At 65.9% G+C, this 56877-nt stretch carries 54 protein-coding genes and 1 pseudogene (2 of these 55 only partly in view); 39 read left to right on the top strand and 16 right to left on the bottom strand.

All coding sequences use genetic code 11. The features are described from left to right. On the top strand, positions 1 to 664 hold the 3' portion of the coding sequence (locus G6N56_RS07930; protein WP_085257969.1) for a transglutaminase family protein. It extends 176 nt beyond the left edge of the window; the window shows 664 of its 840 coding nt (coding positions 177-840); its start codon lies beyond the left edge, outside the window; its stop codon occupies positions 662 to 664. Between the two features lie 230 nt (positions 665 to 894). Here G6N56_RS07930 and G6N56_RS07920 read toward each other — a convergent pair whose 3' ends face one another. Further along, entirely contained in the window at positions 895 to 1725 is an 831-nt protein-coding gene (locus G6N56_RS07920) for a ribonuclease Z (protein ID WP_085257968.1), read from the bottom strand. A 117-nt stretch (positions 1726 to 1842) separates the two neighbouring features. Between G6N56_RS07920 and G6N56_RS07915 the strand changes: the two genes are divergently transcribed. Beyond that, the gene (locus G6N56_RS07915) at positions 1843 to 2271 is read left to right on the top strand and encodes a CBS domain-containing protein (RefSeq protein ID WP_085257967.1); all 429 of its coding nucleotides are present in this window, start codon (positions 1843 to 1845) and stop codon (positions 2269 to 2271) included. Between the two features lie 81 nt (positions 2272 to 2352). On the opposite strand, the gene G6N56_RS07910 is transcribed toward G6N56_RS07915, so the two are convergent. After that, positions 2353 to 2955 (bottom strand): type II toxin-antitoxin system PemK/MazF family toxin, encoded by a 603-nt coding sequence (locus G6N56_RS07910; RefSeq protein ID WP_085257966.1) that lies wholly within the window; start codon positions 2953 to 2955, stop codon positions 2353 to 2355. A 117-nt stretch (positions 2956 to 3072) separates the two neighbouring features. Here G6N56_RS07910 and lepA point away from each other — a divergent pair, with 117 nt between their 5' ends. The 3 genes from lepA (at position 3073) to G6N56_RS07895 (ending at position 6657) form a co-directional block, all read left to right on the top strand. Further along, on the top strand, positions 3073 to 4935 hold the full coding sequence (gene lepA / locus G6N56_RS07905) for a translation elongation factor 4 (protein ID WP_085257965.1): 1863 nt from the start codon (positions 3073 to 3075) through the stop codon (positions 4933 to 4935). 2 nt (positions 4936 to 4937) lie between these two features. Next, positions 4938 to 5699, top strand: coding sequence for a sensor domain-containing protein (locus G6N56_RS07900; RefSeq protein ID WP_085257964.1), 762 nt, complete (start codon positions 4938 to 4940; stop codon positions 5697 to 5699). Positions 5700 to 5889: 190 nt separating this feature from the next. Continuing rightward, positions 5890 to 6657, top strand: a complete 768-nt coding sequence (locus G6N56_RS07895) for a sensor domain-containing protein (protein ID WP_158090767.1) — start codon at positions 5890 to 5892, stop codon at positions 6655 to 6657. 182 nt (positions 6658 to 6839) lie between these two features. On the opposite strand, the gene G6N56_RS07890 is transcribed toward G6N56_RS07895, so the two are convergent. Together G6N56_RS07890 and G6N56_RS07885 are read right to left on the bottom strand one after the other, a co-directional pair. Beyond that, positions 6840 to 8879, bottom strand: a complete 2040-nt coding sequence (locus tag G6N56_RS07890) for a glycoside hydrolase family 15 protein (protein WP_085257962.1) — start codon at positions 8877 to 8879, stop codon at positions 6840 to 6842. Between the two features lie 72 nt (positions 8880 to 8951). Next, positions 8952 to 10208, bottom strand: a complete 1257-nt coding sequence (locus G6N56_RS07885; RefSeq protein ID WP_085257961.1) for an FAD-dependent oxidoreductase — start codon at positions 10206 to 10208, stop codon at positions 8952 to 8954. A gap of 54 nt (positions 10209 to 10262) precedes the next feature. On the opposite strand from G6N56_RS07885, the gene G6N56_RS07880 reads away from it, so the two are divergent. The 5 genes from G6N56_RS07880 to G6N56_RS07860 all read left to right on the top strand — a co-directional run bounded on the left by G6N56_RS07880 (position 10263) and on the right by G6N56_RS07860 (position 14598). Beyond that, positions 10263 to 10457 (top strand): hypothetical protein, encoded by a 195-nt coding sequence (locus G6N56_RS07880; protein ID WP_085257960.1) that lies wholly within the window; start codon positions 10263 to 10265, stop codon positions 10455 to 10457. Positions 10458 to 10760: 303 nt separating this feature from the next. Continuing rightward, entirely contained in the window at positions 10761 to 11807 is a 1047-nt protein-coding gene (locus G6N56_RS07875) for a sulfate ABC transporter substrate-binding protein (RefSeq protein WP_085257959.1), read from the top strand. Further along, positions 11804 to 12670 (top strand): sulfate ABC transporter permease subunit CysT, encoded by an 867-nt coding sequence (gene cysT, locus G6N56_RS07870; protein WP_085257958.1) that lies wholly within the window; start codon positions 11804 to 11806, stop codon positions 12668 to 12670. Before G6N56_RS07875 ends, cysT begins: the two co-directional genes overlap by 4 nt. Next, positions 12667 to 13479: a sulfate ABC transporter permease subunit CysW gene (cysW, locus tag G6N56_RS07865; RefSeq protein ID WP_085257957.1), complete on the top strand. Its 813-nt coding sequence runs from the start codon at positions 12667 to 12669 to the stop codon at positions 13477 to 13479. Before cysT ends, cysW begins: the two co-directional genes overlap by 4 nt. A 21-nt stretch (positions 13480 to 13500) precedes the next feature. Then, positions 13501 to 14598 (top strand): sulfate/molybdate ABC transporter ATP-binding protein, encoded by a 1098-nt coding sequence (locus G6N56_RS07860; protein ID WP_163645095.1) that lies wholly within the window; start codon positions 13501 to 13503, stop codon positions 14596 to 14598. A 149-nt stretch (positions 14599 to 14747) separates the two neighbouring features. Here the strand turns inward: G6N56_RS07860 and G6N56_RS07855 are convergent, their stop codons facing one another. From G6N56_RS07855 to G6N56_RS29730, 4 genes are all read right to left on the bottom strand, one after another. After that, positions 14748 to 15485: a sirohydrochlorin chelatase gene (locus tag G6N56_RS07855; RefSeq protein WP_180150502.1), complete on the bottom strand. Its 738-nt coding sequence runs from the start codon at positions 15483 to 15485 to the stop codon at positions 14748 to 14750. After that, positions 15464 to 16207, bottom strand: a complete 744-nt coding sequence (locus G6N56_RS07850) for a phosphoadenylyl-sulfate reductase (RefSeq protein ID WP_085254789.1) — start codon at positions 16205 to 16207, stop codon at positions 15464 to 15466. Before G6N56_RS07850 ends, G6N56_RS07855 begins: the two co-directional genes overlap by 22 nt. After that, positions 16204 to 17883: a nitrite/sulfite reductase gene (locus tag G6N56_RS07845; RefSeq protein WP_085254803.1), complete on the bottom strand. Its 1680-nt coding sequence runs from the start codon at positions 17881 to 17883 to the stop codon at positions 16204 to 16206. Before G6N56_RS07845 ends, G6N56_RS07850 begins: the two co-directional genes overlap by 4 nt. A 110-nt stretch (positions 17884 to 17993) precedes the next feature. Next, complete coding sequence (locus G6N56_RS29730; RefSeq protein ID WP_408632695.1) at positions 17994 to 18050, bottom strand: Ms4527A family Cys-rich leader peptide; 57 nt, start codon at positions 18048 to 18050, stop codon at positions 17994 to 17996. Between the two features lie 192 nt (positions 18051 to 18242). Here G6N56_RS29730 and hemW point away from each other — a divergent pair, with 192 nt between their 5' ends. Beyond that, on the top strand, positions 18243 to 19415 hold the full coding sequence (gene hemW / locus G6N56_RS07840) for a radical SAM family heme chaperone HemW (RefSeq protein WP_085254802.1): 1173 nt from the start codon (positions 18243 to 18245) through the stop codon (positions 19413 to 19415). A 17-nt stretch (positions 19416 to 19432) separates the two neighbouring features. On the opposite strand, the gene G6N56_RS07835 is transcribed toward hemW, so the two are convergent. Both G6N56_RS07835 and G6N56_RS07830 read right to left on the bottom strand, forming a co-directional pair. Next, positions 19433 to 20659 (bottom strand): sodium-dependent bicarbonate transport family permease, encoded by a 1227-nt coding sequence (locus G6N56_RS07835; RefSeq protein WP_085254788.1) that lies wholly within the window; start codon positions 20657 to 20659, stop codon positions 19433 to 19435. Positions 20660 to 20881: 222 nt separating this feature from the next. After that, complete coding sequence (locus tag G6N56_RS07830) at positions 20882 to 22117, bottom strand: sodium-dependent bicarbonate transport family permease (RefSeq protein WP_085254787.1); 1236 nt, start codon at positions 22115 to 22117, stop codon at positions 20882 to 20884. A gap of 502 nt (positions 22118 to 22619) precedes the next feature. Between G6N56_RS07830 and G6N56_RS07825 the strand changes: the two genes are divergently transcribed. Both G6N56_RS07825 and G6N56_RS07820 read left to right on the top strand, forming a co-directional pair. Further along, positions 22620 to 23969, top strand: coding sequence for a salicylate synthase (locus tag G6N56_RS07825; protein ID WP_085254786.1), 1350 nt, complete (start codon positions 22620 to 22622; stop codon positions 23967 to 23969). A 157-nt stretch (positions 23970 to 24126) separates the two neighbouring features. Next, positions 24127 to 25143, top strand: coding sequence for an acyl-ACP desaturase (locus G6N56_RS07820; protein WP_085254785.1), 1017 nt, complete (start codon positions 24127 to 24129; stop codon positions 25141 to 25143). Positions 25144 to 25147: 4 nt separating this feature from the next. Here G6N56_RS07820 and G6N56_RS07815 read toward each other — a convergent pair whose 3' ends face one another. The 5 genes from G6N56_RS07815 to G6N56_RS07795 form a co-directional block, all read right to left on the bottom strand. Continuing rightward, positions 25148 to 26077, bottom strand: a complete 930-nt coding sequence (locus tag G6N56_RS07815; RefSeq protein ID WP_085254784.1) for a MerR family transcriptional regulator — start codon at positions 26075 to 26077, stop codon at positions 25148 to 25150. Positions 26078 to 26093: 16 nt separating this feature from the next. Further along, positions 26094 to 27596, bottom strand: coding sequence for a flavin-containing monooxygenase (locus G6N56_RS07810; protein WP_085254783.1), 1503 nt, complete (start codon positions 27594 to 27596; stop codon positions 26094 to 26096). Beyond that, entirely contained in the window at positions 27593 to 28513 is a 921-nt protein-coding gene (locus tag G6N56_RS07805) for a ferritin family protein (RefSeq protein ID WP_085254782.1), read from the bottom strand. Before G6N56_RS07805 ends, G6N56_RS07810 begins: the two co-directional genes overlap by 4 nt. A gap of 24 nt (positions 28514 to 28537) precedes the next feature. Then, positions 28538 to 29395, bottom strand: coding sequence for an SDR family NAD(P)-dependent oxidoreductase (locus G6N56_RS07800; protein ID WP_085254801.1), 858 nt, complete (start codon positions 29393 to 29395; stop codon positions 28538 to 28540). 628 nt (positions 29396 to 30023) lie between these two features. Beyond that, positions 30024 to 30821, bottom strand: coding sequence for an SDR family NAD(P)-dependent oxidoreductase (locus G6N56_RS07795; RefSeq protein ID WP_085254781.1), 798 nt, complete (start codon positions 30819 to 30821; stop codon positions 30024 to 30026). Positions 30822 to 30936: 115 nt separating this feature from the next. On the opposite strand from G6N56_RS07795, the gene G6N56_RS28540 reads away from it, so the two are divergent. From G6N56_RS28540 to G6N56_RS07725, 13 genes are all read left to right on the top strand, one after another. Next, a complete protein-coding gene (locus G6N56_RS28540; RefSeq protein WP_085254780.1) occupies positions 30937 to 31197 on the top strand; it encodes a hypothetical protein in 261 nt (86 codons plus the stop codon). Beyond that, positions 31194 to 31964 (top strand): enoyl-CoA hydratase/isomerase family protein, encoded by a 771-nt coding sequence (locus tag G6N56_RS07780; protein WP_085254779.1) that lies wholly within the window; start codon positions 31194 to 31196, stop codon positions 31962 to 31964. Before G6N56_RS28540 ends, G6N56_RS07780 begins: the two co-directional genes overlap by 4 nt. Beyond that, positions 31961 to 32764 carry an enoyl-CoA hydratase/isomerase family protein gene (locus tag G6N56_RS07775; RefSeq protein WP_085254778.1) on the top strand — a complete coding sequence of 268 codons (804 nt, stop codon included), beginning with the start codon at positions 31961 to 31963 and terminating at the stop codon, positions 32762 to 32764. Before G6N56_RS07780 ends, G6N56_RS07775 begins: the two co-directional genes overlap by 4 nt. After that, a complete protein-coding gene (locus G6N56_RS07770; protein ID WP_085254777.1) occupies positions 32761 to 33549 on the top strand; it encodes an enoyl-CoA hydratase/isomerase family protein in 789 nt (262 codons plus the stop codon). The genes G6N56_RS07775 and G6N56_RS07770 overlap by 4 nt, the downstream gene beginning before the upstream one ends. Continuing rightward, complete coding sequence (locus tag G6N56_RS07765; protein ID WP_085254776.1) at positions 33546 to 34814, top strand: aromatic ring-hydroxylating oxygenase subunit alpha; 1269 nt, start codon at positions 33546 to 33548, stop codon at positions 34812 to 34814. The genes G6N56_RS07770 and G6N56_RS07765 overlap by 4 nt, the downstream gene beginning before the upstream one ends. A 7-nt stretch (positions 34815 to 34821) precedes the next feature. Then, the gene (locus G6N56_RS07760; protein WP_085254775.1) at positions 34822 to 35358 is read left to right on the top strand and encodes an aromatic-ring-hydroxylating dioxygenase subunit beta; all 537 of its coding nucleotides are present in this window, start codon (positions 34822 to 34824) and stop codon (positions 35356 to 35358) included. A gap of 11 nt (positions 35359 to 35369) precedes the next feature. After that, positions 35370 to 35627 carry a hypothetical protein gene (locus G6N56_RS07755; RefSeq protein WP_085254774.1) on the top strand — a complete coding sequence of 86 codons (258 nt, stop codon included), beginning with the start codon at positions 35370 to 35372 and terminating at the stop codon, positions 35625 to 35627. Next, positions 35624 to 36832 (top strand): acetyl-CoA C-acetyltransferase, encoded by a 1209-nt coding sequence (locus G6N56_RS07750; protein ID WP_085254773.1) that lies wholly within the window; start codon positions 35624 to 35626, stop codon positions 36830 to 36832. Before G6N56_RS07755 ends, G6N56_RS07750 begins: the two co-directional genes overlap by 4 nt. Beyond that, complete coding sequence (locus tag G6N56_RS07745) at positions 36829 to 38184, top strand: OB-fold domain-containing protein (protein WP_180150500.1); 1356 nt, start codon at positions 36829 to 36831, stop codon at positions 38182 to 38184. The genes G6N56_RS07750 and G6N56_RS07745 overlap by 4 nt, the downstream gene beginning before the upstream one ends. After that, positions 38174 to 39376: an acetyl-CoA acetyltransferase gene (locus G6N56_RS07740; RefSeq protein ID WP_085254772.1), complete on the top strand. Its 1203-nt coding sequence runs from the start codon at positions 38174 to 38176 to the stop codon at positions 39374 to 39376. The genes G6N56_RS07745 and G6N56_RS07740 overlap by 11 nt, the downstream gene beginning before the upstream one ends. Before the next feature lie 125 nt (positions 39377 to 39501). Beyond that, the gene (locus G6N56_RS07735; protein ID WP_085254771.1) at positions 39502 to 40362 is read left to right on the top strand and encodes an SDR family oxidoreductase; all 861 of its coding nucleotides are present in this window, start codon (positions 39502 to 39504) and stop codon (positions 40360 to 40362) included. A gap of 74 nt (positions 40363 to 40436) precedes the next feature. After that, on the top strand, positions 40437 to 42077 hold the full coding sequence (locus G6N56_RS07730) for a class I adenylate-forming enzyme family protein (RefSeq protein ID WP_085254770.1): 1641 nt from the start codon (positions 40437 to 40439) through the stop codon (positions 42075 to 42077). Further along, on the top strand, positions 42074 to 43840 hold the full coding sequence (locus G6N56_RS07725; protein WP_085254769.1) for a class I adenylate-forming enzyme family protein: 1767 nt from the start codon (positions 42074 to 42076) through the stop codon (positions 43838 to 43840). Before G6N56_RS07730 ends, G6N56_RS07725 begins: the two co-directional genes overlap by 4 nt. 166 nt (positions 43841 to 44006) lie before the next feature. Here the strand turns inward: G6N56_RS07725 and G6N56_RS07720 are convergent, their stop codons facing one another. Beyond that, positions 44007 to 45257 (bottom strand): condensation domain-containing protein, encoded by a 1251-nt coding sequence (locus G6N56_RS07720; protein ID WP_158090691.1) that lies wholly within the window; start codon positions 45255 to 45257, stop codon positions 44007 to 44009. A 705-nt stretch (positions 45258 to 45962) separates the two neighbouring features. On the opposite strand from G6N56_RS07720, the gene G6N56_RS29725 reads away from it, so the two are divergent. The 13 genes and pseudogenes from G6N56_RS29725 to G6N56_RS07655 all read left to right on the top strand — a co-directional run. Further along, a complete protein-coding gene (locus G6N56_RS29725; RefSeq protein ID WP_142280501.1) occupies positions 45963 to 46091 on the top strand; it encodes a helix-turn-helix domain-containing protein in 129 nt (42 codons plus the stop codon). Positions 46092 to 46735: 644 nt separating this feature from the next. Beyond that, a complete protein-coding gene (locus G6N56_RS07710; RefSeq protein ID WP_085254766.1) occupies positions 46736 to 46951 on the top strand; it encodes a hypothetical protein in 216 nt (71 codons plus the stop codon). Then, entirely contained in the window at positions 46941 to 48152 is a 1212-nt protein-coding gene (locus G6N56_RS07705; protein WP_085254765.1) for an enoyl-CoA hydratase-related protein, read from the top strand. The genes G6N56_RS07710 and G6N56_RS07705 overlap by 11 nt, the downstream gene beginning before the upstream one ends. A gap of 3 nt (positions 48153 to 48155) precedes the next feature. Beyond that, complete coding sequence (locus G6N56_RS07700) at positions 48156 to 49316, top strand: acyl-CoA dehydrogenase family protein (protein ID WP_085254764.1); 1161 nt, start codon at positions 48156 to 48158, stop codon at positions 49314 to 49316. A gap of 29 nt (positions 49317 to 49345) precedes the next feature. After that, on the top strand, positions 49346 to 50665 hold the full coding sequence (locus tag G6N56_RS07695; protein WP_085254763.1) for a phytoene desaturase family protein: 1320 nt from the start codon (positions 49346 to 49348) through the stop codon (positions 50663 to 50665). Positions 50666 to 51169: 504 nt separating this feature from the next. After that, positions 51170 to 51874 (top strand): hypothetical protein, encoded by a 705-nt coding sequence (locus tag G6N56_RS07690; protein ID WP_085254762.1) that lies wholly within the window; start codon positions 51170 to 51172, stop codon positions 51872 to 51874. A gap of 387 nt (positions 51875 to 52261) precedes the next feature. After that, entirely contained in the window at positions 52262 to 52666 is a 405-nt protein-coding gene (locus G6N56_RS07685) for an SCP2 sterol-binding domain-containing protein (protein WP_085254761.1), read from the top strand. Positions 52667 to 52819: 153 nt separating this feature from the next. Then, positions 52820 to 53124 (top strand): annotated as a pseudogene (locus G6N56_RS07680) (AMP-binding enzyme); the annotation flags it as partial. Beyond that, positions 53121 to 54389 carry a cytochrome P450 gene (locus G6N56_RS07675; protein WP_085254760.1) on the top strand — a complete coding sequence of 423 codons (1269 nt, stop codon included), beginning with the start codon at positions 53121 to 53123 and terminating at the stop codon, positions 54387 to 54389. The pseudogene G6N56_RS07680 and the gene G6N56_RS07675, both read left to right, overlap by 4 nt. Positions 54390 to 54400: 11 nt before the next feature. Continuing rightward, positions 54401 to 55192, top strand: a complete 792-nt coding sequence (locus G6N56_RS07670; protein WP_085254759.1) for a coniferyl-alcohol dehydrogenase — start codon at positions 54401 to 54403, stop codon at positions 55190 to 55192. 8 nt (positions 55193 to 55200) lie between these two features. Continuing rightward, a complete protein-coding gene (locus G6N56_RS07665) occupies positions 55201 to 56601 on the top strand; it encodes an aldehyde dehydrogenase family protein (RefSeq protein ID WP_085254758.1) in 1401 nt (466 codons plus the stop codon). Then, a complete protein-coding gene (locus tag G6N56_RS07660) occupies positions 56601 to 56792 on the top strand; it encodes a ferredoxin (protein ID WP_085254757.1) in 192 nt (63 codons plus the stop codon). Before G6N56_RS07665 ends, G6N56_RS07660 begins: the two co-directional genes overlap by 1 nt. 67 nt (positions 56793 to 56859) lie before the next feature. Further along, on the top strand, positions 56860 to 56877 hold the beginning of the coding sequence (locus tag G6N56_RS07655; protein WP_085254756.1) for an FAD-dependent oxidoreductase. Its footprint extends 1572 nt past the window's final position; 18 of the gene's 1590 nt are visible here — the first part of the coding sequence; its start codon is at positions 56860 to 56862; the stop codon falls past the right edge of the window.

Genomic DNA, 56877 nt, shown 5'->3' with positions numbered 1-56877 from the left:
CGCCGTCACCGCGTTCGACCTGCACGCCCCGCACACCGACCTCACGGTCACGTCGTCGTCGGTGGTCGAGACCGAGGAGCCGGAAGCACCCGACACCGAGGCGACCTGGAGCGATTTGCGGTCCGAGGCCGTGATCGACCGGTTCGACGAACTGCTGCGCCCCACCGAGCACACCCCCGCGAGCAAACAGGTGGCGTCAGTGGGCAAGAAGATTGCCAAGTCCCATACGCCGTCCGAAGCAGTCGTCGCGGCGGCCAACTGGGTGCGCGAGCAGCTGGACTATCTGCCCGGCACCACCAGCGTGGCCTCGTCGGGGCTGGACGCCCTGAACGAAGGCAAGGGCGTCTGCCAGGACTTCGTGCACCTGTCGCTGATGTTGTTGCGTGGCATGGGAATTCCCGCGCGGTACGTTTCGGGTTACCTGCACCCGAAGCGTGACGCCGTCGTCGGCGACACCGTCGACGGGCGCAGCCACGCCTGGATCGAGGCCTGGACCGGTGGCTGGTGGGACTACGACCCCACCAACAACGCCTCGGTCAGCGAGCAGTACGTCAGCGTGGGCGCCGGCCGCGACTACACCGACGTGTCCCCGCTGAAGGGGATCTACTCGGGCGAGGGCGCGACTGACCTCGACGTCGTGGTGGAGGTCACCCGGCTGGCCTAGCGGCGATCGCAAGCGCGGCGGAGCCGGGCGCGGCGGGTCGCCGCGGTGTGGTTAGCGGCGATCGCAAGCGCGGCGGAGCCGGGCGCGGCGGGTCGCCGCGGTGTGGTTAGCGGCGATCGCAAGCGCGGCGGAGCCGGGCGCGGCGGGTCGCCGCGGTGTGGTTAGCGGCGATCGCAAGCGCGGCGGAGCCGGGCGCGGCGGGTCGCCGCGGTGTGGCTAGCGGCGAAGATCTACACCTCCACGCGGTGCAAGTCGTCGCCGAGCTCGATCCGCCCGCCGAACTCGTGGGCGGCCAGCGCCCGCCACTGTTCCTCCTGGCCCGGGACTAACGCCGGCACGTAGTGCGTCATGACCAGCGTGCCCACCCCCGCACGCGCCGCGGTCGCGGCCGCCTCCTGCACCGACGAGTGGTAGTCGCAGACGTCCCGCACGCGCTGCTGCGGAATGCTGCCGAGGATGTCCTTGCGAATCACGGTGTGCACCAGGGCGTCTGCGCCGCGCGCCAGCCCGTCCAGGCCCGAGCAGGGCACCGTGTCCCCGGCGAGCACCACCGACGAGGAGCCGGATTCGATGCGGAACCCGATCGTCGGTGCCACGGGCCGGTGGTCGGTGGGTGCCACCCGGATGGTGACGCCGTCGCGGTCCCACACCGGTCCCTGGGTGTGTTCGTGCACCTCGACCGCGGGCGGCTCGTTGAGGTCGGCATGGTGCGCGATCCGGTAGCCGATGTCGTGGCCGAACGCCTTGAGCGTCGCCTCGACGGTCTCGGCGGTGCCCGGCGGCCCGATGATCGGCAGCGGCGCGGGATCCGGTGCGAAAGTGCTGATCCACCGCGTGATGAGGAAGTCGCCGAGGTCGCCGATATGGTCGCTGTGCAGGTGGGTGATCAATAACGCGGACAGCCCGGCGGCACCCACGCCGATGGCGGCCGCGCGCTGCAGCACCCCACGCCCGCAATCCACGAGGAACACCTGGCCGTCGGCCCGGATCAGGGTCGACGGCCCGGCGCGGTTCGGGTCGGGGATGGGGCTGCCGGTTCCGAGCAGGGTGATCTCGATCATGGCCTCATCCTCGCAATCAACCCGGTCCGCGGTACGACAGGTTCCCCCAGCGGCTTTTCCGCCGGGCCAGATAGCCGTAGCCTGTGTGAATCGGATCACAACCGGCGGGAGGCCCCGATGCGTATCGCAGACGTCTTGCGGAACAAGGGTGCGGCGGTGGCGACGATCACCCCGGACGCCCCCGTTAGGGACCTGCTCGCCGGCCTGGCCGAGCGGAACATCGGGGCCATGGTCGTGGTCGGTGACGACGGGGTCGTCGGCATGGTCTCGGAGCGCGACGTCGTGCGCCAACTGCACGCGCACGGCCCCGACGTGCTGACCCACCCGGTCTCGCAGATCATGACCGCCACGGTTGCCACCTGCACGAAGTCCGACACCGTCGACTCGCTCAGCGCGCTCATGACCAACAACCGGGTGCGACACGTGCCGGTGCTCGAGGGCAAGCAGCTGATCGGCATCGTCAGCATCGGTGACGTGGTGAAGACCCGGATGGAAGAGCTCGAGGCCGAGCAGCAGCAGCTGCACTCCTACATCACGCAGGGCTGACGGGGCGCTCGCTCGCCGAGCGTGAACTCAGGGCGAAAATCCGGCCGTTTTTTTCGCCGTGGTTACACGCTGGCCGAAGGATTAGCGCCAGGAGTACTCGGCGCGCAGTCGGGCGGCTACCAGGTCGAAGACTTCGCGGTCCATGATCGCGCCCTCGCGGCGGATGCCCTCCTCGGGGACGTCGAGCACCCGGTCCAGCCGCACCCAGCTCTCTCTGCCCTCGTAATCCCAGCCCCCGGTGCCGATCCCGACCCAGTTCGGGTCGGCGGCGTGGCGCTCCTGGCTCGACATGATCAGGCCCAGCAGAACGCTGCGGTCGCGGCCCACGACGAGCACCGGCCGGTCCTTACCGCGGGTCGGGTCGTCCTCGTAGACCACCCAGGTCCAGACCACCTCCCCGGGATCGGCCCGGCCGTCGAGATCCGGCGCGTAGACCAGCTTGCGTGCCCGCTGCGCCGTGGGAAAGCTGGCGCTGGTCACAGGACGGCCCGCGGTCACCGCGGCGGGCGGCTGCGGCGCGGCCGCGGCGATGACGTTCGCGGTGATCTTCACGGCCTGCTGCAGCTCCCGCAGCACGGTCTGCGAATTCTCCAGATGTCGGACCAGGCGCGGAGCCCCGGTGACGACCAGGTTCTCCGCGAACCGCCGAAACGTCTTCCATTGTGATTTCTTGGCAGACGCCATATTCGCAGCATAGAGCGTGAGCGGGCGGGCGCGATCGTGTCCGAGTGTGCCGCGGCGGCGGGATAGCTACCCTGGACATGCCCACGAGTCGCCGCGAGGCGCGGCCTAGACCAGGAGATTCCCATCAGCAGTTTCGCCGACAAGACCTTCACCGCGCCGGCGCAGATTAGGAATTTCTGCATCATCGCTCACATCGACCACGGCAAGTCCACGCTGGCCGACCGGATGCTCCAGCTCACCGGCGTCGTCGACGAGCGCTCCATGCGTGCCCAGTACCTGGACCGAATGGACATCGAGCGCGAACGCGGCATCACCATCAAGGCGCAGAACGTGCGGCTGCCCTGGACGGTATCGGGCGGCGACGACGCCGGAAAAGAATTTGTCCTGCACCTCATCGATACCCCGGGGCACGTCGACTTCACCTATGAGGTGTCGCGCGCGCTGGAGGCGTGCGAGGGGGCGATCCTGCTGGTCGACGCCGCCCAGGGCATCGAAGCGCAGACGCTGGCCAACCTCTACCTGGCGCTCGACCGGGACCTGACCATCATCCCGGTGCTCAACAAGATCGACTTGCCGGCCGCCGACCCGGACCGCTACGCGGGCGAGATCGCCCACATCATCGGCTGCGAGCCCGACGACGTGTTGCGCGTCTCCGGCAAGACCGGTGAGGGTGTGGGCCAACTGCTCGACGAAGTGGTGCGCCAGGTCCCGCCCCCGCAGGGTGACGCTGACGCCCCGACCCGCGCGATGATCTTCGACTCCGTCTACGACATTTACCGCGGCGTGGTGACGTATGTCCGCGTGGTGGACGGCAAGATCGTTCCCCGTGAACGCATCCTGATGATGTCGACCGGCGCCACGCACGAATTGCTGGAGGTGGGCATTGTCTCACCCGAACCCAAGCCCAGCGAGGGCCTGGGGGTGGGGGAGGTGGGCTACTTGATCACCGGCGTCAAGGACGTCCGCCAATCCAAGGTCGGCGACACCGTGACGACGGCCCGCAACGGCGCCAAGGAGGCGCTGACCGGTTACCGAGAACCCAAGCCCATGGTCTACTCGGGCCTGTATCCCGTTGACGGCTCGGACTATCCGGACCTGCGCGACGCCCTGGACAAGCTTCAGCTCAACGACGCGGCCCTGACCTACGAGCCGGAGACCTCGGTGGCGTTGGGCTTCGGATTCCGTTGTGGCTTCTTGGGTTTGCTGCACATGGAGATCACCCGCGAGCGGTTGGAACGCGAATTCGACCTGGACCTCATCTCGACGTCGCCGAACGTTGTTTACCGCGTGATCAAAGAGGACGGCACCGAGATCGTGGTGACCAATCCGTCGGACTGGCCCGAAGGCAAGGTGCGTTCGGTGTACGAGCCTGTGGTAAAGGTCACCGTCATCGCGCCGAGCGAATTCATCGGCACCATCATGGAATTGTGTCAGTCGCGCCGCGGCGAACTGGGCGGCATGGACTACCTGTCGCCGGAGCGGGTGGAACTGCGCTACACCATGCCGCTGGGGGAGATCATCTTCGACTTCTTCGACTCGCTGAAGTCCCGGACCCGCGGCTACGCCAGCCTCGACTACGAGGAGGCCGGTGAGCAGGAGGCCGACCTGGTCAAGGTCGACATCCTCCTGCAGGGCGAGGCGGTGGACGCGTTCAGCGCGATCGTGCACAAGGACGGGGCCTCGGCGTATGGCAACAAGATGACCACCAAGCTCAAAGAACTCATCCCGCGCCAGCAGTTCGAGGTACCGGTGCAGGCCGCGATCGGGTCGAAAATCATTGCGCGCGAGAATATTCGCGCGATCCGCAAGGACGTGCTGTCGAAGTGCTACGGCGGTGACATCACCCGCAAGCGCAAGCTGCTGGAAAAGCAGAAGGAAGGCAAGAAGCGGATGAAGACCATCGGCCGGGTCGATGTGCCTCAGGAAGCGTTCGTCGCAGCGTTGTCGACCGACGCGGCCGGGGACAAGGGCAAGAAGTAACCGTGCGCACATTCCGGGCCGTGACGGCGTTGACGGTGGTCGCCGCGTTGACGGCGGGTTGCGGTTCGGTGGTTGACGGCACCGCGAAGCCGGCGCCGAATCTCAAGCCGCAACCCATCACCGGCGCAACCGTCAGGCAGGTGCTGCTCGACGACGTCACGCTGTCGCGGATGCTGAACCAGCCCTTCGTCGCCCGTAACGCGCCCGACGTCGGCGGCCCCGAGAAGCTCTACCACCGGGACGGCGACGTCGTGTCGCCCCCCGATTGCCTGGGCGTGACGGCGATGCTGCAGAGGAACGTCTACAGCTCCGCCGACGTCAGGGATGTCGCGTCGGAGTCGTGGTGGAACAACGGCGAGCCGGCGCAGGTGATCACCGTGATCGAGGGTGTGGTGTCGCTACCTTCCGCCGCGGCGGCTCAGGCGCGGTTCCTCCAATTCGCCGACCAGTGGCGGAAGTGCAACGGCACAACGACGACGGAACAAACGGGCCCGATCAGCACGACGAACGTCATCAGCGACGTTCGCGTCACGGATTCCGTTATCGCGGCGACGAATACCGCGACGTCGACGCTGCCCAACATGCCGCCGCTGCGGCCCACGCCTCAGGCTCGGGCGATCGGCGTCCGGTCGAACTGCCTCGTCGAGGTCGAGGTGGTCTTCTTCGGTGAGCGGCGCACTTCCGACCCGGGGTCAGCCACGCTGGACAACAGCGGGATCGACGTCGCGCGCGCCATGATGGACAAGGTCAGCGCCCTGGGCTGACGGTGACGATCCGCACATTGCAGGCTGAGACGTTGCTGCGGTTCCGCTGTAATTTGGTTGTGCCCACGGCGTTTGAATCGCCCGCGATGGTGAACTCCTGGTAATCACGTAGTAAGCAACGATATTCGCCGCCGCGCTTCGGGTCGCCATGGCGGGGGGCGAATCCAGGGCAAGAAACACAAAAGAGTGCATGAAGAAGCGTTGGTCTTTGACGGTATTGCCGGCGGTGGCGATGATCGCCGCCGGTTGCACCGCGACCGTCGGCGGCGAGGCGCAGCCCGTGCCGACGCCGATCCTCCGTCCTCTCGCCGGTCCCGCTCTCAAACGGGCGCTGCTCGGACGCGTCCCGCTGTCGCGGGTTCTCAAGCAATCTTTGGTTCTCGATCCCCGCTTTCCGCCGCGGTTCGGCGGCCCCGAGGTACTGCGGGCCGCCGGGCCCGCCACATCGGTCGACTGCCTCGGTGTGGCGGGGATGCTCGAGCAGATCGCGTATCAATCCAGCAATGTCCACGGCGTCGCGGTAGAGGGCTGGCGCCACGCCACGAAGTCGGCTTCGGTGACCGCCGTGAAGGAGGGCATAGTCAGCCTGCCCACGGCGGCCGAGGCCAACACGCTGTTCGCCGAGTTTTCCAGGCAGTGGCAAGCGTGCGAGGGCAAGACGCAGCCGCTCTCGGACAGCGTGTTTCGGCTCAAGGCCAAGATCACTCAGGTGCGGACGGCGGGCTCGGTGCTTGGGGCGACTGTTTGGGTCGCGTTCGAGTCCGAAAATTCCGATTCCGACTCCATCCCGGCGGAGCGCGCTGTTGGTGTCCGGGGGAATTGCCTCGTCGAGGTCGAGGTGGACCTCTTCAACGCTGTGCAGTCGACGCCCCTGTCGGGCGACAGTGACGCCGGCGCCAACAGCGGCGCCATCGAGGTCGCCCAACGCCTGATGGACAACCTCGACGCCCTGCGCTGACGCCCAGCTTGGGCTGACGGTGGCGACCCGCTTCGCGCGGCTCTTGCCGCGCTCGCGATCGCCACGGGCTGATGGTGGCGACCCGCTTCGCGCGGCTCTTGCCGCGCTCGCGATCGCCACGGGCTGATGGTGGCGACCCGCTTCGCGCGGCTCTTGCCGCGCTCGCGATCGCCACGGCCCCACTACATGGGTGCGTTGGCGGGCTGGAACATCCCGGAGCCGTCGGCCTCCTCTTCGGCGCGGATCACGTGGACCACGGCGTTGATCAACGCCAGGTGGGTGAACGCCTGCGGGAAGTTACCCAGCTGCCGGCCGGTTCGCGGCTCGATCTCCTCGGCGTAGAGATGTAGTGGGCTGGCGTAGGACAGCAGCCGCTCGCACAGCCGCTTGGCGCGCGCCACCTCGCCGATCTCGACCAGCGCCGACACCAGCCAGAACGAGCAGATCGTGAAGGTACCTTCCTCGCCGGTCAACCCGTCGTCGGTTTCCTCGACGCGGTAGCGCAGCACCAGGCCGTCCTGAGTGAGCTCGTCGGCGATGGCCAGCACGGTGTTGCGCACCCGCGGGTCGTCCGGCGGCAGGAACCTGGTCAGCACCACCAGGAGCAGCGAGGCGTCCAGCGCGTCGCTGCCGTAGCGCTGCGTGAACACGCCGCGGGCGTCCACCCCGTGGGCGAGGATGTCGTCCTTGATCTCCTCGGCGATGGCCCGCCACTGCTGCGCATAGCTCTTCTCGCCCTGCCGCTGCGCCAGCTTCGCCCCCCGGTCGAGCGCCACCCAGCACATCACCTTCGACGACGTGAAGTGCTGCGGCTCGCCGCGCACCTCCCAGATCCCGCGATCGGGCTCGCGCCAGTGTTTGATGGCCTCCTCCACCTGCTTCTTCAGCACCGGCCACAGGCTCTCCGGGATCTGCTCGCGCGACTTGCAGTGCAGGTAGAACGAGTCCAGGATCGAGCCCCAGATGTCGTGCTGGTCCTGGTTGTAGGCGCCGTTGCCGATGCGAACCGGCCGCGCATGGTCGTAGCCGGACAGGTGGTGCAGTTCCTCTTCCACCAGGCTCCGCTCGCCCCCGACGCCGTACATGACCTGCAGCGGATGGCGCTCGTTGTTGTTGGCGCCGGACACGTCGGCGATGAACGCGAAGAAGTCGTCGGCCTCGCGGTCCAGCCCCAGCGTGTACAGGCCCCACAACGCGAACGTCGAATCGCGCACCCAGGCGTAGCGGTAATCCCAGTTGCGCTCGCCCTGCGGCGTCTCGGGAAGCGACGTCGTAGCTGCCGCCAGCAGCGCACCGGTCGGCGAGTACGTCAAACCCTTCAGGGTGAGGGCGCTGCGCTGCAGGTAGGCCCGCCACGGGTGGTCGGGGAAGTTGCCGATGTTGATCCACTGCCGCCAGCACTCGGTGGTCCGCCACATTCTGTCGGCGGCCTCTTGGTAGGTCTGCGGCGCCGGGTGCTTGGTCCAGCTGAGCGCGACGAAGACGTCGTCGCCCTCCTTCATCCGGGTGCGCGCCCGCGCCTCGCGGCCCTCGAGTCCGATCCGCAGGTTGGTGGTCAGCCGCAGGGTGGGGTGCGCGTCGGGGTGCTTGGTGGCTCGCGCGATCGCCTCGCCGTACGCGTTGGCCGAGTATTCCCAGGTCGCCCCGACGCGGTGGTAGTCGAAGGCCGGCTCGCAGCTCATCATCAGCTCGACGGTGCCGCTCACGCAGCGCACCGTCCGCAGCAGGATGTGTTCGGCGTCCCAGTCCATCGGGGTGCGCCGGTGGGTCCTGGAGCGGCGCTCCACGTCGTGCCACGGCCCCATCACCAGCGCGTCCCGCACGATGAGCCACCCGGTGTGGGTCTGCCAGGTGGTCTCCATGATCAGGCTGCCGGGCAGGTAGCGCCGGGCCGACGGCACGGACACCCCGTAGGGCCCGAGCCGGAAATGGCCGGCGCTGCGGTCCAGGATCGAGCCGAACACGCTCGGGGAGTCCGGGCGGGGCACACACATCCATTCCACGGACCCGGCTGGCGAGATCAGGCAGGTGGTCTCCCAGTCGGACAGGAAGGCATAGTCGGCGATCGGCGGAAACGGGTTGCGCAACGTTCCCGTGGCGGAGAAGGGTGCTGGTGCGCTGAAGTCGATCGGCGCCGCGAGAGCCGCTCCGGGGGCCGTTTCGTACGCTTCAACGGTCGCCGGCTCGGCGGGTTGGTCGGCGGGTTCGGCGTGCAGGACCATGCCGACATCATCGACTGTTTACCTGCTCCCCGTCCACGCTTTCCGCCGAGCGGCGCGCCGCCGTGTCTTGGATCACCCGCGGCGCCGGGCGTACCCGGGCGCATGCTCGGGGAGCGGTCCGATCGCGACCAGGTAGCCGACCAGGCGCCGCAATGCCACCGCCCGGCCCGCCAGCCGGACCGCTCGGGGGGCTTTTATCGACTCGCCCGCGCGATCTTCGGCCACCGCGGCGGCGATCACCTTCGCGTGGATCAGCCGCTGCGCCGACTGCAGGAGCACCGTCGGCAGCCAGCGTCGCAGCTGCACGCGGGCCAGCCGGCGGGTGGACACCCGCCTCGAGCGCAGGGGGCCGGCGAGGATGCGGGCGGTGGCCACGGCGTCGGCGACCGCCAGGTTGATGCCGACGCCACCGACCGGCGACATCGCGTGGGCCGCATCGCCGATGAACAGCACGCCGTCGGCGTACCACCGGCGGAGCCGATTCAGTTGCACATCAAGCAGTTTCACGTCGTCAAACGAGGTGAGCTGACCGGCGCGGTCGGCAATCCACGGCACCATGCCGATCAGGGCCCGGCGCAGCGATTCGATTCCTTCGGCCCGCAGCCTGGTGTCGCTGCCCTTCGGGATGATGTAGGCGATCTGGTAGTAATCGCCGCGGTCGATCATGATCGTCGCGTGCCCGGCGCGCATCACGCCGGCCAGCCCGCTGGGGTCGTCGGGCCGGCGGGGCAGGCGAAACCACCACACATCCATGGGCGCGCCGAAGCTGCGCGGCGTCAGGCCCATCGCGGACCGCACCGTCGACGAGCGCCCGTCGCAAGCCACGGTCAGCTCCGCCCGCATCTCCCTGACCAGGCCCGCCGGGTCGGCGTGGTCCCGGTACGTGACACCCACAACGCGGTTGCCGTCCCGGACCACCCCGACGACCTCGGTGCTGCGCAACAGCCGGAAGGTCGGCTCGGCCTCGGCCGCAGCGGCGACCATCTCCAGGAAGTCCCACTGCGGCACCAGCGCGATGTGCTGATGCGCCCCGGGCAGGCGGGTCAGGTCGAGGTCGACCGTTCCGTTCTGGATCTCCATCCGGATCGTGCTGATCAGGCGATGCGGAATCCCGGCGAATTTGGCACCGAGGCCCAGCTCGTCGAGTAGCTGCAGGGTGCTCGCGTGCACGGTGTCCCCGCGGAAGTCCCGCAGGAAGTCGGCATGTTTTTCCATCACCGTGACGTCAACGCCGGCGCGGGCCAACAGCAGGCCGAGCACGACGCCCGCCGGTCCGCCGCCGGCGACCAGGCAGGTCGTCGCCCGAGCTTCGGAGGATCCGGCTGACATGCGCCGATCCTGGCACATTGGTTTCGGGTGCCGGGGCGAATACCCTTAAGCCCAATGGACGGGTTTCTGAATTGGTGGGACGGCAACGAACTGTGGCTGTCGGGGCTCGCCTTCGTCCTGCAGGCCATGGTGGTGATGCCCGTGGTGTTGGCGGTGGCCTACCTCACAGCGGCCGGGCTGGACGGCCTGCTCGGCCGGGGCATCGCGCTGATGCGCCGCGGCCGCCACGCCGACGTGACCGCCGGGTAAACGCCTATGCCTCGGTCGCACGTGACGCTGATTCTCGTCACGCTGATTGCGCTGGTGATCGTCACCTGGTTGCTGACGCACTGACGCGGCTCGGGTATGGCCCGGTGGCGGGCCAGCGATTTTTTGTTAGGCTTCGCGGCATGCACGTGGCACCCGCGCTGTTCCCATGCGGCGTGTTCGTGCACTGTTGTCGCTGACTCCCGAACCCGTGCGCGGTCAGGTATGGAGTTGGTGAATTCTCGTCGCGTTTCCAGTGCCCTTCCGCAGCAACGGGACCAATCCGTCTCGCACTGGAAGGCCACAATGCTCAACGACAGCGGGCTCACACCGCGCTGGCGAACGGTCCGGTATGTCGGCGCTTTCGCGCTGACGACCGCCGTCCTGGCCGCGTGCAACCCCGGTCCGAGTGACGTCGTAGGCGGCGGCGGGCCGGGCCGCGCCCGCACCAGCATCACCCTCGTTGCGTACTCCGTCCCGGAACCTGGCTGGAGCAAGGTGATTCCGGCGTTCAATGCTTCCGACCAAGGTAAGGGTGTGCAGGTGATCACGTCCTATGGAGCATCCGGCGACCAATCGCGCGGAGTCGTTGACGGCAAGCCGGCCGACGTCGTGAACTTCTCCGTTGAGCCCGACATCACCCGACTGATCAAGGCCGGCAAGGTGTCCAAGGACTGGAACACTGACGCCACCAAGGGAATCCCGTTCGGGTCGGTGGTGACGCTGGTGGTGCGCAAGGGGAATCCGAAGAACATCAAGGACTGGGACGACCTGCTGCGGCCCGGCGTCGAGGTGATTACGCCCAGTCCGCTGAGTTCGGGCTCGGCCAAGTGGAACCTGCTGGCCCCCTACACCGTCAAGAGCCAGGGCGGCAGCAACAACCAGGCCGGCGTCGACTTCATCAACAAATTGGTGCGCGAACACGTCAAGCTGCGACCGGGGTCGGGGCGGGAGGCCACTGATGTCTTTGTTCAGGGCAGCGGTGACGTGTTGATCAGCTACGAGAACGAGGCGATCGCGACCGAGCGGGCGGGCAAGCCGGTCGAACACAACAATCCGCCGCAGACTTTCAAGATCGAGAACCCAGTGGCGGTGGTGAACACCAGTCCGCACCTGGACGCCGCCGTGGCGTTCAAGAACTTCCAGTACACCGCTGCGGCGCAAGAGGTTTGGGCCCAGACGGGTTTCCGCCCGGTCGATCCCGCGGTGGCCGCCGAGTTCCGGGACCAGTATCCGTCGCCGGCGAAACTGTGGACGATCGCCGACCTGGGCGGCTGGGCGGTCATCGATCCCCAGCTGTTCGACAAGAGCACCGGCAGCATCACCAAGATCTACACGCAGGCCACCGGATGACCGCCACCGTCACCCCTGACCCGCAGGCGATTCGGCCAGAGCTGGAGGCACACGACGCGCACCTGCCGCACCGGGTCGGGGCCACGCCGCTCCGGCTGGGCGCGGCGACGCTGTGGCTCTCGGTGATCGTGTTGCTGCCACTGGCGGCGATCGCCTGGCAGGCCGCGGGTGGTGGCTGGCAGGCGTTCTGGCTCGCGGTCACCTCCAACGCCGCGCTGGATTCGTTCCGCGTGACCCTCACCATCTCCGCCGGGGTCACGGCCGTCAACCTCGTCTTCGGCTTGCTCATCGCCTGGGTGCTGGTGCGCGACGATTTTTTCGGCAAGCGGGTCGTCGACGCGACCATCGACCTGCCGTTCGCGCTGCCGACCATCGTCGCCAGCCTCGTGATGCTCGCGCTGTACGGGAACAACAGCCCGGTCGGTCTGCACCTGCAGCACACTGCCTGGGGCGTGGCGGTGGCGCTCGCGTTCGTGACGCTGCCGTTCGTGGTGCGCGCGGTTCAGCCGGTCCTGCTGGAGATCGACCACGAGACCGAGGAGGCCGCGGCGTCTCTGGGCGCCAGCGGCCCGAAGATCTTCACCTCGGTGGTGCTGCCGTCACTGTTGCCGTCGTTGTTGTCCGGTGCGGGGCTGGCCTTCTCGCGGGCGATCGGCGAGTTCGGTTCGGTGGTGCTGATCGGTGGCGCGGTGCCGGGCAAGACCGAGGTGTCGTCGCAGTGGATACGGACGTTGATCGAGAACGACGACCGAACCGGCGCCGCCGCGATATCGATCGTGCTGCTTGGGATTTCGTTTGTGGTGCTGTTCGTCCTGCGAATCGTGGGCGGGCGGGCTGCCAAACGTGAGGAGCTGGCCGCATGACGTCCTCAGTCCGGGTTCGGTATCTGCTCCGGTTCGTCGCGCTCGCATACCTTTTCGTGTTGTTGGTGTTGCCGGTTTCGCTGATCCTCTGGCGGACCTTCCGGCCCGGGCTGGGGCAGTTCTTCGACTGGGTGAGCACGCCGGCGGCGCAATCGGCACTGGACCTGACGCTGCTCGTGGTGGCGATCGTGGTGCCGCTCAACGTCTTGTTCGGGATTCCCACCGCTTTAGTACTGGCGCGCAACCGGTTTCGGGGCAAGGGCGCGCTGCAGGCGATCATCGACCTGCCGTTCGCGGTGTCGCCCGTCGTCGTGGGCGTGGCCCTGATCCTGCTGTGGGGGTCGGCCGGGGCGTTCGGCTTCGTGGAGAAAGACCTGGGGTTCAAGATCATCTTCGGCCTGCCGGGTATCGTGCTGGCCAGCATCTTCGTCACACTGCCCTTCGTGGTGCGCGAGGTCGAGCCGGTGCTGCACGAGCTGGGCATCGACCAGGAGGAGGCGGCGGCCACGCTGGGTTCGAGCTGGTGGCAGACCTTTTGGCGGATCACGCTGCCGTCCATCCGCTGGGGGCTGACCTACGGCATCGTGCTGACCGTCGCACGCACACTCGGCGAATACGGAGCGGTGACCATCGTGTCGTCGAACTTGCCGGGCAAGTCGCAAACACTGACACTGCTCGTCTCCGACCGCTACAACCGCGGCGCCGAGTACGGCGCCTATGCGCTCTCGACGCTGCTCATGGGTGTCGCCGTGCTGGTCCTGATCTTCCAAGTGGCGCTGGATGCCCGCCGGGCACGGGCGACCAAGTAGGCCCGACAAGGAGATTCGCACATGACCGACCACCAGAACCAGGCCGCCGCGGAACCTGCCATCGTGGTGCGTGATGCCTATAAGCATTACGGGGATTTTGTTGCGCTGGATCATGTGGATTTTGTGGTGCCGACGGGGTCGTTGACGGCGTTGCTGGGTCCGAGTGGTTCGGGTAAGTCGACGTTGTTGCGGGCGATCGCGGGGTTGGATCAGCCTGACAGCGGGACGGTGACCATCAATGGTCAGGACGTGACCCGGGTGCCGCCGCAGCGGCGTGGGATCGGGTTTGTGTTTCAGCATTATGCGGCGTTCAAGCATTTGACGGTGCGCGATAACGTGGCTTACGGGTTGAAGATCCGTAAGCGGCCCAAGGCCGAGGTTAAGGCCAAGGTGGATGAGTTGTTGGAAGTGGTGGGGCTGAGCGGGTTTCAGCGGCGTTATCCCAATCAGTTGTCGGGTGGGCAGCGGCAGCGGATGGCGTTGGCGCGGGCGATGGCGGTCGATCCGCAGGTGTTGTTGCTTGATGAGCCGTTCGGTGCGTTGGATGCCAAGGTGCGTGAGGATTTGCGGGCGTGGTTGCGGCGGCTGCATGACGAGGTGCATGTGACGACGGTGTTGGTGACCCATGATCAGGCCGAGGCGTTGGATGTGGCCGATCGGATCGCGGTGCTCAACAAGGGGCGCATCGAGCAGGTGGGTTCGCCGACTGAGGTGTATGACTCGCCGGCGAGCACGTTTGTGATGTCGTTTCTGGGTGCGGTCTCCGAGCTCAACGGGGCGTTGGTGCGCCCGCACGACATCCGGGTGGGCCGCAAGCCCGATATGGCCGTTGCCGGGGGTGATGGGACCGCGGAGTCCATCGGGGTCGTGCGTGCCACTGTCGACCGGGTGGTCGCGCTGGGTTTCGAGGTGCGGGTGGAGTTGACGAGCGCGGCCACCAAGCGGCCGTTCACCGCCGAGATCACCCGCGGCGACGCCGAGGCGCTGGCCCTGCGCGACGGCGACACCGTCTACGTCCGCGCCACCCGCGTCCCACCGCTTCCCAGCGACGTCGTGCTTCCCCGTGATGGCGGCGCCGGTGGGACGAACGAGGACCAGGACACGCTGACGTCGGCGTGACTTACTGGCGGCAATTGACGTGCTCGACTGCCGGTATCACTCCGCCCTAGCGCCGCGGGCGCGGCGATAGCGTCAAACCGCCGGAATTCCTCAGACATGCTCGAATCATGGCCGGGCCACCGAGATTCGCGAACCCTAAGTCAAAGCCCTCAGGCGGCGATGCGCTCGGCGGCCGCCTGATCGAACCGGCTCAGCACCGTCTCCGCCACCAGCCGGTGCGCGCCCAGCGGCGCCGCCATCTCGAGGCCGGCGGCTTCGGCGAAGCGCCGCACGCGGTCGGGCAGCAGCCCCGGCGCCAGAAACCACGGCGCGACGACCACCCGACGGGCGCCCCGCGAGCGCAAAACGTCGACGGACTCGGCCAGCGACGACCGGGGGCGGGTCGCGAACGCCGTCGTCGCGGCGACCCACGGGGTGCCCTCCAGCAGCCGGGGCGCGACCTCCCGGGTGCGCGCGTTGGCTGTGGCGTCGGAGGAGCCGATCGCCACCACGAGCACGCCCAGCGTGTCGTCGAGCCGGGACGCTCCGAGCTCGGCCACTCGCTGGCGCAGCACCGAAACCAGCCGCTCGTCCTCGCCGAGGACCGACGCCTGCCGCACCCGCTCAGTGGCGCCGCACGCGCCGATCTGGTGCGGGATGTCGACGCGGGCGTGGTAGGCATTGGCTAGCAGCAGGGGAGTGACCACGGCCCGGCGCGCGGCGGGCAGGCCGTGGAGGACCTGCCCGAGGCTGGGGGCGTTCAGCTCGCAGAAGGCCAGCCGGACGTCCAGACCGGGCCGCACGAGGGCGACCCGGTCCGCGACTGCCCGTGCGTTGGCCGCCGACCGCGGATCCTTGCTTCCGTGGGCGGTCAGGACGAGGGAGGTCACGACGCGTGCAGTCCGCATTCGGTCTTGGCCAGCCCCTGCCAGCGTCCGCTGCGCGGGTCGGCGCCCTCGATGGGCTTGGCCGTGCAGGGAGCGCAGCCGATCGACGGATAACCTTCGTAGACAAGCGGATTCACCAACACATCGTGCTCATCGATGTAGTTTTGCATGTCCTCGTCGGTCCACGTCGCCAGCGGGTTCACCTTGACGAGCTTGAACCCCTCGTCGAAGCTGACCAGCGGGGCGTTCGCGCGGGTCGCCGAGTCGGCCCGGCGCAGCCCGGTCACCCAGGCCGAATAGCCGCGCAGCGCCTTGCCCAGCGGCTCGACCTTGCGCATCCGGCAGCACTCGCCCGGGTCCCGGGCGAAGAGGTCCTTGCCCAGGAGCTTGTCTTGTTCGGCCACCGTCCGCTCCGGGGTGACGTTGACGACCCGGATGTCGTAGACGGACTCGACGGCGTCCCTGGTGCCGATGGTCTCCACGAAGTGATAGCCGGTGTCCAGGAACATCACTGGCACACCGGGCCGCACTTTGGCCGCCAGGTCGATCAGCACGGCCTCCTGCATGCTGGATGCGACGACGTAGTTGCACGTCGCCCAGCCGCGCGGGCCGTTGACGCCGCCGAAATGCTCGTCGGTCCATCGCAACAGGTCCGACGCGCTGGCGCCTTCGAGCTCCGCCGCGCCCTCGGCGGCGAGTTCGCGCAGTTCCGCTTCGGTAGGCCTCGTTGCCCTGTCCGTCATCGCAGATCGTCCTCCCCGGCCCGCAGGGCCCACTGGGCGAAACGTTCACCGTCGCTGCGGTGCTTGATGAAGTTGCGGACCACTCGCTCGATGTAGTCGCCCAGCTCGTCGCTGGTTACCTTGTGCTGACGCAACTTTCGGCCGAAACCGCTGTCCAGGCCGAGGCTGCCGCCCAGGTGGACCTGGAACCCTTCCACCGAGCCGCCTTCGCCGTCGTCGACCATCTGGCCCTTGAAGCCGATGTCGGCGACCTGAATTCGCGCACAGGAGTTCGGGCAGCCGTTGATATTGACGGTGATCGGCACGTCGAGCTGGGAATTGATGTCCTCCAGGCGCCGCTCCAGCTCGGGAACCAAACTTTGGGCGCGAACACGGGTTTCGGCGAACGAGAGCTTGCAGTACTCGATGCCGGTGCAGGCCATCAGATTGCGCCGCCACTGTGACGGCCTGGTGTGCAGGCCGAGGGCCTCCAGGCCGGTGACCACCTCTTCGACCTTGTCGTCGGCGATGTCGAGGATGACCAGTTTCTGATAGGGCGTGAACCGGATCCGGTTCGAACCGGCCTGTTCGGCGAGGTCGGCTACCGCGGACAGGATGGTGCCCGACACCCGGCCGGCGATCGGTGCTGCACCGATGGCGTTGAGCCCGTTCTTGATGCGCTGAACGCCGACGTGGTCGATCGGGTGTTTGACGGGCTCGGGGGCCGGGCCGTCGATCAACGGGCGCTTGAGGTACTCGGTCTCGAGCACTTCGCGGAACTTCTCGATGCCCCAGTCCTTGATCAGGAACTTCAGCCGCGCCTTGGCCCGCAGTCGCCGGTAGCCGTAGTCGCGGAAAATCGATGTCACCGCCGCCCACACCTCGGGCACCTCGTCCAGCGGCACCCAGGCGCCGACCCGCTGGCCCAGCATCGGGTTGGTGGACAGGCCGCCGCCGACCCACAGGTCCAATCCCGGGCCGTGCTCGGGATGGTTGACGCCGATGAACGCGATGTCGTTGACCTCGTGCACCACGTCCTGCAGCCCGGAGATGGCGGTCTTGTACTTGCGTGGGAGGTCGGCGAAATCGGGCTTGCCGATGTAGCGGCGGACGATCTCGTCGATGGCCCAGGTGGGGTCGATCACCTCGTCGAGCGACTCGCCGGCCAACGGTGAGCCCAAGATCACACGCGGGCAGTCGCCGCAGGCTTCGGCGGTCTGCAGTCCGACTTCGTCGAGGCGCCGCCAGATCTCGGGGACGTTCTCCACCTCGATCCAGTGGTACTGGACGTTCTCGCGGTCGGAGATGTCCGCGGTGTCGCGGGCGAACTCGGTCGAGATCTGCCCGAGGGTGCGAAGGGCGGCCGTCGAGAGCGCGCCACCGTCGCAGCGCACCCGCATCATGAAGTACTTCGCTTCGAGTAGGTCGGCGTTCTCGTCACCGGTGAACGAACCGTCGTAGCCCTGTTCGCGCTGCGTGTAGAGGCCCCACCAGCGGAACCGGCCGCGCAAGTCGGACTTGTCGATGCTGTCGAATCCAGCCTCGGCGTATACGGATTCGATCCGTTCGCGAACGTCAAGCGGGGCGCCGGCCTGCTTCATCTCCTCGTTGGGATTGAGCGGCTCGCGATCACCCAGGGCCCATTGGCCCTCGTTGCGCGTCTTGTTCTGGGCCCGGGCGGGACGGGCTGTGGTCATGGGAAATGTCTCCTTGTCGGCGTTGCAGGCCTGGACGCGCGACACACCGGTATCCATCGGCGGCGCAGATCCTCGCCAGCTTGGACGTACAGGTGGGCGGGTCTACGGGATCAAGGCAGACAGCAACAGCTGCAGACACGCTTGAGATCGATGTGCCGTCGCGTCACGAGCGCTATGCGCAAACTGGACTGGGCGACGATCACGCGACCATTGTGCCACGGATGCACAGCGGCTACGCCACCAGGTCAAACTTCTCCTCATGGTGATCGAAAATACTTAGCAAACCTGGGTAATCAGGCAGACAAAACCAATAATTCGCTGACAACGTGGACGCCGCGCTCATCGTGGGATCATTTGGCATGACCCTTCGCGAGGCCCCGGTCGAGCTGCCGGCACTGCAACCGACTTCCGGCCGGCCGTTCGGGTTGTACCTGCACGTCCCGTTCTGCATCACCCGCTGCGGCTATTGCGACTTCAACACGTACACCCCCGCCGAGCTGGGCGGCGTCAACCCGGACGCGTGGATGCAAGCGCTGCGAGCCGAGCTGGAGCTGGCGGCCGCGCGGCTCGATGCGCCGACGGTGGACACAGTGTTCGTCGGCGGGGGCACGCCATCCCTGCTGGGCGGCCGGCGCGTTGCCACGCTGCTCGACATGGTGCGCGAGAGTTTCGAGCTGGCCCCCGACGCCGAGATCACCACCGAGGCCAACCCGGAGTCGGCGTGGCCAGACTTCTTCGATGCGACTCGCGAGGCCGGGTACACCCGGGTGTCGCTCGGCATGCAGTCGGTATCACCCCGGGTGTTGGGGGTCCTGGACCGGATTCACACGCCGAACCGCTCGGCGGCCGCGGCCCGCGAGGCGCTGGAGGCCGGCTTCGAGCACGTCAGCCTCGACCTGATCTATGGAACGCCGGGGGAGTCCGACGACGACGTGCTGCGCTCGGTCGACACCGCGGTCGAAACCGGCGTCGACCACGTCTCCGCATACGCCCTGGTTGTCGAGGAGGGCACCGCGCTGGCGCGCCGTGTTCGACGCGGCGAGCTGGCCGCTCCCGACGACGACGTGCTGGCGCACCGCTACGAACTCGTGGACGCCCGACTGGCCGAGGCGGGGATGAATTGGTATGAGGTGTCGAACTGGTCGCGTCCGGGCGGGGAGTGCCGGCACAACCTCGGCTACTGGAACGGCGGTCAGTGGTGGGGGGCCGGACCCGGCGCGCACGGCTATGTCGGGGCGACGCGCTGGTGGAATGCCAAGCACCCCAACGCCTACGGGCAGCTGCTGGCCGATTCCGCCCTGCCGGTGGCCGGCTTCGAGCAGCTGGACGCCGAAGCCTCGCACACCGAGGACGTGTTGTTGAGAATCCGCCTGCGCGAAGGGCTTCCGCTGAGCCGCCTATACCCCGACGAGCGCGAACGCGCTGAATCCGTGATAGCCGACGGGCTGCTGGTGCCGGAGGGCGATCGGCTGGTGCTCACCCCGCGCGGCCGGCTGTTGGCCGACGGGGTGGTGCGTACGCTGCTTGGGTAGCTCGGATCGGCGAGCCGTCAAGTCCCCGGAAACCATTGCGCGACAACGCGATTGAACTCGATATAGAGCGGGATTCCCACCGTGACGGTATACGAGAACGTCAGGCCCAGCGATGCGGCCAGCGGCAGCGTGGGGCTTGCCTCGGGGATTCCCAGCCGCTGCACCGCGGGGACCGTGATGTAAGAGGCCGCGCCGCACAGCACGGCGAACAGCACGTAGGTGCCGGGCTGGAAGTGAGTGTCGGTGAGGTAGGCATAGGCGTACGCGGCGAGGATGCCCAACGCCCCGAACAGGTTGGGCGCCAGCAGTCCAAAGAAGATGAATCCACCGCCGGCGGTCCTGAGATCCGGCAACTTGCGGGACGCCGTCATGCCCATCTCCAACAGGAACAGGCACAGCACACCCTGAAACGCCGCGATGAAGAGCTCGTTCTGGTCGTGCACCACCTTCTGTCCCTGCAGCGCACTGATGAAGCCGATGGCGATGCCGCCGACGAGGAGGATGAGCCCGGGGTTGAGAAAGACCTCCTGAAATATCGCCCGGGACAGCAGCGGTGCCTTGGTGCGCTTCCGCGCCTCCTCGTACCGCGGCGGATGTTCGCCCTTCTCGAGCGAGAGCTCCAGTTCTTCCGCAATCCCGCGTTCGTCAGGGTCGTCGAGGCTTTCCGTCTGCCCGTGCCGAGCGGCCGCGCCGGGTCCTGCCCTCCCGGGAGCCGTGTAGCCCGCCTCGTCCGGCATGAATCCCGCTTCGTCCATCCCGTGGTGGCGCAGCCGGGCTACCAGATAGAGCGCCACCAGGCAGCCGGGAATCTCCATGAACGCCAGCGCGACCGGCATGTAGGCGTCAAAGGCGATGCCGACGCTGGTGAGGAACGCCACACAGGTGGCGAACGTGCCCGCCGAGTCCGAGCCGTAATAACCGGCGACCGTCGCCCTGTCGATCCGCCGCATCGCTGTCAGGGCCTTCAGCAGGAAATAGGTGAGCGCACCGATCACCAGGTTCAACGCGAAGCCAAGCGCCACGAACCCGGCGATGTTGTCGACGTCGGCCGGTTTGATCTTGGCCAGTTCTTCGCCGCCCTGCCAGCCGATGGCGACCAGCAGGTACATGGTCAGGCCCTGATAGATCACGTAGGGAAACTCGAACCGCACCTTCAGGAGCGGGATCAGGAAGCCGAAGTAGAAGAAGAGCAGGAGCGGCTTGAACAGGTTCTGGGTGAAGTTCTGCCAGAACTCCTGGAGCACGGCTGCCTCCCAGCGTTCAGTTCGGCGCCGAGGGGAACAGCGGCCGGTGCGCGGGGTGCACGAGCACCCATAAACCTTGAGGACTTCGGATAGCCGCGTCAACCCGGTTTTACGAACAATTAACACCCTGCGGCCGGAAGGTGGCCTTCTCACCAAAGCAAACTGGCCCGCGATGCATGTCGCGGGCCAGTTGTCGCTCGTGAAGTGGCGTTGCGTCGAAAGCTAGAACCAGTGGGCGACCATGCGGTTGATCTCGATGTACAACGGGATTCCGATGGTGACGTTGTAGGAGAACGTCAGGCCCAGCGATGCGGCCAGCGGCAGCGTCGGGCTCGCCTCGGGGATCGCCAACCGCTGCACCGCCGGCACCGCAATGTACGACGCCGCACCGCAGAGCACCGCGAACAGCACGTACGTTCCCGGCTTGAAATCGGCGTGGACGAGCGACGAGTAAATGTGCGCGACGATAATGCCGAGAGGCGCAAAGATATTCGGCGCCAGCAGGCCGAAGAAGATGAAGCCCGGCCCGGCCGTTCTGAGGTCCTTCAGCTTGCGGGAGGCCGTCATGCCCATCTCGAGGAGGAACAGGCACAGTACGCCCTGGAACGCCAGCACGAAGAATTTGTCGTCGTCCGCAACGACCTTCTGACCCTGCAGCCCGCTCACGAGGCCGATGATGATGCCGCCGATCAGCAGGACGAGGCCGGGGTTGAGGAATACCTCCTGGAAGAGCTCGCGGGAGAGGACGGGAACTCTCTTGCCCTTGGGGCGCGGGGCGCTGGGACCGGGCTCCCAGTCGGGATGCTCCAGCTTTTCCAGCGAAAGCTCCAGCTCGTCCTCGGCCCCCCGCGCGTTCTCGGCCGCCTCCAGGCTCTGGCCGTGCGGTGGCCGTGCCGCGGTGCCCGGCCCCACCCCGGCCTTGACCGGCGCGATGTAGCCGGGTTCGTCGGCCATGTTCCCCGCCGCGTCCAGCCCGCGGTGGCGAAGACGCGCCACCAGGTACAGCGCGACCAGGCAGCCGGGAATCTCCATGACGGCCAGCATCACCGGCATGTAGGCATTGAAGGCGATGTTCACTGCGGCCAGGACGGCCACACAGGTGGCGAACGTGCCGGCCGAATCCGAACCGTAGTACCCGGCAACCGTCGCCCGGTCCACTCTCCGCAGTGACGTCAGCCAGCCCAGCAGGAGATAGGCGAGGCCGCCGATCAGGAAGTTGAGGACGAAGCCCAGAACCATGAACCCGAGGATCACCCAGATGCCGGAGTTGATCTTGGCGAGCTCCTCGCCGCCGTGCCAGCCGATGGCCAGCAGGAGGTACATGGTCAGGCCTTGATAGATCACATAGGGGAACTCGAACCGCACCTTGAGGATCGGGATGAGAAACCCGAAGTAGAAGAAGAGCAGCAACGGCTTGAACAGGTTGTGTGTGAAGTTGTGCCAGAACTCTTGCAGCATTTGGTGCCTCTCTAAAGTGATCCGTTGATCAGGGGAAGCACCGTCCGCAAGGGTGGCAACCACGAACATCCCGAGATCGTGCAGAAATTTAATCCCGCCGCTCCTGCATCGCCACTCGAAAACGGACGGGATACGCCGAGGTCACCCCGTTGGCGGCGCAATGCACCGCTTCGCTGAATGGCGTAGTCATCGCCCGCGCAGGTCGCGCGGCTAAAGGTTCAAACGTTTGGATGTACTGTGACTTTTCTGTGAAAGTACTGGGTGTGGATAACGTATGGTGTCGGGCGACTTAACGCGGTAAACCCGACCGGACCATTTTCCGGTGTGCATTTGTCACTCGCCGCCGAACAATTGGTACGGGAGACCGCGACCCGCCCTAGCGGCGCGTGAACGGCGTGTTATCGCCTGCGCACATCGACGGGCGGCGGGGACTCGCGGCGCAGGGTGCGTCAGGCGGCACCCACCCGCGCGGTGCAAGGTAGGTTAGGCTACATTTACTTCCGTGACCGAGCTGAGCGTCGAGACAAGTTCCGCCTCACCGGCTATTCCGCTGCCCGCCCACGTAGACCCGGGCGACCTCGCGGCCGAGCTGGCGGCGGTCTTGCCCGAGCGGTTGGGCGACGAGTACCTGCTCTACGAGCGCGACGGGGAGTGGGTGCTTGCCAGCGGGGTTCGGGCAACGGTCGAACTGGACAGCGACGAGCTCCGCGTCACCTGTGACGGTGTCACGCGGCGCCAACAGTGGTCCGGGCGGCCGGGGCCGGTCCTGGGCGACGCCGTCGACCGGATGCTGCTCGAAACCGACCAGGTCTTCGGTTGGATCGCGTTCGAGTTCGGCGTCTACCGCTACGGGCTGCAGGAGCGGCTGGCGCCGCGCACACCCCTGGCCCGGGTGTTCTGGCCCCGTACCCGCATCGTGGTGACCCGCCGAGGGATTCGGCTGCTGGACGCGCCGGCCGGTCACCGCGACGCGGTGCTGGGACTGCTCGCCGACGGCGTGCCCGACGTGCGGGACGCTCGTGCGGTCGACGTCGGCGCCGATCCCTCCGGGTATCGAGATCGGGTCGCGACCGCCGTCCGCGAGATCGCCGCCGGCGCGTACCACAAGGTCATCCTGTCCCGTTCCGTCCGCGTGCCCTTCTCCCTCGACTTCCCGTCGACCTACCGGCTGGGCCGTCGGCACAACACGCCGGTGCGGTCGTTTCTGTTGCGGCTGGGTGCGATCCGAGCCGTCGGCTACAGCCCCGAGTTGGTTGCCGCCGTCGGAAGCGACGGCGGCGTCGTGACCGAGCCGCTGGCGGGCACCCGCGCTTTCGGCCGCGGCGCGACGCACGACCGCCAGGCTCGCGCCGACCTGCAGTCGGACTCGAAAGAGATTGTCGAGCATGCGATTTCGGTGCGCAGCTCTCTTGAAGAGATCACCGAGGTCGCCGAGCCGGGGACCGCGGCCGTCACCGATTTCATGACGGTGCGGGAGCGCGGCAGCGTGCAGCACCTCGGCTCCACCGTCAGTGCGCGCCTGCGCCCGTCGAGCGATCGGATGGACGCGCTGGAGGCGCTGTTCCCGGCGGTCACCGCGTCGGGCATTCCGAAGGCGGAAGGCGTCGAGGCGATCCTGCGCCTGGACGAGGCGCCCCGCGGGCTGTATTCGGGTGCGGTCGTGACCTTCTCGGCCGACGGTGGGCTGGACGCCGCGTTGACACTGCGCGCGGCCTACGAACGCGACGGCGAGACGTGGTTGCGGGCCGGCGCCGGCATCATCGAGGAGTCGCGGCCCGACCGCGAATTCGAGGAGACCTGCGAAAAGCTTTCTACGCTCGCGCCGTATCTCGTCGCTCGCGACGGCGCCTGACCCGGCGGCGCCGGCCCGAGGCTCGGCGTCTGCCCGCTTTTCCCTTACGTGGGACTTTCGACCCTATTTCGGCGCATCCGCGCGTGTCAGCTTTATGTAACCGCATGACACAGATACATTGCCTGTTACCTAACGCAACACATAGCTGGGAGCGCACGTGTCCAAGTCCCTGACAAACTTGCAGCTACTTCACGAACTCGAGCCCGTGGTGGAGCGCCTGCTCAACCGACACCTCGAGATGTTCAAGGAATGGAGCCCGCACGACTACATCCCGTGGTCGGACGGCAAGAACTTCTACGCCCTGGACGGCCAGGACTGGGAGCCCGGCCAGAGCCGGCTCCCCGACGTGGCGCGGGTGGCGATGGTGCAAAACCTGCTGACCGAGGACAACCTGCCGTCGTATCACCGCGAGATCGCCATGAACTTCACCATGGACGGCCCGTGGGGATACTGGGTCAACCGGTGGACCGCCGAAGAGGCCCGGCACAGCACTGCGCTGCGCGACTACCTGGTGGTGACCCGCGCCGTGGACCCCGTCGAACTGGAGAAGCTACGCCTCGAGCAAATGACCAGGGGCTTCAGCCCGGGCCAGAATCACCAGGGCGACATGTTCGCTGAGAGCCTGTTCGACTCGGTCATGTACGTGTCGTTCCAGGAGTTGGCCACCCGGGTCTCGCACCGCAACACCGGCAAATTCTCCAACGACCCCATCGCGGAGCAGCTGATGGCCCGGGTATCGCACGACGAGAACCTGCACATGATCTTCTACCGCGACGTCAGCGGCGCCGGGTTGGACATCGCCCCCAACCAGGCGATGAAGTCGGTGCACAAGATCCTGCGCAACTTCAAGATGCCCGGCTTCACGGTGCCGGAGTTCCGCCGCAAGGCCGTGATCATCGCCGTCGGCGGCGTTTACGACCCGCGGATACACCTGGACGAGGTGGTCATGCCGGTGCTGCGCAAGTGGCGCATCTTCGAGCGTGAGGACTTCACCGGCGAGGCCGCGCGGATGCGCGACGATCTGGCCGTATTGGTCAAGGAGCTCGAGGCGGCCAGCGACAAGTTCGAGGAGTCCAAGCAGCGCTACATCGAGCGTGAGGCCCGCAGGACGGAGCGGATCACCGCCAGCAAGGTGCTGAGGACCGAGGGCACGCTGACGCTCAGCGGCCACTGACGGGTCACTTCACCTGCCGCAGTTGGGGTTCTGGTTCGGCCGACTGCTCGAGATAATCCGACAGGATGCGGCTGACCAGCGACTCGATGTTCGACTCGATCGACGACGCCAGCGTGGCGGTGACCGTGGCGACCGCTTGCGTGCGGAACCGCACCAGCATGGTGATCAGCTCGGCGATCTCCGCATCGGCCGGTAGGGCCTGGCCGGGCTTGATCCGGTCGAGGACGTGCTCGGCCCCGGCCCGCACCAGCAGGTCGCTGATCTTGTCGATCTCGGGGACGATCTGCTCGTGCAGGCCGATGAGCTTGTCGAAATCGACGCCGTACCCACGCATCTCGTTGAACGCCTCGATGAGCTTGGGGCGAACGATGGTGGCTTGTTGCCCCTCGACGCGGATCAGCTGCAGCGCCACCAGGCGCTCGAAGGCCGCCGGGTCGTCGATCAGTCGTCGCGCCTCGGCGAGTTGCATGGTTTCCGGCTTCTCGGTGGTCCAGGTGCCCACGATGGCGGTTTCCAGCCCCAGCACGTCGCCGAGGTTTTTGCCTTCCTCCCAGGCGCTCAGCATTTCGCGCACGTGGGAAATGTTGTAGCCGCGGTCAAGCATCGAGGTGATCAGCCGCAGCCGGGTCAGGTGAGTGTCGTTGAACAAGGCGATGCGGCCGACGCGCAGCGGCGGCGGCAGCAGCCCGCGGTCCCGGTAGACGCGGATGTTGCGCGTCGTGGTGCCCGCCAACCGGGCGAGGTCGTCGATCCGGTACTCGCCGGATGTGTTGGCGGAGTGCGGATGCCGCACCGCCGCGTCGAAAAGCTGAGACACCGCCGTCTCGAGGACTTCGCGCGACTGGCGCCGCACGCGCTTGGGCGCGCGCCGCAGGTTGTGCAGGACGCTGGCGATGGTGCCCGGTTCGGGACGTGGGGGTCGGTCGGCTGCCATGTCGGTTCGGCCGGCGTCAGGCGGACGAGGTGAGGACGGCCCGAACGGGATTTTCCACCACGTGGTAGTCGGTGATTTGGAAGTCTCGCATCTGGCGAAGGTACTGCGTCGCGAAGCCGGGGTACATGGAACCGTTGTACCCGTCCTTGGTCAGATACCAACTACGGCAGCCCGACATCCACGTCGTCTTGGCGAGCCGGCGCTGGATGCGTTCGTTGTGGCGGCGCTGCGCGTCCTCGCGCACGTCGAGGTAGCGCAGGTCGTTTTGGAAGATTGTGGTGATGCCGCGCACCGCGTAATCCAGCTGGCCCTCGACGTAGACCAGCAGCGAGTTGTGCCCGGGACCGGAGTTCGGGCCGGTCATGAAGAACAGATTCGGGTAGCCGTGCACGTTGATGCTCTTGTATGCGCTGGCGCCGCCGACCCATTCGGCGGCCAGCGCCCGGCCGCCTCGCCCGGTGACGGCGAACGGCGGACCGGTCAGGTGGACGTCGTAGCCGGTGGCGAACACGATGGCGTCGAGGTGGTGCTCCACGCCATCGCTGGTGCGGATCCCGGCCGGGCTCAGCGTCGCGATGGGCCAGTCGATGAGCTTGCAGTTCTCCCGCTGCAGGGCGGCGTAGTAGTCGCTGGAGACCAGCATGCGCTTGCAGCCCGGCCTGAAGTCGGGCGTGAGTTGGCGGCGCAGCCACGGGTCTTGCACCTGTCTGCGCAGGTGCGCCCGCCCCAGCCGCGCGACCAGCGAGGTCAGCGGCGTGTTCCAGACCAGGGCCGTGGCGGTTGCCTCGTGACCCCAGAATAGGGCTTGGCGCGCAAGCTGTTGCGTGGCAGGCACTTTGGTGAATAGCGTCTGCACGGCTGACGGGGTAGCCCCGTCGAGGCGTGGCAGCACCCAGCATGGGGTGCGCTGGAAGACCTTGACGAACCCGGCCCGCTTCACCAGTTCGGGGATGATCTGGATGGCGCTCGCCCCGGTGCCGATGACGGCCGCCCGCTTACCGGCGAAATCGTAGGCGTGGTCCCAACGGGCGCTATGGATCTTGTGCCCTCGGTAGCTGTCCAGGCCCCGCAGGTCGGGAAAGGTGACGTCTGACAGCGGGCCGGACGCGAGGACGACGGTGCGGGCGTGAAACTCGTTGTGCTGCTTGGTGGTCGCGATCCATTCGCCGGCGTCCTCGTCGAAGGTCAGGGTGTCGACCTCCTGCCCGAAGCGGATATACCGGCGGACGTCGAACCGGTCGGCCATGTCCTCGAGGTGGCGGTAGATCTCCGGGGCGGGGGAGTACGCCCGCGACCACGTCGGGTTCGGGACGAACGAGTAGGAGTACAGCAGCGACGGGACGTCGCAACTCGCGCCGGGATACGTGGTGTCGCGCCAGGTTCCGCCGAGCCGGTCCGCGCGCTCCAGCACCACGATGTCGTCGATCCCCGTCTGGGCCAACCGGATTGCCGCCCCGAGTCCCGCGAAGCCCGCGCCGATGATCAGCGTGGCATAGGTGTGCTCGCCCGCCACGGTCATGCCGCCGGCTTGTAGGTGAGTTCCTTGAACCAGCTGGGCACCGGCCTCAGGAGTGGCCTGGGATAGCGATCCGACAGCCATACCATGGAGCCGGCCAGGATCTGGTACGGGTGCTGCGCGTTGACCACCATCGCCGCGTGCCGCTTGAGGAGCTGATACGCGGGCACGCGCCAGGTGTTTTCGCCGCGTTCGCCGAGTTGCTTGAAACGTTTGACCGCGTTGTTGAGCCGTTCCGGCTCCAGGCCCATCTCGGCCATTTCGGTGTAGATGCGCTTGAGCAACGGAACATACATGAGCATGCCGATGATGAGTCCCGGTGACGCGACGCGGCCGACCAGTTCGATGAGGAGCCGCCGCACCGTCGCGTGGCCGATCATGTCGAGCACCTCGAAATCGACCGCGATGTGCCGGGATTCGTCGTTGTTGATCTTCTCGAAGACCTGATGGCAGACGGGATCCTCGACGCTGTCCAGCAGAAATTTCAGCAGCGCGCCGTCGAGCGCGACCTCGAGCATGGGGATGACGGTGCCCAGCACGGACAGCGGCATCCCGTCGGCGAACGTGTCGAGCCACTCGATCGCCAGGCGGATGTTGATGTTCGGCTCGGGAAGCTCGCCGTCGTCGAGCATGCCCCAGCGCTTCATCAGCGCCACCTCGGCGTTGGCGTGCCGCTGCTCCTCGGCGTGGAAATACCTGTAGATCTCGGCCAGGGTGGGGTCGGGTGCCTTCTTGGCCAGCGCGGCGAAGCCGCGGGCGCCGACGTTCTCGATCCAGCACAGGTCGGCCATGAAGGCCTTGAGCTTAGGGCGGAATTCCGGGCTGATCGTGTTGGCGCCCGGTGCCTCCCAGTCGATGTCGGCGAGCGCCCACTGGCGTTCCTTGATCTTGGCGAGCATGGTTTCCATGTCGATGGCCACGTGGCGCTTCCTTCCGGTGTGGGGTCAGGGCAGGTTGATCCGGGACGCCAGGCCGACTGCGCGTGTGTAGGCCTGCGGGGCAAGGCGTTTGGTACTCCAGATGAGCCTGGAGTCGAGCTGCGGCATGCAGTAGAGCTCGCCTCGGTCGTGCGCGTCCAGGCACGCCCGGGCCACCCGCCCGGGCAAGATGCCGGTCCGGCGCATCAACCCCGCGGCCCGCTGCCGGGCCTCGTCGCTGATGCGGCCGGACTCCACGATGTTGGTCTTTACGAAGCTCGGGCACAGCACGGTCACCCTGACGCCGGTGCCGGACATTTCGGCGGCGAGTGTCTCGGAGAGCGAAAGGACGCCGGCCTTGCTGACGTTGTAGGCACCCATGCCGGGAAGCGCGCCGAACGCCGCCCCGGAGGCGACGTTGACGATGCCCCTCGGCGCGCGGGACGGGGTCGCCTCGCGGAGGATGGGGGCGAACACGTGGCAGCCGTGGATGGGGCCCCACAGATTGACGGCCAGGGTCCACCGCCAATCGTCCAGCGGCGCTTCCCCGATCACCGGGCCGCCGGCCGCGACACCGGCGTTGTTGACCACCAAAGTGGGTGGCGCGCCGAACCAGTCCTGCGACTGTTCGGCCAGCGCGCGCACGTCGTCGAAACGTGCGACGTCGCAACGGACCGCGGTGGCGTTGCCGCCCTGGGCGCCGATCGCGTCGGCGGTGCCTTGGGCGGTGGACTCGTCGATGTCGCTGCACACCACGGCGCCGCCGCGCCGGGCGAGTTCGACGGCGAACGCCGCGCCGATCCCGCTGCCGGCACCTGTCACGACCGCCGACGCGCCATGGCTGGTCTTCGGCTTGCGCAACAGGTGGTCCAGCGGCCCGAACATCATCGGCCTCGGACGCGGTCGGTCATGCGATGCAGTCAATCGCAAATGGTGACATTAGTCAATGGCAGTTTCGGCAATGCCGGTCGGGTAGCCCGTGCGCGCCCGCCTGCTTTTGGCGCGGCTAAGGGCTTGCGTGTAAAACCGGTGGCTTTGTCGCGTGAGCGGTCTGCTGTCGGCGGCAGGAGCGTTGATCGGCATCAGCCGGTTATCCATCAATGTGTCGCACGGGCGAGGGGCGGGACAGCTGAGGCAGGTATATGTGGGCCAGCGACCCGCCGGAGATGCACCGCGCGCGTGGACGAACCGGGATTCATGTCTCGGTCGGAACGCGGATGGCCGGCGCGACAAACTGTCGACGAGAACATCCTGCTACGTCGCGCCACCATCGCATCCGTGTTGAGAATTACAGGTGGCTCGGCGCGGCAGCCTGGCTGGACTGTGCAACGGACCTTCGGCCGACGGCGTGTAGCCGCCCGCTGGCGCGACACCGCTGGCGTGCTGAACCATCGAGCGTCCGATGCAGAAATTAGTTTATATTAAAAACCCACGGGGGCATTCTGAGGCGGCAACGCGTGCGTCGTGGCAGGGAGTGGCTGTGCCGCATGAAAGACGCGAACCCCCCGAGCGATCATGGCATCGTGTAGCCGCCACTGACCGAAATCATCTGGCCAGTGACCTGTCGGGCGCCCCGAGGCGACGAGAACCAGAGCACCGCGCGCGCCACATCTTCGGCTATCGTCAGGCGGCGCATCGGGGTGTCCTTCAACATGAAGTCAATTTGCTTCTGATTGAAGACGTTATCCTGCCCGACCGCCCACAGGCTGCCCTTGCCGATCGCGTCGGGACCGTCGGGCATCACCAGTCCCGGGCAGACGACGTTGGATCGGATGCCGTGTCGACCGTGCTCACGCGCAGTCGTACGGGCAAGCGCGACCACGGCCGCCTTCGATGCACCGTAAACGCTCTGCCGTATCTGGCCGAACGCGGCGTCGCTCGCAATCCAAACGATCGATCCGACCCCCGCTTCTTTCATCGGCCCGATTGCCGCCTGCGTCGCAGCCAGCGAACTGAACAGGTTGACCTCGATGATGCGCTGCCACTTATTGCGATCAGTGTCGGTGGCGATGAACCCGGGTACTGTCCAGCCGCAGTTGTTGACCAACACATCGATGCCGCCCCAGGTGTCGACGGCACGTCCGATCGTTGATTCGGCGACATCGGAGAGGCTCAGGTCGCCGATCACCACTTCGACCGCGGACGCGCCACGCTCGAGCGCCTCCGCACGGACCTTCTCTGCCTGCGGCTCGTCAATATCGTTCAACACGATTCGCGCACCCTCCGTCGCAAACTCGTGAACGATCGCGCGACCGATGTTGGAAGCCCCACCAGTCACCACCACCCTCGCATCAGCCAGTCCCAAATCCACGACGATCCTTTCCGGCCGCAGCCTGGTTGAAGCGAGCCGACCCATTGGTTTAACCTAGATTAGAAATTCAGAGTAGATTTGTCCATGACCTGACGTAGATGGGAGTCAGTCGACGATGGCGATGTCACTGCTGGCGGACAAGGTCGCGGTGGTGACTGGGGCTGCGCGGGGGATCGGTCGCGAGAACGCGCGCGTGCCGCACAGCCACCTGGCTCAGGTGGTGCTGCGCGACCTTGACTGCGACGCCCGGGTGGTGTCGATGAAGCGCGTCGTCGAACCCGGGGAGATCGCCGGCGCGGTTGTGTTCCCGGCGTCTGAGCTCTCGGGCCGCGTCACCGGCGCTGCCCTCGAAGTGGGCGACGGGCGGTACATGTGAGCGAGGTCCTCTGCACAGTCGACGGCAGCATCGGTCGGCTTACCTTGAACCGCCCGGAGCGGATGAATGCGATCACCGTCGCGTTGGCCGGCCAACTCGAGGCCCGGCTGCGCGCCCTCGGAGAGCATCGGGACGTGCATGCGATCGTGATCAGGGGTGCAGGCGGGAACTTCTGCGCCGGAGGCGATTTCGAGGAAGTCGAACGCCTTCGCGCCGAGGGCAAGCCGGCGTTGCGCACGTTGTTCAGCTCATTCCACGCCGCGTGCCAAATGGTCAGTCGGCTGGATATCCCCGTCATCGCGGTAGTCGAGGGAGTGGCGATGGCCGGGGGATTCGAGTTGATGCTGGCCGCCGATATCGTGCTCGTCCGTGAGGACGCGCGGATCGCGGACAACCACATCAACTTCGGCATGATCCCCGGCGGTGGCAGCACCGTCCGGCTGCCCCGGATCGTCGGCCGGCAAGCAGCGATGGCACTGCTGCTCTCGGGTGATCGGATATCCGGCGCCGATGCCGTCGCGCGCGGGCTGGCTTACCGGTCGTTCGCCGCGGCCGATTTCGAACCCGGGGTCGAAACGTTCATGGCTCGGCTCGCCGGACGTGACCGCGGGGCCATCACCGGGATCAAGCGGCTCGTTTGCGATGGTCTGAACCAGCCGATCGAACCAGCCCTGAGCGACGAAACCGACGCCGTCGTCCAGCGAATCTGCGGGCAGGCCGGCAACGATGGAGTGTCGGCGTTCAAGAACAGAGAGGTGCACACGTGACCACCACGCTGCACGCGCCGGTGTTGCGTGATGTCGACTCCGACGGCATTGCACGCATTCGGCTCAACCGCCCCCAGTCCTCAAACGGCCTCAACGTCGAAACTCTCAAGGCGCTGCACGAGGCGGTGCTGGCTTGCCATGCCGACCCCGCGGTCAAAGTTGTTCTGCTGTCGGGGGAAGGCCGCAATTTCTGTGCCGGAGGAGACGTTCGCACCTTCGAATCCAAAGGCGCGGCGCTGCCCGATTACCTTCGCGAAGCGACGGCGTGGCTGCAGCTGGCTACCGCAGCCCTCATCCAACTGAAAGCTCCGGTCATCGCAGCGGTGCAAGGTTTCGCCGCCGGCGGGGGCGGCCTGGGACTGGTGTGCGCGTCAGACATCGTCATCGCCGCGCGCTCGGCGAAGTTCTTCTCCGGCGCGGTCCGCGTCGGGATGGCGCCCGACGGGGGTTCATCGGTGACGCTGACGCAGTTGGTCGGGCTGCGCCAGGCTCTCCGAATCCTGTTGACCAACCCGACGCTCACCGCCGAGGAGGCCGCCGCGATCGGGTTGATCACGGACGTCGTCGACGACGACGCGCTGACGGAGCAGGCCGAGCGGGCCGCCCGTCAGCTGGCGGCGATGCCGTCGTTGGCCTTGTCGGCCACCAAGCGGCTGGTGTGGTCCGGTCTGGGCGCCCCCGTCGAGGCGCGGCTGGCCGAAGAGGCCCGGATCGTCTCCGAACTGTCGGGGACGGCCGACGCCCTGGAAGGGTTGCGTGCGGTCATCGAACGCCGCGCCCCAAGGTTCACCGGCCAATGACGAGTGTGCTGACCGGCGACGACGGCGCGGTTCGCACGGTGACGTTGAACCGGCCCGAGGTGCGCAACGCCATTGACATCCCCCTGCGCCTCGAGCTCGCCAAGGCGCTGGAGACGGCTGACGCCGATGAATCGGTACGCGCCATCGTCCTTACCGGCAGCGGGACCGTGTTCTGCGCGGGCGGCGACATCTCCACCATGCGGCGCATGGCGCCCGAGGAAGCCGAGCAACGCGCCCACCTTGCCCAGCACGTCGTCCGGTGCATCTGGACCACCGCCAAGCCCGTGGTGGCCGCGGTCGAGGGGGCGGCCTTTGGCGCCGGCGCCGCGCTCGCCCTCGCCTGCGACCGGGTGGTCGCGGCCCGGAACGCCCGCTTCGCCACCACCTTCACCAGTGTCGGGTTAGCCGGTGACATGGGAACTTTCGTGTCGCTGCCGCGGCGCGTGGGGATGGCCCGAGCTCGACAGATGCTGCTGATGCCCGAGGCGGTCGCCGGTGAGAAGGCAGCAGCATGGGGTCTGGTCGATGCGCTCACCGAGCCGGGCAGGGCGCTCGAGGTGGCGTGGGCCGATGCGGCGCGGTTGGCCACCGGGCCCGCGGAAGCGTTCGGGGTCATCAAGAAACTCCTGGCCGTCGCTCCGACGCTGCATCCGCTTGACACACTCGACGAGGAGGCGCGGCACCAGGCCAGGCTGTTCGGTACCGACGACTTCGTAGAAGGCGTTGCCGCCTTCCACGAGAAGCGCCGGCCCTCATTCGGTCAGCGACAAGGAGTTCGCCAATGACATCGGTCAGCCAACCCGAGGCGTCGACCGGCGCGCGCTACGAGCAGCTGATCCGTCCCGACAAGGTGCACAGCTCGCTCTACACCGACCCGTCGATCTTCGCTGAAGAGTTGCACAAAATCTGGTATCGCACTTGGGTATTCGTGGGTCACGAAAGCGAAGTCAGTCAGCCCAATGACTACGTGCGGAAAAAGCTCGGGCCGCAAGACGTCATCATGACCCGGGACCGCGACGGCCAGATCCATCTGCTCCTCAACCGGTGCTCACACCGCGGAAACCAGGTCTGTGACGACGCCAGAGGCAACTCGAGCACCTTCCGGTGCCCCTACCACGGGTGGACCTTTCGCAACACTGGAGAACTAGTCGGGTTCCCTTTCTTCAAGGGATACGGTGGGCGCAAACTCGACCTGCCCATGGGGCGGGTGCCCCGCGTGGACTCCTACGGCGGTTTTGTGTTCGGCAGCTTCGCCGCAGACGGCCCCTGCCTGCTCGAGCACCTCGGGGCCGCCGCCGGCGAGATCGACCGCTTGACCCGGCTGTCACCATTGGGACGCGTTGAGCTGACCGCGGGCTGGCTGCAGCACCTCACCCGCGCAAACTGGAAACTGCTCGCCGAGAATGAAACCGACGGTTACCACCCGCAGTTCGTGCACGGCTCTATCTTCGGGGTCACCGGTTCCACGATCGCTCCTCTCTACAGCGACTCCTCGGCGGCCGTTACCCGGGATCTGGGCGGCGGGCACAGCGAAAACGACCTGCGCCCGGAGTTTCGCAAGTTCGCCGAACCGATGCGATGGTTCGGCACCACGGAATCGCGAGTCCCCGAATATGTGTCGGCGATGCGCCGATTGCACGGCGCCGCCGCTGAGCAGATCCTGATCGAGGGCGGCCCGCACGTGATGATCTTCCCGAATCTGTTCATCGCCGAAATCCAGGTCTTCAACATCCAGCCGGTTGCCGTCGATGAGTGTGTCCAGTACTCCACCGCGGTCCAACTTGCCGGCGCGCACGAACTCAATCGCAGAATGGTGTCCCAATGCATCGGGTCGGTGGGTCCCGCCGGCATGTTGCTGGCCGATGACACCGAAATGTATGAACGCAACCAACAGGGCCTTGCGGCCCTCTCTCCCGAGTGGTTGGACGTCCGCCGCGGCTTGAACCGTGAAACCGTCGACGACGCGGGGTTCACGATCGGCGCGGCCACCGATGAGACCGGGATGCGCGCATTTTGGTCTCACTACCAGGCTTTGATGAGTAAGGACTGACACCGCCATGACCGCGTCAACGACGAGTCCCGCTACCGAGCTCGGTCCGATCCCCGCGGGTTTCGACCGATTCGAGATCGAGCAGTTCCTCTACCGCGAAGCCCGGTACGCCGACGAAAGCGACTACGACAGCTGGGAGGCGCTGTGGACCGATGATGCCCTGTACTGGGTGCCCGCGGCGCCGAACACCACGGATCCGGCGGGCCAGATGTCCATCATTTTCGACAACCGCAGCCGCATCTCCACACGGCTCAAACAAGTCCGCACCGGCAGGCGCTACGCCCAGGCGCCGCCATCGCATCTGCGCCACCTGCTGTCCAACATCGAATGGCTTGGGGGACGGTCGAATCCCGAGGGCGGTGTCGATCTGGAAGTCGCGGCCAACTTCCTGGTGCTGGAAGCGCGCGCGCGGGGGACCCACCTGTGGGGCGGACGCGCCACCTACCGGATCCGTCGGGTGGGCGATGGCATGCGGCTGGCCTTCAAGAAGGTGGTGCTCGTCGACAACGACAAGCCCGTTCCCACCCTGGGCTTTCTGATTTAGGAGGAGCGGTCATGGGCATCGAGTTCGACGCCTCCGCGCCGGTCACCGTGCCTGGCGCGGGGCCGGTGATCGGCAGCGAATTCGCCGATGTGGCAGTCAGTGTCGACGATCGCGGCAACTCGCCACGGTTGCGGTTAGAAGATCTGCGTACCGGACGGGTGCGCTACCTGGACGCCCTGGAACTCGAGGCGATCGTGTGGCTGCCCCCCGAACGCCTCGAGAAGCTGCTGGATCCGTCGGCTGACCGGTGGCGAGGCGAGGCGACATGAGGCGCGCCGCGATCGTCGCTCCGCTGCGCACAGCGGTGGGAACTTTCGGTGGCAGTCTTCGCCCGATGCGCGCCGAGGACCTGGCCGCCCATGTCATCAGAGCCGTTGTAGCGCAGAGTGCTATCGACCCAGAACTGATCGAGGACGTGGTGTTCGCTCAGTCCTACGCCAATTCCGAGGCGCCGTGCATCGGGCGGTGGGCGGCTCTGCACGCCGGCTTGCCGGTCAGCACGCCGGGCCTGCAGATCGACCGCCGCTGCGGTGGGGGACTGCAAGCCGTGATCACCGCCGCGATGACGGTGCAGACTGGCGCGGCCGACGTGGTGCTCGCCGGCGGCGTCGAGTCCATGAGCAACATCGAGCACTACACCACCACGACGCGATGGGGCGCGCGGTCGGGAAACCAAATCCTCTACGATCGGCTCGACCGCGGACGCGAGCTCTCCCAGCCGGTATGGCGTTTCGGACCCATCAGCGGAATGATCGAAACCGCGGAGAACCTGGCCGTTGACCACGGCATCGAGCGCGCATCAGCTGACGCGTTCGCCGCGCGCAGTCATCAGCGTGCAGCCGCCGCGCAGCGGTCCGGGATGTTCCACGGCGAGATCGTCGCCGTGGAGGTCCCACAAAGCCGGGGCCAGCCCATCGTGGTGGACCGTGACGAGGGGATCCGGCCCGAGTCCACGGTCGAAACCCTGGCGCGGCTGCGCCCCATCATCCCTGACGGCACCGTCACGGCCGGCAACTCCAGTCAGCAAAACGATGCCGCCGCAGCCTGTCTGGTCGTCGGCGAAGACCACCTCGACGCGCTTGGGCTGGAGCCAATTGGTTTCCTGGAAAGCTGGGCGGCGGTTGGCTGCGAGCCCTCCCGCATGGGCATCGGTCCGGTGGGCGCGGTCGAAAAGCTGCTCAAAAGGACCAACGTGGGTCTCGACGATCTCGATCTCATCGAGATCAACGAGGCATTCGCCGTGGAGGTGTTGGCGGTGCTCTCGGGCTGGGGAGTCAAGCTCGACGACGTGGACGACCGGCTCAACGTCAACGGATCGGGTATTTCGCTGGGCCATCCGATCGGCGCCACCGGAGTACGGGTTCTCACCACGATGTTGCACGAACTTCGCCGCCGCCGCGGCGGCCTTGCGTTGGAGACGATGTGCATTGGGGGCGGGCAGGGGCTGGCCGCGCTATTCAGGGGGGTTGCGTGAACACCGGCCTCTTGGGCTACGCCAGCTACCTGCCGCGCCACCGACTGTGCGGCCAGGACATCGGGATGCGCGGCGGGGACCGGGTAATCGCTTCGTACGACGAGGATTCGACCACCATGGCTGTGGCCGCCGCCAGCCATCTGGTGACATCCACCGTTGCGCCCGCGGCGTTGTACTTTGCCACCAGCTCGCCGGCCTACGCCGACAAAACCAACGCCACGGCCCTCCACGCAGCGCTCGGGCTGCCCCCTGACGTGCTGGCTGCCGACATGTGCGGGACGGGGCGCAGCGCGTTCGCTGCCATGGCTGCTGCGGCGAACGGCGGGGGACTGGTGGTCGCCGCTGATGTGCGGGTCGGCAAACCCGGTTCGGCCGACGAGAAGTTGGGCGGCGATGGGGCCGCGGCCCTGCTGTTCGGTGCGGGAGACGTGATCGCCGAGCACCTCGCGTCACGGTCGGTCACCGAAGAGTTCCTCGACCGATGGCGCGACCCCACCGCGATCACCGGCCAGCAGTGGGAGGAGCGGTTCGGTGGCCAGCGGTATGCGGCCCTCATCCGCAGCGCCGCCCGCGGCGCGCTCGACGCCGCGGGGATCGCCGACCCCGACCATGTCGTGTTGGCCTGTCCCAACAGCGGAGTCGTCAAGCGCGCGCACACACTGGTGAAAGGACAGAAGACGGTCAGCACCTCCGCGGCAGGGTTCAGTGGGGCCGCCGACGCACTGATCGCGTTGTGCGGCGCGCTCGACATCGCCCAACCGGGCGAAACGGTGCTGGTGCTCTCGGCCACCGACGGCTGCGATGCCATGGTGCTACGCACCACCGCGCAGCTGTCCGGTGCTCGTCAGCCCCGCCCACTCAGCGACCAGCGTGCCGAGGGCGCTGTCGTTGAACACCTGAGGTATCTGTCTTGGCGGGGGCTGGTCGCCGTTGAGCCGCCCCGGCGGCCCGAACCCGATCGCTCCGCGGCACCGCCCGCCTCACGGGCCGCGCGATGGAAATTCGGTCTTACCGGATCACGCTGCCGCCATTGTGGTTTTACTCACCTACCCTCGGTAAGGGTCTGCCGGTCCTGCGGGGCGACCGACGAGATGGATCCGGCGCCAGCCTCTCGGCTGAGCGGCACGGTGGTCACCTACACCGTGGATCGTCTCGCGTTTTCCCCTTCGCCGCCAATGGTTCAGGCGGTGATCGATGTCGACGGCGGCGGACGCTGCACCCTCGAGGTCGCCGACGCCCGGCCCGACCAGCTGCGAGTCGGTGCCCGAGTGCGTTTCAGCTTCCGCCGGTTATTCACCGCCGGCGCTGTGCACGACTACTTCTGGAAGGCGATCCAAGACGATGCCGAGTAAGGGCATAACCGGCAAGGTGGCGGTCGTAGCGATGGGGTGCAGCCGGTTCGGCGAGCGATGGGAAGCCTCAACCGACGACCTGATCCTGGAGGCGTATCGCGAGTGTCTTGACACACCCGCGGGTATCCGCGCCGACGACATTGACGCCTACTGGTTGGGGACACTGAGTTCGGGGCTGGGCGGGCTGACCCTGAGCCGGGCCATCGGCAGCGATGACAAACCGGTGACCCGGGTGGAAAACTTCTGCGCGACCGGTTCCGAAGCATTCCGCAACGCCTGCTACGCCGTGGCGGCCGGAGCCTATGACGTCGCCATGGCCGTCGGCGTCGAAAAGCTCAAAGATTCCGGCTATTCGGGATTGCTGCGCCAAGACCCGCCCGGCGACGGTACTGCCCCGGAGTTGTCGATGACCGCTCCGGCGGCCTTTTCCATGCTCGATCCAGCCTACTGCGCGCGCCACGGCGTGCATGCTGACGAAATGCGCGCCGCGATGACCCATGTCGCGTGGAAGAATCACGACAACGGAGCCCGAAATGCCAAGGCGCAGTTCCGTTCCCCCGTCAGCCGGGAAACCATTGACAATGCGCCCAAGGTGGCCGGACGGCTCGGTGTGTTCGACTGTTCGGGTGTCTCCGACGGGGCCGCGTGCGCGCTGATCGTTCCCGCCGCGCGCGCTTTGGACTACACCGCCGCGCCGATGTATGTCGAAGCGCTGTCGCTGGTCGCCGGGTCCGCCCGGGCTGCAATGGATTCCCGGTACGACTTCACTACCTTCCCCGAGGTCGTCAAGTCCGCCAAAGACGCCTACGCCCAGGCGGGCATAGACCGACCCGCAGCACAGCTCTCGCTGGCCGAAGTGCATGACTGTTTCACCCCCACCGAGATCGTACTCATGGAAGACTTGGGCTTCTGTGATGTCGGCCACGCGTGGAAGCACGTGCTGGACGGTGACTTCGACGCCGACGGTCGGCTCCTGGTTAATCCGGATGGTGGCCTGAAGTCGTTCGGCCATCCCGTCGGAGCGAGTGGCCTGCGGATGCTCTATGAAGCATGGCTGCAGTTCCGCGGGGAGGCCGGCGAACGGCAGCTGTCCGACCCGCACACCGCGCTCACCCACAATCTGGGTGGACGGCCCGGCGGCTGTGTGTCGTTTGTGTCGATCGTGTCCCGTACACCGCGCACAAGAATCTAACTAGCCATACCCAAGGCGTCTCCGACGCAAAAGAGTTTGCGCAACACAGTATACCGTGCTCACGTATTTGACTGAGTCTGATTTTTTAAGATAAATTTGGTAACAACCTTCTGGAGGGGGTCGAGGTGTCTGGAGTCCAGGACAGGGTTGTGATCGTCACTGGTGCGGGCGGAGGCTTGGGCCGCGCTTATGCGCGATTCCTGGCGGCCAACGGAGCGCTGGTGGTGGTGAACGACCTCGGCGGTGCCCGCGACGGCTCGGGCGCGGGAACGTCGATGGCCGACGAGGTCGTCGAGGAGATCCGAGCCGCGGGTGGTCGAGCGGTGGCCAACTACGATTCGGTGGCCGACCCCGACGGTGCCGCAGCCGTCGTCAACACCGCGTTGTCGGAGTTCGGCGCCGTGCACGCGGTCATCAGCAACGCCGGAATCCTGCGCGACGGCGCCTTCCACAAGATGACCGACGACAACTGGGATGCGGTGCTCAAAGTGCATCTCTACGGGGGCTATCACGTGGTCCGAGCGGCCTGGCCGCACATGCGGGAGCAGAAACACGGACGCGTCGTGGTGGCGACCTCAACCAGCGGCCTGTACGGCAACTTCGGGCAGTCCAATTACGGGGCCGCGAAGGCGGGTTTGGTGGGGCTGACCAACACCCTTGCCATCGAAGGCGCCAAATACGGAATCACCGCCAATGCCGTCGCACCGCTCGCGGCCACCAGGATGACGGCCGACATCGCGCCCCGGGAGATGCTGGACAAGCTCGACCCAGAGCTCGTCGCGCCCGCGGTCGGCTACCTGGTCTCCGACGAGAACCACGACAGCGGATCGGTTTTCGTAGTCGGCGGCGGTTTGGTTCAGCGCGTCGCCATCTTCCAGAACGACGGCGTCACCTTCACTGCACCTCCCGACCTGTCGGAGATCACCGCCCGGTGGAGCGAGATCAGCGATATGTCCGCCGCCAAACTCGGCGCCAACCCGGTTTAAGCGGGCGGGCACATGCTCACGCCGTTCGGCGAGTATTCGACGGGACCGGGCGACGGCGCAGGCGCGGACCGCCGATGACCACGTCCCCGGCGGGGTGTGCCACACGCCAACTGGCCGAGGCCTTCTGGGCCGCAGACCGCAGCGTGCCTCTAGTCGATGACACCGTGGGAGGGCTGCTGGCCGCGCGTGCTGCCGAGCATCCCGGGCGCAAGGCGCTCGTCGCGGCGAGCCATGATGGCGGCGATAGCGTGCAGTTGAGCTATGCCGAGTTGTTCGAGGAGGCCCGCCGCGTAGCGGGCGCGCTGGCTGCGCTCGCAGACCCCGGCGATTTCGTGGCGCTCTGGGCGCCCAACGTGGTGGAGTGGACGCTCATTCAATACGGGGCGGCCCTGGCCGGTGTGGTGCTGGTAGCGCTGAACCCGCTGCTGCGGGAAAGCGAACTGGACTACGCATTACGGCATTGTCGGGCCAGCGTGCTGCTGCACGCCGACGTCAGCCGCGACTACCGGATGGTCGATGTCGCGGAGCGGGTATGCCGCGACATTGCCGGACTGCGACGTGTTTCGCTGTCGGACACTGCCGCGTGGAAGTCCACCGGCGTTGACCCTCATATTTTTTCACGCGCACCGGTCGATCCGGACACTCCTGTCATGTTGCAGTACACGTCCGGGACCACCGGTCTACCCAAAGGCGTGTTGCTGACCCACCGCGCACTGGTGAACGTCGCCAAGCTCACGATGGAAGCGACCCGGGTCCCGAAGGCCGCGGTCTGCATGAACCCGCTTCCTCTTTTCCACACCGCCGGATGTGTGATCGCCACCCTAGGGCCGTTATGGGTAGGCGGTACGGCCGTGGTGTGCGGGCGGTTTACCCCCGGCTCTGCGCTCAGCGCCCTTCGCGCGCATGGGGCCACAGTGCTGTTCTATGTGCCAACCCTGCTTCGCGCCCTGCTGGAACACCAGCGTGCCAGCAACGAGCCGGCGCCCGCGTTGCGCATCATCATGGGCGGCGCTGCCGATGTATCCGCCGAGCTGATCGATGGCGCCGCAGCGGTGTTCGGTGCCAACGTCTACAACCTTTACGGCCAAACGGAACTCGCGCCGGTGCTCACCTTGACCCGGCCATCCGACAGCCACGCCGACCGCCTCTGTACCGTCGGACGTCCACTGCCGCAGGTGGACTGCAAGGTCATCGATCCCTGCGAGGGTCACGTCGTGCCGGTCGGACAAACGGGCGAAATCTGCGCGCGCGGATACCAACAATTCGTCGAGTATCTGCACGACCCCGAGGGCACGGCACGGGCGCTCGACGCCGACGGGTTTTTGCGAACCGGGGATCTCGGGACCATGGACGATCGTGGATTCATCACCGTCACCGGCAGGTTGAAAGAACTCATCATCCGCGGCGGCGAGAACCTCTCGCCGGCGGAGATTGAGCGCGTCGTGACTCAATTCGACTGCGTCGAGGAGTCCGTCGCGGTCGGGCTGCCCGACGACCGACTCGGTGAAATCGTATGCGTCGTCTGCCGGGGGGCGGGCCTCCGTCGCAGCGCGCTGAAAGATGATCTGATCGCCCACTGTCGCGCACGCATGGCCGCTTACAAGGTGCCAGTGCGGTGGTTTCTCGCCGATCAGTTCCCGGTGACGGCGACCGGCAAAGTCCGCCGTTTCGCGCTGCGCGAGGCCATCCTGCGTAACGAGTTGGACGAGCTATGAGGCGGGAGCCGGACGTTGCCGCACGTCGTAGGGCCCTGCGTGACCGATTCCCGGTGTGGCATGTCCGCAGCATGGCCGAGTGGCTGGATCGCTGCGCTGCCGATTTCGGCTCCCGTCCGTTCGTGTTGTCCGATACGGCGACCCTGACCTACCGGGAAGTGGCGGAGCATTCGCATCGGCTGGCTGCGGGACTGAGCGAACTGGGGGTCCGTCCCGGCGACCGGGTCGGCATGCTGATGGCCAATTACCCCGAGTTCGTCACCCTGAAATTCGCCATCGCGCGCCTCGGCGCGGTCGCGGTCCCGTTCAATTATCTGTATCGCCGCGACGAACTGGCCTTCGTCCTTGCCGATTCGGGGTGCCGAGTCCTGGTGTCGATGACCAGTTTCGCCGCCTTGAACTATCAATCCATGCTCGACGACATCGTTCCAGGATGGGACACCCCTGGTTTCGCCGAACGGCGGCCGAACGCGGACCCAGTGCCCACCCTGCGCCGTGTCGTGCTGGTGGAAACCGAAGAGCCGATACGCCTTGGCGTCATGTCGGTCGCGGAGCTGGCCCGGCTGGGCCAATACAGCCGGCACCGATCAACAAGTCTCGAGGTCGACCCGTCGGGTCCCGGAGACATGCTGTACACCTCCGGAACCACCGGTTCGCCCAAGGGGGTCGTGATCTCCCACGACGGCGTACTTCGCACCGCCTACGCCTCGGCGCTGACCCGCGCGTATGAAGACGGGCGGCGGGTCTTGTTCGCTCTGCCCTGTTACCACATGTTCGGCTACGTGGAGGGGTTGTTGTCGGTGATGTTCGTCGGTGGGGCGGTGGTCATGCAGCCGCGCTTCACCGCCGAAGGATACTTTCGCGGCATCGAACAGTATCGGGCCACCGATATGCTCTGCGTGCCCACAATGGCCGTCGCGATGGTCGAGAGTCCGGTACGTGCCGACTACGACCTGAGTTCGCTCAGAGCCCTCTTGTGCGGATCCGCCGCGGCGCCAATCTGGTTGTGGCAGCAGATCGTACGTGATTTCGGTGTCGACGAGATCGTCACCGGCTACGGCATGACGGAGTGTGGGGGAGCCATGACGCTGACCCTGCCCGAGGATCCGCTATCGCTGACAGCCGAAACAGTCGGGCGACCTAAGCTCGCGGGCGCGGCCGGGATATCCGGCAGCGACGCCTTGGTGGCCTATCGCGCAGTGGACCCGGACACCGGTGAGGACGTCCCCGTCGGTGCTGAGGGCGAATTGGTGTCTGCCGGGCCGGCCACGATGATCGGCTATTGGAACCGGCCGACCGACACCGCCAACGCGATGCGCGACGGCTGGTTGCACTCGGGGGATCTGGGCCGTGTTCGTGCCGACGGCTACCTGCAGGTGACGGGCCGCAGCAAAGAGCTCTACAAGAGCGGTGGAGAGCTCGTCATGCCCAAGGAGATCGAGGATCTGTTGGCCGGCCACGAGGACATCAGCCAAGCCTTCGCCATCGGCCTGACCGATGAACGGTGGGGTGAAATTGGCTGCGTGGTGGTCGTTCCAACACCCGGGGCAAGTATCACCGAAGACGACGTACTCACCATGTGCCGAGACAAGGTGGCGCGGTTCAAGGTTCCCAAGAAAGTTGTGCTCTACCGGCCCGAAGACCTGCCGCTCACCCCCACCGGCAAGGTCCAGAAGTTCCGGCTCGCCGAGCAGCTTCGGGCGCAACAACTCCGTCCAAGAGGTCAGGCCGGCGCCAACGGGGCACCGTGCACGGACTCGTGACAAGTCGCTACCGGTTCAGACAGAGGTGCGGCGGCGGCGGCGCGATGCTCGGCATCATCCGGGCAGCCCGGCTACCGACACGGACGGCCACCCGAATTCCTTGCCTCCGGTGAAACATGTGAAGGGGCGCTGGATGGACCGATCATGGGAAAGCATCCGTCAAGCTTTATGACCCGATGCCGAGCAACATTTCGCGGACGCGCTCGAGGAAGCCGGCCGTGGGGGAGTGTCCGCATGTGACCATACGCAGTTGGCCTCCGTAGGTCACGATGCCTGTCACGTACTCGCGTTCGACTTGCGTGAGCACCATTGGCCCCCAGACGGCCCGTGGCCGAACCGGTCCAATGCGAGGGAAATCTTGTACACCAAGGTTGGTAATCGCCAGTTCAAACGGTAAAACAGTGCGAAAGAAGTGCTCTGCCGCGTCGCAATCAGCGTCAATGGGCAACAATTGCTCGGCTATCGCCGACCCAGCCGCCAAGCCAGCGGCCGACCTGGCGGCGTTCAGCTGGTTGCTGACCTGGCGAGCTTGACTCCAAAAAGGAGTTCCGTCGCCCGGTGTCATGCCGGTGAGGGCACCTCCGATGCATACGCAGCTACCGGCACGCTGACCGAGGAAATCCCTGACGTTTATCGGGCTGTACGTGCGAACGAATTCCTCGGCGGATTCCGCGCTGCGCACGACGGAGGCGGCAACCACAATCGCCGCATGTACGGTTGTTCCTTCTGCACGGCAGCGCGCAATCAGACGCTCAGTCTCGGCGCGGCTCATCTGAACCCTGTGCAGGTGCTGCGGGGTAGCGTCAAACGGTCGAAACGAGGTCGGCGCAGCAATGCGCGGATCACCGGCCTCCAGCGACACAGTTCCCTGAGGAGGGCCGAGCCTACGACTGACCAAGTCCTCCACCGATATCGGCAATTCCAGTGGTGCCAACGCTTGGCCGTTCAACGCGACCAACAAATCGTTGAGCACCAACAACGCCGAAATGCCGTCGGCGATGACGTGGTCGAATGTCAGCAGGAGGGTCGACTGTTCGCCCTTGGTGAGAAGTGCCGCCCGCACGAACGGAGCAGCCGAGCGATCGAGGGGCCGGGTCAGTTCGTCGGCAGCGATCACCTGCCAGTCTTCGGTGAGGTCAAGGTGACACGTAAGTGTGATCGGTGCCACCGTGTCGTTGCGGTAGAACCCCAGGCGCAATTCTGGATCGTCTTCGACGTGAGCTGACAACAATGTGTGGCGGCGCTGCACGGCGTCGAGGGCGTCACGGACTCGCCGCGCATCCAAATTTAAGTCAAATTCGGCGGCCAGCACGAAGTGCCCTGGATTGCGCTGAGCGTAACGCCAGAAAAAGCGCTCCTGTGAGCCGAGCCCACGAAGATAGGTATTAGGTTTTGCCGCAGTCATTTCTCGTGTCACGCTCTTGGGTCCCCCTTGAGTCCGCATCGATGACAGCCCCCGCGCTGCTCGTGCACCAACCACGAGGCTGGTGCTCCGTCATCACCAGTTTCACCCGATGCTGGAGGCGACAGTTGTCCATGCGCGCAGTCAGTTTGGCGGCACGTGCACCGGACCGGTCGGTGTGCACAGGCGCGAGCCGTGCCCGACGTTCACGCCGGCTCGCTACGTGGTTCAAAGAGCGGCTTGACGCGATGCTCTCGAAAGGCGCATGCCGTGCCACGACCGGCGCATCGTCGGTGCTGATCGCGGTGCCCAAAGGGTGGGATCAAGCCGACTGCCAGGCAGCCGCGGGTTCTAGGAGTAGCGTGGTCCGTAGGCATCTATTACGGATTCAAAAGTGCTGAGGAGGTCACCGGCGTGTCGACTCCAGGCAGGACTCGTTCCGGGCGTCGTTGCGGTTCCTTTGCGCCGACGACCGGAGACGCCGGGCGCCGGACTAACCGGTTTCTTGAGGAAGTCGTATCAGCGACTTATGTCCCGCTCGATTTTTGCCAACACGTCGGCAGGACAATGACCGCACCGTAGTGCGAGTCGCCGCGTCCAATTGTCACGACCTCACATTGGTGCGGTCGATCTCCGATCCCTGGCGAGCGAGGCTGCGGGCCGACGGCAAGCGGAACGAACGGGCGATCCTTACCTACATCCATCGAGGTGCAGTTGTGCATGATCAAGGTCCGTCGCAATCAGCACATGCAGCACGCCGCGCAGGAATTGCACATCCACGTCAACACTCTTTATCAGCGCTTGGACTCCATCACCGGATTATTCGGGGAGCGTTGGCGCACAACTTAATAGCCTCAACCTCCGCTTGGCGCTGGAGATTACCGATCTGGCCGCGCGAATCCCCGCCCTGCCCGGAACGTGATGGGATTGCCAGCATCGCTCGGGCTGATGCTGCAAACAAGTCTGAGGGCGTCGCGTGACCCGGGACCAAAGCACAGTCCAGTCCGACCCACCGCAGCCGTCCCGGCTGGACCGTCGTCTGGAAGCATCCGCCCGCCCGTCGGGGAATCTTGATGAGTATCCAATGCCGGGCCTGACTGAAACGGCGGTCAAAATCTAATCTTGCTGCTCTGCACCATCTTTTGATCTGCTATCTCAGGTCGGGTGGATCTCCTTAATATCCCACACGCTGTGCGTCGGCCGGTTCTAGAGACCGACAGCTGATCGACCCGGCGCGCCGCCGAGCCGGCAGCTCGAGTGATACCGCAGAGGTGAACCCCCGCTGGCGACTGTAGCGGCGGCGAAACGGCGATTGGCCAGCGATCACGACGAGGGCCACTCCCGACCTGACTGCGGCCGTCGATCGCGTAGTGCTGGGCGGCGTCCACCGACACCGTCACGGGCATAATTTAACCTAAACTAGAAAACTGTGTTAGTGTGCCGGGGTGAGGCCCGTTAATGGGTGATGGGCTTTCGAAGGGCTATTCGAATTGATGCTTTCGTCGCAGGGAGAGGCCGCGGCGCCGATGACATTCCGTACGGACACAGCGGCGCGTCGCCCGGCACGGCAATCAATCTCGGGCCGGCGCATCGAACAGGTCACTCGCATCGGCACCGCCGTTCAAGCGATGCTGAGCACTGGGGTCGAAATCGACGGTGTACCCGAACCCGCCGCTGGCGCCGAGTTGATCGTGCGCTATGTCGGCTGATCATTTAAGGGACGCGAAAATCTCTGCCGCTCGAGGTCTGTACGAGGGGCTGGCATCCGGCAACCGCGATGCTCTGAGCCGGCTGCTGCATCCGGACTTCGTCGGGCATGCCGCGGAAGGACTGCCGCTGGGCATGGGCGGAATCCATGTCGGCCCTGACGCCATGCGCGACAAACTGTGGTGGCGGATCGGCGAGCACTTCAAGGCCCGTGCCGTCGCCGAGGCCTTCCAGGTGCTCGAGGATGGCCGGCTCATGGTGAGCGGTACCTACCGCGGATCGGCGCGTCGTAGCGGCAACATACTTGACGCCGCCTTCATTCACCTGATCGGATTCGCCCCCGATGGGCGCATCGCCACGCTGCGCCAACTCACTGACACCGCGGCGTGGCGCGCTGCTCTCGACGGCAGTGGTCGACTACGGACGATCGATTATCACGTTGACCACGGTGTGGCCACGGTCTGTCTCAACCGCCCCCAGGCCCGCAACGCGATTGACTTCCAGATGGGTTGGGACACATTGGAGGTCGCTCGGCGCATCACCGCCGACAGCACAGTCCGCGCTGTGCTGATCTGCGGCAACGGGGCCGCACTGAGCGTCGGCGGTGACATCACGTACTTCCTCGACAACGCCAACGGCGGCTTCGGAGACCTGTTCGTCGAGATGACCATGCCCTTCCACCAAGCGCTCGAGATTCTCAGCCGCGTCGAGGCGCCGATCGTCACGGCGGCTCACGGAGCGGTCGCAGGTGGGGGACTCGGCTACGTCTACGCCGCCGATATCGTGCTGGCGGCCGACACCACCCAATTCGTCACCGCTTTCGCCGGGCTCGGCTTGTCCGGCGACGGCGGCGGGACCTGGCACCTGCCTCGACTGATCGGCCCGCGCCGCGCCGCGGCGGCCTACCTGCGCAATACGCCCATCAGCGCCCAGGAAGCACTGGATTGGGGACTGGTCAACGAGGTCGTGCCGGCGGCGGAACTCCGTGAGCGCGCAGCGGCATTCGCGGCCGAGCTCGCCCACGGACCCACGGTCGGGTTCGCGGCCATGCGGGCGCTGCTCCGGGACAGCTGGCGAAATGATCTGTCCGCCCAGCTGACCGCGGAGACACGCGCACTCAAGGTCACCGGGGACACCGCCGACGCCGCCGACGCCATTGCCGCCTTCGTGGCTAAGCGCCCTCCGACGTATACAGGAAGGTAATCAATGCCCGGATTGATCCACGACTCCGACGAGCACCGTGCGATCCGCGAAAGCGTAGGCGGTATCGCCGACAGCTATGGGCCACAATATTTTCTGCAGCGAGCCCGCAGTGGCCAAGACGTCGGGGAACTGTGGAAAGACCTCGGTGCCGCCGGCTTGCTCGGTGTGCACCTGCCCGAGGAATTCGGTGGCGGTGGGGGTGGTATGTCCGAAGCCGTCGTTGTGGTCGAAGAACTTGCGGCGCATGGCATGCCAATGCTCATCTGGGTCATCTCGCCGGCGATCTGCGGGAGCATCCTTTCCCACCACGGTTCACATCATATGAAGGAGCGTTGGCTGCCCGGCATCGCCGATGGCACCCAAAAGATGGCTTTCAGCATCACCGAGCCCGACGCCGGTTCGAACAGCCACAACATCAAGACCACCGCTCATAAGACGGCAACCGGTTGGGTGCTTTCGGGTTCGAAGTATTACATCTCCGCCATCGACCAGTGCGATGCCGTTCTCGTCGTCGCCCGCGACGTCGAGAAGTCCGGCCCGGAGAAGTCCCGCCTTTCGCTATTTGTCGTCCCCACCGACAGTCCCGGTCTGACGTACCAGCAGATCGACACGTCGATCGTGTCGCCCGATAAGCAGTTCACCGTCTTCCTCGACGAGGTGGCGGTCGGAGGTGATTCCCTCATCGGCGAGGCGGGCAACGGCTTGCGGCAAGTCTTCGACGGCTTGAACCCCGAACGGATTCTCGTCGGTGCCATTTGCGGCGGGGTAGGGCGCTACGCGGTGAGCAAAGCTGCGGATTACGCCAAACAACGACTGGTCTGGTCGACGCCGATCGGCGCGCATCAGGGCATCGCACATCCTCTGGCGGAAAGCCACATTGCTGTGGAAGTCGGCCGAATGGCGACTGCTCGTAGCGCCGAACTGTTCGACGCCGGCCAACCCGCGGGCGAAGCCGCCAACATCGCCAAATTCGCCGCCTCGGAGGCCGCCCTCAAGGCGCTGGATCAGGCCATCCAGACCCACGGTGGGAACGGACTTTCCCATGAATATGGCTTGTCCGAGCTGTGGTTCATCACCCGGCTCATGCGCACTGCGCCGGTCAGCCGAGAAATGGTCCTCAACTTCGTGGCTCAAACCTCGCTGGGCCTGCCCCGCTCGTACTGAACCACTAACAGCATCGTAGGAGCAATGGAATGACGCTAACCGAACAGCGTTTCGACGCCGTGGTGATCGGTGCCGGCGCGGGCGGCCTGTTCACCGCTGCCCGGTTGACGAAGCAGGGATACCGCACCCTCGTCGTGGAGCGGTTGCCCAAGGTCGGCGGCCGGGCCTCGACCGACGACATCGACGGTTTCAAGGTCAACACCGGGGCCATCGTCATCGAGCTCGGCGGCATCACCGAGGAAACCTGTAAAGAGGTCGGAGCACGGTTCGACATCCGCGAACCCAGGCCGCCCATCCTCTATCGGATCGGCGGCAAGGACGTCGACGTGACCGGTGGTGGCTGGGGGTTCCTGCTGAGCAAGCTGAGTCGGCAAGGCGCCAAGTTGGTGAAGGGAATCGGTGCCGCCCGCAACGACTCCGGGCTGCCCGAAGGCGAGCTTTCCACCGCCGAGTGGGTCTCGAAATACACGAAAAATGAAGGCGTGCACGGGATCTTCCGGAACATGTGCGCGTCGATATTCGCGGTCGGATCTGAGGATCTGCCCGCGCGCGTATTTCTCACTTATTTCACCCGCAAGAGCGCATTCAAACGATTCGGCTTCCACCCCGAGGGCACGATCGGTTTGTGGCGGGCACTGGCCGAAGTCATCGAAGCCAACGGCGGAGAAATCTGGCTGTCGACCGCGGTGACCAAGATCTGCTCCGCGGGCGGCACCGCCACAGCCGTCGAAGTCACCCGAGACGGGTCGACGGTCCGCGTCGATGCGCCTGTCATCGTCAGCGATATCGGCCCCGCCGCAACGGTGTCGCTGCTCGGTGCGGACAAGGTGCCCACCGACTACCAGGACCTGGTCAAGCAGGGCGACCGGCCCACTTCGATGATCACGGTCAATTTCGCCAGCCGCGACCGTCTCGTCGACGTCCCCGGGATGCTGAGCTTCGCGAAATCACGTCGGCTGGCCTACATCGCCAACTTTACCGATCTGTGTCCGGAAATGGCTCCCGAAGGCTGGAACCTGTACGTCGGGACTTCCGTGCCGAAGAACCCCACCGGGGATTTCGACGAAGCGGCTGAGACCGAGTTCCTGCTGCAGGATTTGCGCGACAACATCGAAAACTTCGACACGCGCGCCCGCATCATCAACATCACGGTCACTCGCGATGACTGGCCACCCCAGCGGGCGGTCGCCGGTTTCGACCTCCCGCACGACACACCGTTTCGAGGACTGTGGAACGTGGGCGACGCGGTCAAGGAGTACGCCAATGGCGGGACCACCGCGTGTGCGGAAACCGCGAAATTGGTTGTCGACAAAATCGTGGCCAGTCACCGGCCGGTGGTCCGGAACTAAGTCTCATGCCTCGCCAGCGGGATCGTGCTGGTGCTCGAGGGCGCCGTCGCCGGAGCGAAGCCGGACGACCTCGTCTGGGCGCGCAGTGGTGACCGCAGCTTCGCGGGTGGCGCGGTGGTGGGGTTGACGACCCGATGGTGGGCGACAAGCCCGTCGTCGGTCGCCCGCAGCGGATTCTGGTGCGTGCGGGTCGTGCTGCCGGTGCACAGAGGTCCGCGTTGTCCAGAAAGGTCTTGGACGGAAATCGAACTGCAATTAGAATCAGGTGTGATTGCGTCATTCCTCGCACGGTTTGGCTGCCGGCCGACCGGTGACAGATCGCCCCGCCGCATAGCCGATGTAAGGCGAGATGGATGATGCCGAGTTTGGCGGTGTTCACTTGTTGTGCGGTCACCCGCCGACGGGTGCAGCATGGTGTCCTGCCGACTACTACCTCGCGATTCCTTGCGGGGCCAAGATTCTATCCAATATTCAATATTTTCCCGAGCGGACGGAGGAACGGCTATGTCTCACCGGGCGCAAAAGCTGTGTGCATGGACCGGCCCCGGCACAGTGCTGGTGACCCTGCTGGGCTGGTTGATCGCGGGCATCCTGCCGATGCCGCTGGGACCGTCGAGCACCACACACGATGTGGTCACCTTCTACGGCCACACCACGCGCGTACTGACCGGGCTTGTCGTCTCGCAACTCAGCATCTGCCTCGTTTTTCCGTTGATCGGCTTGATCGGCTACATCTTGCTGCGCATCGAGGGCCGACACCCGGTCTTGGCTTTCGTCCAGCTCGTCACCGGAGCGGCAACTGGTGTGTTGCTGCTCCTGCCGATGTTGTTGATGGCTGTCATCGCCTTTCGGCCCGACCGCGACCCCGAGCTCACGGTCACGCTCAACGACATCGCCTGGCTGGTCTTCATCACCCCGATCGCGCCGTTCATGATCCAGAACATCGCGATCGGCGCCGCGATCCTCGGAGATCGGGCGCAAATCTTGCCGAGGTGGGTCGGATATATGAACTTCTGGATAGCAGCGTCATTCGTGCCCGACGTTTTGGCCTTCTTCTTCCACAGTGGGCCGTTCTCGTGGCGTGGCATCTTCGTGTTCTGGCTGGCGTTGACGACATACAGCGTGTTCCTCGTCGGCATGGGCCTGGTGTTGCGCTACGCGGCGTTACGCCCGGCCGGCGAAGCGGCGTCGATAGTCGTCGCGGCTTGAACTCAGGCCCGCACCCGACCGGCGGACAACGTTGACGTCACATTAAATTTCTCGGCGACACACGCCAGAGCCTTTTTCTCGGCGAGTAGTGCCGATGCAACGGACAGCGACATTGTCGCGGCCGTCGGATCGGGAGAGCCCCACCGTGGCCGGTGCTCAGCGAACGCTCCGCTCCGAGATTCTCTTGGCACGTGCCGGGATAGGTGCCTACCGACCTGCGGCGACTCGTCGCCTTCGCGGCGCGGCATCACTCTGGCCGCACGGCACCGCGAGTTGACTTATCGGGGTTAAGGTGTGACGATGCTCTCAACGGGGCACCCTGGACGGGTAGTACGCACCGATTTGCGGCCCACATTTTTGAATCGATATTAGAATAAAAGGAGAACGATGGGGTTCACCGACTCGGGCGAAGTGGCCAAGTACATCGGGGGCATCTTCGAGACGGCATTCCAGGACCCGGAAATCGGCCCCAAGCTGGTGGCTACCGGGCTTGTGGTGGCGTTCGACTTCACCGATCCGGACGTGATCGTGGTCGTCGACATGGCCAACAAGTCCGTTCGTCAAGGCGTCAACGCAGAGTCGACGCCCAGCGCGACCATGTCGATGACCGCCGATACGGGCAACGCCTACTGGCAGGGCAAGGTCAATCTGCCCCTGGCTATGGCCAAGAAGAAGATCAAGGTCGACGGCAACGTGGCGAGCCTGTTGAAACTGGCGCCGCTCGGAAAGAGGCTGTATTCGCCGTACATCGAGCGGTTGAAGGCCGACGGCCGCGACGACCTCCTCGTCTGAGTCATGTTTCCCGGAGTCCACGCACTGTCCGCCCCGGAGCGGCCCGCGGTGATCATGGCCGAAAGCGGCCGTGTACCGACCTTCGTTGAACTCGAACATCATTCGGCGCTCTTCGCGAGCGCTATCCGCGAAATGGTCGTGCACCGAGGTGATGGCGTCAACATCTATCCGCAGGAGATCGAGAATGTTCTCGCCTTGCATCCCAAGATGTCCGACGTCGCGGTCATCCGCGCACCCGATCCCGATATGGGCGAACGGGCCAAAGCGGTGGTCCAGCTACGTGGCGGCCTGGGCGGCTCAGATGAGTTGGCGACCGAGCTAATGGCCCATGTGTGTCGGTCGATCGCCCACCACAAGACGCCACGGTCCGTCGGCTTCGTCGACGAGTTACACGACTGGCAACCGGCAGACTTGCCAAACGGATTCTGATCAACCGCTACGTGGAGGCAAAGGCATGACACTTGAAGCCACCCAACACCATCTGGATCGTCCGCCTTACGACCCAGTGAGTATCTCGCCGATCAGCTTCTGGAAACTCACGGCTGAGGAGCGCGAACCAAACTTCAAGATCCTGCGGGACGAGCGCCCGGTCAGCTGGCATCGCCCCATTGAAGGCACGCTGATTCCCGCCCCGGTCGACGGAGTCTGGGCGATCACCCGTAACGAGGACATCGCCCATGTGAGCAAACACCCGGAGATCTTCTCGTCCGCTCAAGGGGTTCAGATTGAAGCGGTCCCGGAGGACATTCTTGATGCGGCGGAGTCCTTCTTGGGCATGGACGGTGCGAGGCACTCAAGCCTGCGCCGGTTGATCAGCTCCGTCTTCACGCCACGACAGGTAGCGAAGATTCAAGGTCAGGTGACTAATCAAGCTGTCCGGATCGTCGACGATCTCCTGGCCACCGCCGAGGGTGATTTCGTCGAGCAGGTGTCCAAGCGGCTGCCCATGTGGACGATCTACGAGATGGTGGGCCTGCCTCCCGAGCGGCGCGACGAAGCAGCCAGGCACGCCGACGGCATGGTGTCGTGGGCCGATGCCGATGTCGCGGCCGGGCGGGAACCCGGGGCGGTCGTGAGCGATTCGCTCGTGGGTCTTCTGACGATAGGGCTGGAACTTGCCGAGGAGCGGCGCGCTGACCCAAAGGATGACCTGATGTCGCAACTGGTGGCGGCGGAGGTCGAGGGCAGGCAGATTACCGACGACGAGCTCGGTGCGTTCTTCGTGCTGCTGTCGGTCGCCGGCAATGACACCACGCGTAACACCATGACGTTGACAACGATGGCGCTGCAGCAGTATCCGGAGCAGCGCCAACTTCTCGTTGACGACTTCGACGGCCACATCAAGTGTGCGATTGAAGAATTTGTCCGATGGGCGAGCCCAGTGATGACGTTCCGCCGCACCGCCATTCAGGACACCGTGCTGCATGGTCAGCTGATCCGGGAAGGAGACTGGGTCGTGATGATGTACTCGTCGGGCAACCGCGACGAACGTGTATTCACCAACCCGGGTGTCTTTGACATTCGGCGCAAACCGAATCCGCACGTGGCGTTCGGGGGCGGCGGACCGCATTACTGCATGGGAGCGTTTCTGGCCAAGATGCAGCTCGAGGCCTTCTTCCGCGAACTCGTCTTCCGCGCTCCGACATTGCGTGTGGGAGAGCCGGAGTACTTGACCGGAAATTTCGTGCGCGCGGTCAAATCTCTTCCCTACACTCTCAATTGACCGGAGAACAGATGTCGGAATTCACAGGTAAACGCTACCTGGTCACCGGCGCGGCGTCGGGGATCGGGCATGCCGTCGCCCAAGAGTTGCTGACGGCCGGTGCAGAGGTGATCTGCCTGGATCGCAATACACCGACCACCGCGGTTACCCGCCACATCGAAGTCGATCTTGCCAACCCGCGCAGCATCGACGCGGCGCTGGAATCACTGGACGGTCTGTTCGACGGGCTGATGAACGTCGCAGGGATACCGGGCACCGCTGCGGCCGATCTCGTGGTCGCGGTCAACAGCTTGGCCGTGCGCCACCTGACCGAGGCATTCTTCGAGCGTCTTGCCCCGGCGGGCTCAGTCATCATCGTCTCATCCACCGCCGGATTCGGCTGGCCCGAACGTCTCGAAGCCATCCGGGACCTGCTGGCCACCGACACGTTCGAGGAAGGTGCGGCCTGGTTCAAGGCTCACCCGCAGCAGGGCAACGCGTACAACTTCTCGAAGGAAGTCACCACCGTCTACACGATGTCGATGGGTTTGGGCATGGCACAGATGGGTTTTCGTATCAATGCCGTGCTTCCTGGGCCGGTCGAAACCCCGATCCTGGCTGATTTCGAGCAATCGATGGGAAAAGACACGCTCGACGGCGTCAAGGATCTGCTCGGGCGGCATGCGAAACCGGATGACGTCGCTTCGGTGGTGCTGTTCCTGGCGTCCGACGCGGCACGCTGGGTCAACGGTCAGGCCCTGGCAGTGGACGGCGGCATCACGGGTGCCGTGGCGTCAGGAGTCGTCCCCAAGCCGGAGTTTTAAAGAGTGCCATGACGCTGCATGCTCCTGCCGATACCGCACACGGGGCCCAGAATGCCGCTGTGTTGCCCGGCCTGCGTCGTGTTTTCGCCTCAGGTCGGACCCGATCGTTGCAATGGCGCCTTCGCCAGCTTGAAGGCATCGAAACATTCTGTCACGACGAGGAATCGGCGATAGCCGAGGCGCTGAGCCAGGACCTCGGGCGCACGCCCGTTGAAGCGTGGCTCGGCGACATCGCGTCATCAAAGGGCGAGGCAGCCTACGCCCGGAAACATCTTAGGAAGTGGATGCGCCGACGTCGCCGGCCATTACCCCTGGCGCAGCTACCCGGGCGCGCCTGGGTTCAGTACGACCCGCTGGGAGTGGTCCTGGTCATCGGGCCGTGGAACTATCCCGTCTACCTGAGTCTGGGCCCGTTGGTTGCCGCGGTTGCCGCCGGGAACTGCGCGGTGATCAAACCCTCGGAACTCGCCCCGGCCACCTCTGAATTGCTGAGCCGGTTGATTCCACGCTATCTGGACGCCGAGGCGATCCGGGTCGTCGAAGGTGAGGCCTCGACCACCCAGGGTCTTATCGCCGAGGGCTTCGACCACATTCTGTTCACCGGAGGCACCGAGGTCGGGCGCAAGGTCATGGCGGCCGCGGCACCGACGCTGACGCCGGTCACCCTCGAGCTCGGCGGGAAGAGCCCGGTCATCGTAACCGCGGACGCCGACCTCGACGTCGCCGCACGCCGCATCGTCTGGGTGAAGCTGCTCAACTCGGGCCAGACCTGCATCGCCCCGGACTACGTGTTGGTCCACCGCGCGGTCGCCGATGCGTTCATCGACAAGGTCATCCGGGTTATCGCCGACTTCAGGTCAGCCGAGCCACGCCCCGCGTTGCGTATCGTCAACGAGCGCCAGTTCCGGCGGCTGGCCTCGCTCATCGAGACGACGTCCGGAACGGTCGTCACCGGCGGCGGCACGGATGCCGCGTCGTTGAGCATCGAGCCGACGGTGATCGTCGATCCCGCTCCCGCCGACGGGGTCATGTCCGACGAGATCTTCGGCCCAATCCTGCCCATCCTGCGCGTCGACACAGACTCGGCAGGAGTGCAATTCGTCAACTCACGACCCAAACCACTGGCGCTATATGTGTTCACCTCGTCGCGAGGGAGAGGCCGCGGCCTCATCGACGCCATGCCTTCGGGTGGTGCGGTGATCAATCACGTCGCGATGCACTGCCTGGTGCCGCAGTTGCCGTTCGGCGGTGTCGGTGCGAGCGGAATCGGCGCTTATCACGGCCAGTGGGGATTCGAAGCGCTCAGCCACCGCCGGGCCGTGCTGGCCAAGCCGGCCAAGCCGGATCCTGCGCTGGTATATCCGCCCTACACCGACCGTGCGATCAAGATCATGAGGAAGTTGTTCTGATGACGATCCGAGTGGACCGGACCAAGTGTTCGGGTATCGGCCTGTGTGAGGTGACCGCGCCCGCGGTGTTCGAGGTCGCGGACGACGGCCAATCCCGCGTGGTCCTCGAGTCCGCTGTCGGAGACGATCTCACCGTGGCCAAGGAAGCGGCGTCGAGCTGTCCGACGGGCGCCATCTCGGTCGACGACTGACCAGCGCCGCAGCTATGGGCGCCGTGCCCACCAGACTCGTTTCCCGCCATCGCATCGAGGAGCGGCTATGGCTTTTGTGATTACC

The organism is Mycobacterium saskatchewanense, assembly GCF_010729105.1.
Lineage (GTDB): Bacteria > Actinomycetota > Actinomycetes > Mycobacteriales > Mycobacteriaceae > Mycobacterium > Mycobacterium saskatchewanense.
This window is presented reverse-complemented; position numbering and strand designations above follow the sequence as displayed.

What these genes read in the sequence shown, in the direction of transcription:
- G6N56_RS07845 (WP_085254803.1), bottom strand. Translation starts at nt 17,883, where the DNA reads ATGACCACAGCCCGTCCCGCCCGGGCCCAGAACAAGACGCGCAACGAG.
- G6N56_RS07660 (WP_085254757.1), top strand. Translation starts at nt 56,601, where the DNA reads ATGACGATCCGAGTGGACCGGACCAAGTGTTCGGGTATCGGCCTGTGT.
- G6N56_RS07895 (WP_158090767.1), top strand. Translation starts at nt 5,890, where the DNA reads ATGAAGAAGCGTTGGTCTTTGACGGTATTGCCGGCGGTGGCGATGATC.
- G6N56_RS07670 (WP_085254759.1), top strand. Translation starts at nt 54,401, where the DNA reads ATGTCGGAATTCACAGGTAAACGCTACCTGGTCACCGGCGCGGCGTCG.
- G6N56_RS07700 (WP_085254764.1), top strand. Translation starts at nt 48,156, where the DNA reads ATGCCCGGATTGATCCACGACTCCGACGAGCACCGTGCGATCCGCGAA.
- G6N56_RS07710 (WP_085254766.1), top strand. Translation starts at nt 46,736, where the DNA reads ATGCTTTCGTCGCAGGGAGAGGCCGCGGCGCCGATGACATTCCGTACG.
- G6N56_RS07885 (WP_085257961.1), bottom strand. Translation starts at nt 10,208, where the DNA reads ATGTCAGCCGGATCCTCCGAAGCTCGGGCGACGACCTGCCTGGTCGCC.
- G6N56_RS07855 (WP_180150502.1), bottom strand. Translation starts at nt 15,485, where the DNA reads ATGCGGACTGCACGCGTCGTGACCTCCCTCGTCCTGACCGCCCACGGA.
- G6N56_RS28540 (WP_085254780.1), top strand. Translation starts at nt 30,937, where the DNA reads ATGGCGATGTCACTGCTGGCGGACAAGGTCGCGGTGGTGACTGGGGCT.
- G6N56_RS07860 (WP_163645095.1), top strand. Translation starts at nt 13,501, where the DNA reads ATGACCGACCACCAGAACCAGGCCGCCGCGGAACCTGCCATCGTGGTG.
- G6N56_RS07920 (WP_085257968.1), bottom strand. Translation starts at nt 1,725, where the DNA reads ATGATCGAGATCACCCTGCTCGGAACCGGCAGCCCCATCCCCGACCCG.
- G6N56_RS07740 (WP_085254772.1), top strand. Translation starts at nt 38,174, where the DNA reads ATGCCGAGTAAGGGCATAACCGGCAAGGTGGCGGTCGTAGCGATGGGG.
- G6N56_RS07815 (WP_085254784.1), bottom strand. Translation starts at nt 26,077, where the DNA reads ATGGCAGCCGACCGACCCCCACGTCCCGAACCGGGCACCATCGCCAGC.
- G6N56_RS07695 (WP_085254763.1), top strand. Translation starts at nt 49,346, where the DNA reads ATGACGCTAACCGAACAGCGTTTCGACGCCGTGGTGATCGGTGCCGGC.
- G6N56_RS07685 (WP_085254761.1), top strand. Translation starts at nt 52,262, where the DNA reads ATGGGGTTCACCGACTCGGGCGAAGTGGCCAAGTACATCGGGGGCATC.
- cysT (WP_085257958.1), top strand. Translation starts at nt 11,804, where the DNA reads ATGACCGCCACCGTCACCCCTGACCCGCAGGCGATTCGGCCAGAGCTG.
- G6N56_RS07770 (WP_085254777.1), top strand. Translation starts at nt 32,761, where the DNA reads ATGACGAGTGTGCTGACCGGCGACGACGGCGCGGTTCGCACGGTGACG.
- G6N56_RS07750 (WP_085254773.1), top strand. Translation starts at nt 35,624, where the DNA reads ATGAGGCGCGCCGCGATCGTCGCTCCGCTGCGCACAGCGGTGGGAACT.
- G6N56_RS07760 (WP_085254775.1), top strand. Translation starts at nt 34,822, where the DNA reads ATGACCGCGTCAACGACGAGTCCCGCTACCGAGCTCGGTCCGATCCCC.
- G6N56_RS07810 (WP_085254783.1), bottom strand. Translation starts at nt 27,596, where the DNA reads ATGACCGTGGCGGGCGAGCACACCTATGCCACGCTGATCATCGGCGCG.
- G6N56_RS07915 (WP_085257967.1), top strand. Translation starts at nt 1,843, where the DNA reads ATGCGTATCGCAGACGTCTTGCGGAACAAGGGTGCGGCGGTGGCGACG.
- G6N56_RS07705 (WP_085254765.1), top strand. Translation starts at nt 46,941, where the DNA reads ATGTCGGCTGATCATTTAAGGGACGCGAAAATCTCTGCCGCTCGAGGT.
- G6N56_RS29725 (WP_142280501.1), top strand. Translation starts at nt 45,963, where the DNA reads ATGATCAAGGTCCGTCGCAATCAGCACATGCAGCACGCCGCGCAGGAA.
- G6N56_RS07755 (WP_085254774.1), top strand. Translation starts at nt 35,370, where the DNA reads ATGGGCATCGAGTTCGACGCCTCCGCGCCGGTCACCGTGCCTGGCGCG.
- G6N56_RS07875 (WP_085257959.1), top strand. Translation starts at nt 10,761, where the DNA reads ATGCTCAACGACAGCGGGCTCACACCGCGCTGGCGAACGGTCCGGTAT.
- cysW (WP_085257957.1), top strand. Translation starts at nt 12,667, where the DNA reads ATGACGTCCTCAGTCCGGGTTCGGTATCTGCTCCGGTTCGTCGCGCTC.
- G6N56_RS07850 (WP_085254789.1), bottom strand. Translation starts at nt 16,207, where the DNA reads ATGACGGACAGGGCAACGAGGCCTACCGAAGCGGAACTGCGCGAACTC.
- G6N56_RS07730 (WP_085254770.1), top strand. Translation starts at nt 40,437, where the DNA reads ATGACCACGTCCCCGGCGGGGTGTGCCACACGCCAACTGGCCGAGGCC.
- G6N56_RS07890 (WP_085257962.1), bottom strand. Translation starts at nt 8,879, where the DNA reads ATGGTCCTGCACGCCGAACCCGCCGACCAACCCGCCGAGCCGGCGACC.
- hemW (WP_085254802.1), top strand. Translation starts at nt 18,243, where the DNA reads ATGACCCTTCGCGAGGCCCCGGTCGAGCTGCCGGCACTGCAACCGACT.
- G6N56_RS07910 (WP_085257966.1), bottom strand. Translation starts at nt 2,955, where the DNA reads ATGGCGTCTGCCAAGAAATCACAATGGAAGACGTTTCGGCGGTTCGCG.
- G6N56_RS07765 (WP_085254776.1), top strand. Translation starts at nt 33,546, where the DNA reads ATGACATCGGTCAGCCAACCCGAGGCGTCGACCGGCGCGCGCTACGAG.
- G6N56_RS07675 (WP_085254760.1), top strand. Translation starts at nt 53,121, where the DNA reads ATGACACTTGAAGCCACCCAACACCATCTGGATCGTCCGCCTTACGAC.
- G6N56_RS07800 (WP_085254801.1), bottom strand. Translation starts at nt 29,395, where the DNA reads ATGTTCGGGCCGCTGGACCACCTGTTGCGCAAGCCGAAGACCAGCCAT.
- G6N56_RS07665 (WP_085254758.1), top strand. Translation starts at nt 55,201, where the DNA reads ATGACGCTGCATGCTCCTGCCGATACCGCACACGGGGCCCAGAATGCC.
- G6N56_RS07725 (WP_085254769.1), top strand. Translation starts at nt 42,074, where the DNA reads ATGAGGCGGGAGCCGGACGTTGCCGCACGTCGTAGGGCCCTGCGTGAC.
- G6N56_RS07880 (WP_085257960.1), top strand. Translation starts at nt 10,263, where the DNA reads ATGGACGGGTTTCTGAATTGGTGGGACGGCAACGAACTGTGGCTGTCG.
- G6N56_RS07830 (WP_085254787.1), bottom strand. Translation starts at nt 22,117, where the DNA reads ATGCTGCAAGAGTTCTGGCACAACTTCACACACAACCTGTTCAAGCCG.
- G6N56_RS07690 (WP_085254762.1), top strand. Translation starts at nt 51,170, where the DNA reads ATGTCTCACCGGGCGCAAAAGCTGTGTGCATGGACCGGCCCCGGCACA.